Here is a 54,738-nt window from a genome sequence, read left to right as displayed (position 1 = left end):
TCGCAGCAGAGATCACCCGCGAGAAACTGTACCTGCGGCTGCATCAGGAGCTGCCATATTCCTCCCACGTCGAGACCGAGAAGTGGGAGGAGAAGAAGGACGGGTCGGTTCGCATCGAGCAGGTCATCTACGTCGAGCGCGACAGCCAGAAGAAGATCGTTCTCGGCCACAAGGGCGAGACGATCCGCGCCATCGGCCAGGCGTCCCGCAAGGAGATCGGCGAAATCCTCGAGCAGCCCGTGCATCTGTTCCTGTTCGTCAAGGTTCGCGAAAACTGGGGCAATGACCCGGAGCGCTATCGTGAAATGGGGCTGGAGTTCCCGCACTGATCAGGCAGCGGACGTCTCCCGTCCTTCGGTGACGAGGTCCTTCTCGAACCACAGTTCGGCATAGGGATTGTCGTTGTAGCGGCCGATTTCGCGGTAGCCGGCCTTGCGGTAGAGCGCCTGCGCTTCCTTCAGCGTCCCGTTGGTGTCGAGCCGCACGCGCGTCATCCCGGCCTCGCGCGCCAACCCCTCCAGTTCGTTCAGCAGCCGCCGGGACAGGCCGAGTCCGCGCGCATCTGGCGCGATCCACATGCGCTTTATCTCGCCCGTCGTGGCATCCAGCGCCTTCAGCCCACCGCATCCCACAGGCTGCCCGTCGCGGCGCGCGATGAGAAACCAGCTTCGGCTTTCCCGATCCTTTGTGTCACCCGCATAGCCGCCATTGCCCGGATCGAACCCGTTTTTGAACCGCCGGTCGAGTTCCTGGAAATAGGCGTCGACGCATCGCTTCGCATCCTCGCTGTCTTCTGGCTCCAGCGCGATGGTGATCGATGCCGCGTTCAGCAGCAGCTCGATCTCGGCCATGGCTACGGTCAGTCGTTCGCGCTGCCTTTCGCCGAGTGGTTGCAGCATCGATCGGGCGAAGTCGTCGGAAAGCGCGTCATAGGCATTCCATTCGGCCCTGCCGACTTTGGTAAGTTCCACGCGCCTGCGCCGCCGGTCGACGGGGTCGGCTTCGACGACGGCGAGCCCGTCGTCGGTCAGCGTCTTCAGCAGCCGGCTGATATAACCGGAATCGAGCCCAAGTCTTTCGCGCAAGTCCTGCAGGTCTGCACCGTCCGGTCCTACCTCGAACAACAGCCGGGCAAGCCCGAGCGGCCGCCCGAGCCCGAGATAGCTGTCGTTGAGCGCGCCGACGCGCAGCGTGAAGAGCCGGTTGAAACTGCGAACGCAGGAGATAGCTGAACGATCCATTATTTGACTTTAGTCAGATATATGGCAATGGCAAGAGGCTGGCTCGTCCGCCTTGAATTTCGCACCGTGTTGGTGGAAGGCTCCTGCGATGGAATGGCGCGACGAAGGAATCGTTCTGGGAACCAGGCGGCACGGTGAAACGAGTGTCATCCTGGAAGTGATGACCCGCGCCCACGGCCGGCATCTCGGCATGGTGCGCGGCGGCCGGTCGCGGCGCATGCAACCGCTGCTTCAGCCCGGAAACCGCATCGACGTCATCTGGCGTGCCCGGCTGGACGAGCACCTCGGCCTTTACCAGGTGGAGCCGCTCGAACTGCACGCTGCACGCCTGTTCGACAGCGCCTGTGCCGTCTATGGCCTCCAGACGATTGCCGGCCATCTGCGGCTTCTGCCGGAGCGCGATCCTCATGCCAATCTCTACGAGACGCTGAATCTGCTGATCGAGCATCTCGAGGATCCGGCATCCGCCGCCGAACTGGTGGTGCGTTTCGAACTCCTCATCCTGGACGAACTCGGCTTCGGCCTCGATCTTGCCCGCTGCGCCGCCACCGGCGGCAGCGACGACCTGGTCTATGTCTCGCCCAAGACCGGCCGTGCGGTCAGCCGCGCCGCCGGCGCGCCGTGGGCCGACCGCCTCTTGGCACTGCCTGCCTTCCTGCGCCGCGGATCGGGCCTGCGGGCCGATCTGGCAGCAATGGAGGATGCCTTTCGGCTCACCGGCTTCTTCTTTGCCCGCAATGTCTATGAGCCGCGTGGGCTGGAAGAGCCGGAGGCGCGCCTTGGCTTCCTGGCCGCACTTCGCAAACAACTTGCATCGGCCGGCAATGGAGAAAACGCTGCATGAACGCAATCGAACTGTTCCCCGGTCATGTGGCTCGCCTCGGCCTCGGCACGATCCCGCACGCCGACATGGCCACGCTTAGCGGTATCGAAGCGTTGAGCCGCGTGGTTGCCGGTGAGTATCCGGCGCCGCCCATCGCCGAGCGCATGAACTTCGCGCTGGTCGAAGTTGGCGAGGGCAGGGCGGTGTTCAAGGGCGTGCCCGGAATGCAGCACCTCAATCCGCTTGGCGGCGTTCATGGCGGCTGGGCAGCGACGGTAATGGATTCCGCTCTCGGCTGCTGCGTCCACACCCTGCTCAAGGCCGGCGAGGCCTATTCGACAGCGGAAATGAAGATCAACTACACAAGGCCGATCACGCCGGACACTGGCGAGGTCACCTGCGAGGGCAAGGTCGTGCACAAGGGCCGCACGCTGGCCGTCTCCGAAGCGCGACTCACCGACGCCAACGGCCGGCTGCTCGCTTTTGGTACAGAGACCTGCTCGATCTTTCCGCTCGCGAACCTGGCTCCGCGCTAGGCTCGACCGGGCTTATTCGGCCGGCTGCAGGGTGGGACGGTCGACTGGCCGTTCCTTGATGGGCCAATGGACGACCGCAGCGAACAGGCCGAGCAGCACACCAAGCCACCAGACCGGGTCGTAAGTGCCGAAAGCGTCGTAGAGATAGCCGCCCAGCCACACGCCCAGAAAGGAGCCGATCTGGTGTGAGAAGAACACCACCCCGCCCAGCATGCCCAGATGCGCGGTACCGAACATGATCGCCACGAGCGAGTTGGTCGGTGGCACGGTCGAAAGCCACAGCAACCCCATGAGGATCGAGAACGTGACCACGGTCGCCGGCGTCTGCGGCAGCAGCAGGAATGCTGTCACGAGCACTGAGCGGCCGATATAGATCCAGACCAGGAACATCGGCTTGGAATAGCGCTGGCCGATATAGCCGGCCGATAGTGAGCCGATGATGTTGAAAAAGCCGATCAGCGCCAGCGCGATCACAGCATAGCGCGCGTCGATGCCGATATCGGAGATATAGGCTGGAAAGTGCGCTGTAATGAACGCGACCTGGAAGCCGCAGACGAAGAACCCTGAGACCAGAAGCAGATAGCTGCGATGGCCGAGCGCTTCCCGCAGCGCCTCGCCCGCCGTCTGACGGTAGGTCGCCTGTTGCGCTGAGCCGCTTGACGAGTTGCCGCGCAGGGGAATTGCAAGCACCGGGATGATGAGCATCATTACGCTCATGACGACCAGCGTATCGTACCATCCATAGGCGGAGATCAGCCCCTGGCTGAGCGGCGCGAACAGGAACATGCCGGCGGACCCGGCGGCCGTTCCGAGCCCGAAGGCGAAACTGCGCTGCTCCGGAGCGACATTGCGGGCGAAGGCGGCAAGCACGATCCCGAAAGAGCCCGAGGCAACGCCCAGGCCCACAAGCACGCCGCCGCCCAGATGCAGCATCGCAACCGAATCCGAATTGGCCATCATCACCAGCCCGGCAGCGTACATCACGCCCGAAAGCGCCAGCACGCGCCAGGTGCCGAACTTGTCGGCCAGCGCGCCGAAGATCGGCGTTCCAAGCCCCCATGCAATGTTCTGGATCGCCATCGCCAGCCCGAATGTGGTGCGGTCCCAGCCCTTTTCCGCCAGCATCGGCAACTGGAAGAAGCCCATGGCCGAACGCGGCCCGAAGGTTATCGCGGCGATCAGGCACCCGCAGATGATGATAAGCCAGGGCAGGCTCGGCGCACCGGATTGAGCGGAAGCGGTCTTGGACATGCTGGGATTCCCGAACGAAAGAGAACGCAAGCTAGGCCACAACCGGCTTTTGTGGAAATGAATAGAAGCGATGAACACTTCAATTCTGTTGAAGCTTGAACAGTTCGCGCGTCGCTGCTCAGTTGAACGGGCTGGAATGGCCGGGCGGCAGCGGGAGCTGGCCCGGTTTGTCGCCGAAACCGCGCAGGATATGCTGCTGCGGCACGGGCAGCGGCTCTGGTGGAAGGATCACCGTTGACGAGCCACCGCCGCCGATGGCCGGCGGAACCAGCGGTGGGGCGATACGCACCAGCGGCCGGTTCGTTTCGGCCATGGGGGAAGGGAGCGCCGGCCGTGGCACGGTGATCGACATTCCCGCGCGCAGGTTCGCCGCGCTCAGGCCAGGATTGGCGCTTCGCAGCGCAGCGACGCTGATACCGCAGGCATTGGCGATGGAACTCAGCGTGTCGCCATAGGATATGAGCACCCGCCCGGGGCAAAGGCTGGCCGCGCCAGCGGGTGCACCGCCAAGCAGCAGGGCGGCGACCATCGCCATATGTATCCGCGACTTCATCTCGCGACCATAGCGGAATTTCGGCAGCGGAAATATGGCGCAGGCTCCGCCCTTGGGTTTCGGCGGCTCAGTCGGCCGGCAGCGCATCGCCTTGCGGCTGCCCGACATAATGGACACTGCGCTGCGGGAACGGGATCGAGATGCCCTTTTCGTCGAAGAGGTGCTTGATCCGCTTGGTGAATTCGAGCTTGGCCGGCCACCAGTTAGGCGTGCTGGTCCAGTAGCGGATCGTCACATCGACCGCGCTGTCGCCAAGTTGTGAAACGAATACGTCGGGTGCGGGATCGGAAAGCACGCGCTCGTCGCCACCGATCACCCCGGTCATGATGTCAAATGCCAGGTCGATGTCGTCGTCATAGCCGATGCCGATGGTCAGGTCGTTCCTGCGCAGCGGGTTGCGGGAGTAGTTGGTGACGGGCGTGTTCCAGAGTTCGCTGTTGGGAGACAGGACGAAGAGCCCGTCGAGCGTTTTCAACTCCGTGGCGAAAAGCCCGATTTCCTGGATCGTGCCGGAAACACTGCCTGCATCGATGTACTCGCCCACGCGGAACGGGCGCAGCGCGAGCAGCATGATGCCCGCGGCGATGTTCTGGAGGGTTCCCTGCAGCGCCAGGCCGATGGCCAGGCCGATCGCGCCAAGGGCTGCGATGATGCTGGCCGTCTGAACGCCGAACTGGGCCAGCACGGTGATGCCGACCAGGATAAGGATCGCGTAGCGTACGATCTGCGAGAAGAACTTCCTCAATGTCTCGTCGAACCCGCGGAAGCGGCCCAGAGCCCCATAGACCGATCGCTGCGCGACATTGGCAACGATATAGCCGCCGATGATGAGGAGGATCGCACCGAGGATTGAGAAGGAATAGGTCACTCCCAGCTCGCTGAGCCGGAGCAGTGCAACCTGGCCGGCATCCATCATATCCGCGGTTCTGGTCTGAAGTTCTTCCATGAGTTCAGCCTCGTCCTTTCATCTGGTTTCGCTTGGGCTAATTAGCACAGACTTGGTGCGGTTGCGCCCGAAGCCCAGAAAATTTCAGCGAAACGCCGGGTTGATCGACCCCGACGGGGAGGCTGGCCTTATCGACCGCGCAGCTTCTCGATCTCGCTGAAGCGCCTGACAAACGCTTTCTGCGCGACCTTTGCCGGCACCGGCTCGAGCGCCAGTCCGTCGCTGCTGAGCCCGCGCGGCCGCCCAAAAAACTTTGCAGCTTCCTGTTCCGAGAAGCCTGCAAGCTGCGTCGCCTCGAACCAAGCCGCCACGTGATCGGCGCGCTTGATCGCCTTCTTCAATCGCTCGGTCAGCAGCGGTGGAAGCGAGAAACGCAGATGAATCGCGCGCTGCAGCCGGGCCTCCACCTCCTTGTATCCGCCGCCAACGACCGACTTGAAGGGCGAGATCATGTCGCCGATCACGTATTCGGGGCTGTCATGCAGCAGCGCGGCAAGCCTTTCTTCGGCAGAGCAGGCAGGCGCGGCGCGGGCGAAGATTTCTTCTACCAGCAGCGAATGCTGAGCCACCGAGAAAGCATGGTCGCCACGGGTCTGGCCGTTCCAGCGCGCCACGCGCGCCAGCCCATGTGCAATGTCGACGATTTCCACGTCCAGCGGCGAGGGGTCGAGCAGGTCAAGCCGACGCCCGGAAAGCATGCGCTGCCAGGCGCGCGGCGGGGCCGACGGCTTGTCGGCCATTACGACTGCTCCGCGTCTGTCTTGTCCTGTGGCAGCGTGTAGCTTGCCCATGCCGGAATCGAGAGTGTTACGGCGACGTCGCCGGCCATGACCGGCTGGCCGGCGTCGAGCGCATCCTTTACCCGGTCGATGCGCACGATGGCGAGACCAGCGGTTCCCTTGGAACTGCCAAGTGTGCCGATCGGGCGATCGTTGACGCGAAGCTCCGTTCCACTGTCGGGAAGCTCGTCCGCCGCCTCGACCAGCATCACCCGGCGTCGCGCGGTGCCGCGATGCTGCATGCGCGAGACGACTTCCTGGCCGATATAGCATCCCTTGCCGAAACCGACGCCGCCGGACAGATCCAGCAGCACATCATGCGGAAAGGCGTCACCGGCGGCAAAATCCTCTCCGCTTTCGGCAACGCCGTTGGCGATGCGCATGCCCGTCCATTCCTGCTCGCTCGCATCGGCGCTGGCCGGAGTCCCGTAGCGCCGCAGCACCTTTGCGGATGTGGGGAAACGTTGGTCGACCAGCCAATCGGCGACGGCTGCCGATGAATCGGTTTGTGAGCCGCCCGATTCATCGCCCCAGTAAACTGCGATATCCGCTTGATCCTGTTTGCTGATTTCCGCCTTTGCCCGCAGCTTGTAGAGCGTCAGTCGTTTCACGAAGTCGTCGGCAAGGTCGGAGCGACAATCCAGGCGAAAACCGGTTTCGCCGTCGCGCGAGATCAGGAAGTCGAACAGAATCTTGCCCTGAGGCGACAGAAGCGCGCCGGGTTTGAGCTCGCCCTCACCGAGCCGGTCGAGGTCGGTCGTCAGGATGTTCTGGAGGAAATGTTCCGCGTCCGGCCCGTTGACGAGAATCACGGAACGGCTGGAGAGGAGTGCTGTCGGCATAAGACGGCCTGATTTGCGGTGATGACGCCGTCTTACCTAAGCGCCTCGGGAGGCGCGGGCAAGTGTGCTGCGGGTCAGTCTCCTGCCACGAAGAAGATCCAGCGGCCTTCCGGCGAGATGCCGATGCGGTAGAATATATAGGCCCCGAAATTCTTCATGTCCTCGTAGTCGCCCGCCGTCACCAGCTTGAAGAGCTCCACCCGCTGCGGGTCGGTGAGGTTTTCCAGCGGCACTGCGAAGAAATACGGCCAGACATACATCTCGCCCGGCTCTCCTTCGTCCAGCCGCACGTAGCCCGCCGCCAGCACCTCGTAGAGGATGGCAAGGATTTCGTGCCCCTTGTCGTCGCCGGAAAGCCCGCGCAGGTGCTCGATGGGATCGCCGGAAACCTGCCCGAAAGAGAGCTGCGTTCCGTTCTCGCCACCGCTCAGCAGTGGGCGCAGCCGTTCGATGTCGCCGGAAGCGCACGCCTCCATGATCAGCGCACGCATGCGCTGCACCGGTTCGGGCAGCAGTTCCACATCGTAGAGAATTTCAGGAACCGGTTCGTCCTGCCCGGCTCCGCTTTCGACGTCGGTGGGCTGTGGGTCACGGGGAATGACGATTGGGTCGGGCAGGGGCACCGACATATCGGCCGGCGGCGGGGCAGGCTGGCTTTCCTCGCTCGGCACCGGTTCGCTCTCCTCTACGGGAGCGGGCGGCGGAAGCTCCTCGCGCTGGATTTCGCCGGAACCATTTTCCTCTTCCTCCGAAACCGGCACGTCCTCACGCTGAATCTCGCTCAGCGCGAACGCTTGAGGCGCGGCAAGGGCCATCGCCAGCATCACAAAGCCGGCCGCCGCGCCGAAACGCGCTGCCTGATAGCCAAAAAGTGGGTCACGGCTGGTCGCCATGGGTCGCCGTCGCTCCCTGCAAGAGTGCCTACTTGACCCGACTATAGTGCAAATCACCGCACCGCGGGATGCGGCGCTGCAACACTTCAGATGAATGCGGGCGTCAGTGGATGCGCAGTTCGGGCTCAAACTCGCCCGCTACGAGGCGTTCGCGCATCCGCTCCAGCAACGCGAGCGCGCCCGTTTCTCCGGCCGTGCGCATCAGTTCGCCCAGTGCCGTGGCAATTGCGGCATCGGCCATGATTTCCGGCTCGATCCCGGCTGCACGGCCTTCCGCCCATGCGTCTTCGTAGCTCTCGACCGCAGTGAGGCGCTTTTCCTCGCGAATCAGCACGTCGATGTCGCTGAGCCCTCGATCCATTCAATCCACCCGTAGCTGTCGCCGAATCTGACCGACGCAGTCCCTTTAATGTCCCATTAAGGCTTCTAGCACAGGAAATGCGGCGCGCGCCGCCCCAATTACTTAAAAGTTAACTTATTCCTAAATCCCGTCCAGATACGGTTAATTTCCGAACCGTGTTGCAGTATCGCGCGTCAGCGCCTCGCCCTCCTTCATGTAGCGGTCGATTGCCTCGATCGCAGAGTCCGTGCAGGTCGCGTAGGTGCCTTCGAAAGTGCGATAGCCGTGGTTGAAGCTGGCGACGAAGCGCGCCCGGCGGGTGTCGTCCGGGTCTTCAGCTTCGAGCAGCGCCTGCATCCGGTCGCGCCACTCATAGCCGCTCTCCCCACACAGGTTGCGCAGGTAATGCAGCGAACCCAGAATCTCGGCGAGGCGGATCAACTGACCCTCGAAAGGCGATTCGGCCGCGCGCGCAGCGGGCACGCCGGTGAAAAGCAGGGCGCCGAGAAACAGCGGTATCAGGCGTGTGGCGAGTACGTTCATGGCTGAATGTCTCGCTGAATATGCTAGCTGCCGCAAGACGCTTGTTCTTCCGCAATCTGCCGCGCGATCTCCAGCACGGAGCCGGCGAGCGGCAGACGCGCCATCTCGTCGACTGTGAGCCAGGCAACCGCATCGGCGTCGTCTCCGGGCGCGATGTCGCCGCCGGCAAAGCCCGCGATATGGACGCTGAGCACGAACTCGACACGATCGGTGTCGTCTTCGGCGACAATGTCGAGGTCGACCAGATGGTCGACGCCGGCAAGCGTCGCGCCGGTTTCTTCCATCACCTCGCGTCGAACCGCATCCGCAAGGCTCTCTCCTTGCTCGACCCTGCCTCCGGGAAAGGCGTAGAGCCCCTTGGCAGGTGCTCTGCCGCGCCGCACGAGCAAAAACCGGCCGTCATGAAAGATCGCGGCTGAAACGGCGCTCAGCGGTCTATGTTTCATGTCCGGTCCGGTATCCGTCTGTTGGTCGGGGAAAACCGCATCCATTTCCAGAACCGCTTCCGGTTCGGGTTGCACGCGGTTTCCCGCGCGTTCAGATTGCGCGGCGAGCAGGTAAGCAGGGGGCTTTCAATCTTGTCAAACCATCTTTCCTTGGCGTGGCGCGTTTCAACCGTAGCGGTTGCATTCGCTGGCCTCGCATCGTGCGCGACGCTGAACGAGGACCAGTGCCGGACCGCCAACTGGCAGCAACTCGGACAGGAGAACGGCGCGGCCGGTCATCCCGCCAGTTACATCGAAGAGCATCGGCGTGCCTGCGCGGAGCACAAGCTGCCCGTCGACCAGCAACAGTGGAGCATCGGCTGGGAGCAGGGCATCCGGGTGTTCTGCACGCCGGAAAACGGCCTGACCATGGGACGGGAAGGGCGCTCTTACGCAAACTCCTGCCCGTTGGAACTGAAGACCGATTTCGAGGCCGCATATTCCGTATCCAAGGCGCTGTACGATGCCAGAGCGTCCCGCGACAGAATCCAGCGCGAGCTCGATTCCCTTCTGGATGCGAGGCAGAAAGCCGAAAAGCCGGAGGATCGCCAGCGGATTTCGGGAGACATAGAGATCAAGCGTTCGTCCCTGCGATCTGCGGAGCGTCGCGTGTGGGAGGCCGAGGGCGACTATGATCTCTATGTGAATTCGCGCGGCTTCACGCGTCGATAGCAAATGAGGATGGCCGGCCGATGTGCGGTCGCTTTGCACTGGTTCAGGAGTTCACGGAGATCGAGGAGGCGCTCGGCGCGCCTGTCGAGGCATTTCCGCCGCGCTACAACATAGCGCCGACCCAGCCTGTCCTCGTCGTCATGGGCGGCCCGCCGCGCGCGCCGGGCTCTAACCAGCCGGATCGCACCAGCATGCTCGTACGCTGGGGGTTCATTCCCGGCTGGGTCAAGGATGTCGGCAAATTCCCGCTGCTCATCAACGCGCGCTCGGAAACGGCGGCCACCAAGCCGGCCTTCCGCGCCGCTATGCGGCATCGCCGGGTGCTGATCCCGGCGTCCGGTTTCTACGAATGGATGCGTGCGGGTCGCAAGGTGCCGCAGCCCTATTGGGTGAGGCCGGCAAATGGCGGTGTCGTCGCGTTCGGCGGGTTGATGGAAACCTATGCCGAGCCCGGCGGATCGGAAATCGACACGGTCGCGATCCTGACCTGCGCGGCCAACGAACAGATATCGCACATCCACGATCGCATGCCGGTCGTGGTCAAACCGCATGATTTCACGCGCTGGCTCGATTGCATCAACAACGAACCGCGCGACGTCGCTGATATCACGCAGCCGGTCGAGCCTGGCTTCTTCGACGCCATTCCGGTTTCCGACAAGGTCAACAAGGTCGCCAACACGGGTCCCGACATTCAGGAGCGTGCCGAGGTGGCCGAAGAACCGTCGCAGAAGCCGAAACCGAAATCCGCCGACGATGATCAGCTAAAGCTGTTTTGAAAGCTGTCGTTCGTGCGTCCTTCGAGGCTCGTTGCGCTCGCACCTCAGGATGAGGGGCGTTGTGCATTGCGCCAGCATCTTCATGGCACCGAAGCGCGTTTGGTTGTCGTGGCTCCGCCCAAAAAAGTGTGGGCGCGGTCAACCCACCTTCCTCATCCTGAGGTGCGAGCGCAGCGAGCCTCGAAGGACGCACCTTTGTAGCACCGGCGCGTTCATGCTGGCTCATTGCGAAATCGATCGCACTGTTTCACACGACTGAAATGTCGCCTTCGCTTGCTCCCGCGTTCTTTTCCGGTTTTCTGCTCGGTCTGTCGCTGATCATTGCGATCGGCGCGCAGAACGCGTTCATCCTGCGCCAGGGCCTGCTGCGCCAGCATGTCTTTGTGCTGTGCCTGATATGCGCGCTCTCCGACGCCGTGCTCATCGCCGCGGGCGTTGCCGGCCTCGGAACGCTCGTTGCGGCATCGCCGCGTCTCATACTGGTGGTGACGATCGGCGGCGCAGCGTTCCTCTTCGCCTATGCGGCGATCGCCTTCCGGCGAGCGTGGAACCCCCAGGCGATGCAGGCGGCAAGGAGCGGCGAGGGCAGCCTGCGCGCAGCGATAGCCGCGTGCCTCGCCTTCACCTTCCTCAACCCGCATGTCTATCTGGATACGGTACTGCTTCTGGGCTCGCTTTCGGCCCAGTTCGAGGGGCGCGCACGGTTCGCCTATGGCGCAGGCGCCTGCATTGCGTCATTCGTCTGGTTCTTCGGCCTGGGCTACGGGGCCAGGCTGCTGCAGCCAGTATTCGCAAAACCGGCTGCGTGGCGCGTGCTCGACATCCTGATCGGGCTCGTCATGGCCGCGATCGGCATCAGCCTGTTACGCGGCCTTTGAGCCCTGCTCTGTATCGCGCTTCTGCTGGGCACACACCAGTGCAGCCAGCAGTGCCGCAGAGCCGATCTCGCCATAGTGAGCGGTCAGCGTCGCATATTGTGCGCGTCGTGCGCGCTCCTGTTCGGCTTCCAGGGCTGGGTGTGTGGCGGTCGGTTGCATCGTCTTCCCCTTTTGCGCCCCGCTGGCGCTGTTGGACATGCCCCTGAGATGGGTACCGAATTGGTCGAAACGGTGTCCCGGCGAGGGCATTTCGATGAGTTTGGGCGCTGTCTTTGAAGACATGTTTAATAAAATCCTATTGTCCGCCGCGTGTTGCATCCGCGCCACGCCCGGACGGGGCGCGTCCGCGTCCACGCTCTCTTGACGGCGGCGGGGCGGGGCGCGATAAAGCGAGCGATGAAAACGCCTTTCGCCATTATCGGCATCTGCATTATCGGCTAGCGCCTTCGCTGGTCCGGCCGTTTTCGTCCTTCCGACAGATACGAGAAAACGCCCCGGCCAGCCGGCCAGGGAGAATTTATGTCTGAATCCGTCGGGCAGCTTCGGCTTTACAACACGCTGACGCGCGAGAAGGAGCATTTCGCTCCGATCGATCCGCAGAACGTGCGCATGTATGTGTGCGGGCCGACGGTGTACGACTACGCCCATATCGGCAATGCGCGCCCGGTGATCGTCTTCGACGTGCTCTACCGACTGCTGCGCCATGTCTACGGTGCCGACCACGTCACCTATGTCCGTAACATCACCGACGTCGACGACAAGATTAACGCCCGCGCCGCGCGCGATCATCCCGATCTCGCTCTCAACGACGCGATCCGCAAGGTCACCGAGGCGACCAACGCGCAGTTCCAGGCCGACGTGAAAGCGCTCGGCTGTCTCGAGCCCGACAGCCAGCCGCGCGCCACCGAGCATATCGACGGCATGCGGGCGATGATCGACAGGCTCGTGACGCAGGGCGTGGCCTATGTCGCGGAAGGCCACGTGCTGTTCTCGCCGTCGGCCATGAATGCCGGCGAGGGCCTGCGCTACGGCGCGCTGTCGCGGCGGCCCTTCGACGAGATGCTGGCCGGCGCGCGCGTGGACGTTGCCTCCTACAAACGCGACGAGATGGATTTCGTCCTCTGGAAGCCGTCGAAGCCGGGCGAGCCTGGCTGGCCGTCTCCGGCCGGCATCGATGGTCTCGGCCGCCCCGGTTGGCATATTGAGTGCTCGGCCATGTCGATGGCGAAGCTGTTGGAGCCGTTCGGTGGCGGGCTTTCCTGCGACGACCCGATGAAGAACGTCTTCGACATCCATGGCGGCGGCATCGATCTCGTGTTTCCCCACCACGAAAACGAGATCGCACAGTCCTGCTGTGCCTTCGGCACCGAGCGGATGGCCAACATCTGGATGCACAACGGTTTCCTGCAGGTCGAAGGCCGCAAGATGTCGAAGTCGGAAGGCAATTTCGTCACCATTCACGACCTTCTGCACACCGATGTCTTCGGCGGCCGCAAATGGCCCGGCGAGGTGCTGCGGCTGGCCATGCTGATGACGCACTACCGCGAACCGATCGACTTCTCGCTCCGCAAGCTGGAGGAAGCGGAAGCGCTGATCGCAAAATGGCGACGCCGGGTGGCGGGAGAGCGGCCGGGCACTCTTGCCGGCGATGCGCTGGACGCGCTTTCTGACGACCTCGACATGGCGCGACTCCTGCGGATCATGAACGCGTCCGACCTTCCGGCGTCTGAGCTTGCTGCCATTGCGGCGTTGATCGGTCTCGATCTCTCGGAAGTGGAGACGGAGGTGGACGTTGCAGAGTTCGTCTCGCGCCGCCTTGCCTTCATCCGCGAAAAGAACTGGTCCGAGGCTGACCGGATCCGCGATGAACTGTTGGAACAGGGCATCCAGTTGAAAGACGGCAAGGACCCCGCCACCGGCGAACGCGTCACGACGTGGGAGGTGAAGCGATGAGATTGGCCGCGCTGGGGGCGGAAGGGCTGGCGGGACAGCGCCCCCCTCTGTCCTGCCGGACATCTCCCCCACAGGGGGGGAGATCAGCCGACCGGCCTGCTTTCGCCAATCGGTGGCGTGGCAGAACAAGCGACGATGGCGAAGCTGCCGATCTCCCCCCTCGTGGGGGAGATGTCCGGCAGGACAGAGGGGGGCAACGTAGGGCACTGAGCCTGCGGCGGTCCGTGCTCTATGATCTGCAGCGCGCAGGAGGCTGACCATGCCTCATACGCCTTTGCCCCCGAAGAATCGTTCTCGCGCCAAGGCAATGCGGCGGGTGATGACCGATGCCGAACTGAAGCTGTGGAATGCCGTTCGTGCCCACAGGCTGATGGGGCTGGGCTTTCGCAGGCAGTTTCCTGTTGCCGGGTTCATTGTCGATTTCGCATGTCCTGAAAGACGGCTGATCGTCGAAGTCGACGGCAGCCAGCATGCTGATGGAGCAGCGTCGCGGTATGATGCCGCCCGGACCGAAACGCTGCGCGTGAACGGCTGGATAGTTCTGCGCTTCTGGAACGACGACGTGCTGTGCGACATCGACAATGTCTGCGCACATATAATTGCTGCGAGCGGGCTGGCCACCGAAGATGCGGCGCGACGGGCCGGCAACACTGAACGGAATCCATATGCCAACAGCATCGAGCAGGAACTGAAGCCATGAGCCTCGACAACAAGCCGATCTATTCGGGCGGGTGCCAGTGCGGCGCGGTGCGCTTCCACGTTGAGGGTGCGCTGGGCGACGCCTCGGTCTGCCATTGCCGCATGTGCCAGAAGGCTTTCGGCAGTTTCTACGCGCCGCTGGTCTCCGTGCGCGGGGTGGAGCTGGAATGGACGCGCGGCGAGCCGAAGCGGTTCCGTTCGTCCAACCACGTCTTGCGCGGCTTCTGTGCCGAATGCGGCACGCCGCTGACCTTCGAGGCGCCGGACGGCGTGGCGCTCGCCATCGGCGCGTTCGACCAGCCAGAAGAGATCGCTCCGGTGATCCAGTGGGGCGTTGAGGCGAAATTGCCTTATGTGGATGCTGTTCCATCATTGCCGGGTGAGGCGACAGAGGCCGATATGGAGTCCGCCCCCTATCTGGCGGAGCTCGACAGTTACCAGCACCCCGATCACGACACCGAAACTTGGCCGCCGGAGGAAAGACGATGAGCGACACAGCAAGAACAGGCGGCTGCCAGTGCGGCGCGGTGCGCTTCCGCATCCACGGCGAGCTCGGCCGGCCTTCCATCTGCCACTGCCGCATGTGCCAGAAGCAGTTCGGCTCGTTCTTTTCCGCGCTGGTGACTGTGCCGCAGGACGGCGTCGAATGGACGCGCGAGGAGCCCGGCTACTTCCAGTCTTCGGTCAACATTGACCGTGGCTTCTGCCCGCGCTGCGGCACGCCTTTGACATATCGCCATCCGGGCGGTCTCGAGATCGCCATCGGCGCATTCGATGATCGTTCCGACCTTGCGCCGCAGATACAGGTCAACCATGCCGCGCGCCTGCCTTGGGTGGAAAAGATCTTCGACGCGCCGGTTCATGAAGACCCCGGCTATTATTCACGACAGGAGGCCGTCATTTCTTTCCAGCATCCGGACCACGAAACCGAAGCCTGGCCCGCACGGGGGTTGCAGCTGTGAGCGACCTCCGCACGCTTTACCCCGAGATCGAACCGTTCGAGACCGGCTTCATGGACGTCGGCGACGGCCACACCATCTACTGGGAACGTGTCGGCACGCGCGGGGCGAAGCCGGCCGTATTCCTGCATGGCGGGCCGGGCGGCGGCTTCTCGCCGGCTCACCGCCGCCAGTTCGATCCGGCGCTCTACGATGTGCTTTTGTTCGACCAGCGCGGCTGCGGGAAGTCGACACCCCATGCAGGGCTCGAGGCCAACACCACATGGCATCTCGTTGCCGACATCGAGCGGCTGCGCGAGATGGTGGGCGCTGAGAAATGGCTGGTGTTCGGCGGCTCGTGGGGCTCGACGCTGGCGCTCGCTTATTCGCAGACGCATCCCGAGCGTGTCAGCGAGCTCGTCGTGCGCGGCGTCTATACGCTGACGAAGGCGGAACTCGACTGGTACTATCAGTTCGGCGTGTCGGAAATGTTTCCCGACAAGTGGGAGCGGTTCGTCGCCCCCATCCCCGAAGCCGAGCGTGGCGACCTGATGGCAGCCTATCGCAGACGGCTAACCGGTGACGACAAGGCTGCGCGCATCGAGGCGGCCAAGGCCTGGAGCCTGTGGGAGGGCGAAACGATCACGCTGCTGCCCCAGCCGGAGACGAGCGACAAGTTCGGCGAGGACGACTTCGCGCTCGCTTTCGCCCGCATCGAGAACCACTATTTCGTCCATGGCGGCTGGCTGGAGGAAGGCCAGTTGCTGCGTGACGCGCACAAGCTGCGCGGCATTCCGGGCCTCATCGTGCATGGTCGCTACGACATGCCGTGTCCGGCCCGTTATGCGTGGCAGCTTCACAAGGGATGGCCCGACGCCGAGTTCTTCCTGATCGAGGGTGCCGGCCACGCCTATTCCGAGCCCGGCATACTCGACCGGCTCATCTACGCGACCGACAAGTTCGCGGGGAAATGATGAAACGCGAACGCATCTACCTCTTCGATACCACTCTCAGAGACGGTCAGCAGACGCCCGGTATCGACTTCTCGGTCGAGGACAAGATCGTCATCGCAGGCATGCTGGATGCGTTCGGTTTCGACTATGTCGAAGGAGGTTATCCGGGGGCCAACCCGACCGACACCGCCTTCTTCAGCGAAAAGCGCACCAGGCGGTCGTCCTTCGTCGCGTTCGGAATGACCAAGCGTGCCGGCGTCTCGGCCTCGAACGATCCGGGCATCGCAGCACTCGTCCAGTCGAAGGCCGACGCGATCTGCTATGTCGCCAAGAGCTGGGACTATCACGTCCGCGTGGCGCTCGGCTGCTCCAACGAGGACAATCTCGAATCCATCGGGGCTTCCGTCGAAGCGGCCCGCGCAGCCGGCAAGGAGGCGCTGGTCGATTGCGAGCACTTCTTCGACGGCTTCAAGGCCAATCCCGACTACGCGTTGGCCTGCGTGCTTACCGCATATGATGCCGGCGCGCGCTGGGTCGTGCTGTGTGACACCAATGGCGGCACGCAGCCTGCGGAGGTGCGCGAGATCATCGGCCGGGTGATCGACGCAGGCATTCCCGGCGCCAATCTTGGCATCCACGCGCATGACGACACCGGTCAGGCCGTCGCCAATTCGCTTGCCGCGGTGGAAGCGGGCGTGCGCCAGGTGCAGGGCACGCTCAACGGCATCGGCGAGCGCTGCGGCAACGCCAATCTCGTGACCATATTGCCGACGCTGATGCTGAAGCCGCGCTTTGCGGAGCGGTTCGAGACCGGCATCTCTGCGGAGACGCTGGCCGGCATTTCGCGCCTGTCGCATGGATTCGACGAACTCCTGAATCGTGCGCCCGATCCGCAGGCGCCCTATGTCGGCGCTTCGGCATTCGCCACCAAAGCCGGCATTCACGCCTCCGCGCTGCTCAAGGAGCCGCAGACATACGAGCATGTCGCGCCGGAGACGGTCGGCAACACCCGCCGCGTGATGGTTTCCGACCAGGGCGGCAAGTCCAACTTCATCGCCGAGCTCAAGCGGCGCGGCATACCGGTCGCCAAGGACGATCCGCGTCTCGATACGCTGATCGCGCTCGTCAAGGAGCGCGAAGCGCAGGGTTACGCCTATGAGGGCGCGGATGCGAGCTTCGAACTGCTGGCGCGGCGCATGCTGGGCGGCGTGCCGGTCTTCTTCCACGTCGATTCCTTCCGCTGCATGGTCGAGCGGCGCTACGACGCCAATGGCAGCCTCAAGACCGTCTCCGAAGCGATCGTGAGGGTGACTGTCGACGGCGAGGAGAAGATGTCGGTGGCGGAGGGCGACGGCCCCGTGAACGCGCTCGACATCGCCCTGCGCAAGGACCTCGGCAAATACCAGGACGAGATTTCCGACCTGACCCTGACCGACTTCAAGGTGCGTATCCTCAACGGCGGCACGGAAGCGATCACCCGCGTGCTGATAGAATCGCACGATTCCACCGGCGCGCGCTGGTGGACGGTCGGCGTCTCCGAAAACATCATCGACGCTTCCTTCCAGGCCCTGATGGACTCAATCGTCTACAAGCTGGTGAAGAACCGCGAGAACGTGGCCCGCGCGGCGGAGTAGCTCCCAATCATCAACCGTTATCGATCGTTGGATCAGCATAATGCGTTGGTCTGGCGGTCGCGGACGCGTTAGGACGCCGGTCTGAAACGTTGAAGGCTCGATTTATGCAGGAAAGGGTACAGCCGGCCGCCGCGCAGACGGACGCGCCGGCGCAGTCCGAGGCAACGCGCGGTTTCGTGTTCGCGCTGTCGGCCTATCTGCTGTGGGGCTTCCTGCCGCTCTACATGAAGATGGTGGCGCACATTCCGCCGGTCGAGGTTGTCGCGCACCGCATCCTCTGGTCGGTTCCCGTCGCCGGCATCGTGCTGCTTGCGCTGGGCCGCACCGCCGACATCAAGACGGCCCTACGCCAGCCACGTACGCTGCTGATGGCTGCGCTTACGGCCGCGATCATCACCGTCAACTGGGGCATCTATGTCTGGGCGATCGCGGTCGACCGCACGGTCGAGACCGCGCTCGGCTACTACATCAATCCGCTGGTGACAGTGCTGCTGGGTGCCGCGCTGCTGGGCGAGCGGCTCAACCGCTATCAGCTCGTGGCAGTGGCGCTGGCAATCGCAGCCGTCGGCGTCCTGACGGTGGATGCCGGCGGGCTGCCGTGGGTGTCGCTGGCCCTCGCGCTGTCGTTTGCAGCCTACGGCTATCTGCGCAAGACGCTGCCGATCGGCCCGAGCCAGGGCTTCTTCCTCGAGGTGCTGATCCTGTCCGTGCCGTGCCTGGCCTATGTGATCTGGATCGAGGCCACGGGGCAGGGGCACTTCACCGACAGCACGCAGAATATCGGCCTGCTGATGTTCGCCGGGCCGGTGACGGCAATCCCGCTGATCCTCTATGCGTTCGGCGCCAAGCTGCTGCGCATCTCGACCATCGGCATCATGCAGTATATTGCGCCGACGATGATCGCGATCATTGCCGTCTTCGTGTTCGGGGAGCCGTTCGGCACGGCGCGTATCGTGGCATTCGCGCTGATCTGGACCGCGCTTGCGCTCTACACCTGGTCGATGTTCTTCGGCGCCAGGCAGGCGAAGGCAGCCAAACCCTAAAGCCGGTCGATCAGCTTCGGGTCGCCCTCGGCGGGAATGCCTGTTGCGGCGGCTTCCGACAGCACGGCCGGCACGATCGCTTTCGCATCATCGACGACGATCGGCTGCACGAGGTGGCCGGTATGCACGAAGCCCTCTTTGCGCATGTGGTCGAGGAGGGTGAGCATCGGATCCCAGAACCCGCCGATATTGGCGAAGACGATCGGCTTGCGGTGCCGGCCGAGCTGCGCCCAGGTCATGATCTCGACGATCTCTTCAAGCGTTCCGATGCCGCCCGGCAGCGCCACGAAGGCGTCTGATTTCTCGAACATCTTGTGCTTGCGGGTGTGCATGTCCTCGGTGACGATCAGGTCGTCGAGCTTGCCGAGCGCGGCTTCAGTCGCTTCCTTGTTCATCAGGAAGCGCGGGATGATGCCGGTCACCTTGCCGCCGCCCTCGATCGTGCCTTTGGCGACTGCGCCCATGATGCCTTTGGTGCCGCCGCCATAAACCAGGCTCAGGCCGGCATCCGCGATGGAGCGGCCGAGCGCGTATCCGGTCTCCATGTAGATTTCGGAACGGCCCGTAGACGAGCCGCAATAAACGCAGATGGATCGAATCAGGTTCATGGCCGGAATTGGTGTATGCATCTCTGGGAGCGGTCAAGCCGCATGGGGCTTTTTGTTGTAGCTGTTCATAAAACACGCTAGACGCTGTTGGAAAGCCGTCAAAGGAACGGAATCATGGTTGTTTGGCTCAAGGCGCTTCTGTTCGTGGTCGGCGGGGTGACAGCCGCTGCGGGAACCGCCTACGTGACGGGTATGCTCGACCCATGGCTCGATCGCGAGCCGGTTTCGATCGCAGCGCTTCCGGAGACGACAACCCCGCAGGAGCAAGATCAGAAACAGCAGCCGGCCGTCGATGGCGAAGATGCCGTGCCGCTTCCCGATGAAGCGACATCGACGGACAAGGGCGACCGTCTCGTAGCCCCGACTTTCAGCCTGTTGCGCGTCGAGCCCGATGGTTCGGTTGTCGTGGCCGGTAATGCGGCCGGAGAATCCACCGTCGAAATTCTGAACGGCGACACCGTGATCGGCACTGCTGAGGCGGGCGCCAGCGGCGACTTCGTCATCGTGCTCGACGAGCCGCTGTCACCCGGCGACTATCAGCTTTCCCTTCGCTCGATGGCCGGAGACGTCGTTTCCCAGTCGCAGGAAACGGCCGTCGTTTCTGTGCCTGAAACGCCCGACGGGCAGGTGCTGGCGCTTGTCGACAAGCCCGGCGCACCCGCCGAACTGGTGACGGTGCCGGAGGCAGGCGATGAAGCCGCCTCTCAGCAGCCCGCCGGCGACGTGGTTGCGCAGGCACCCGAAGATGCGGCGGATGACGTGGCGGCCGGCGCTGACGCTTCGCAGCCGGACGACAATGCGCAGTCCGAAGCGCCGCAGGTTGCCGCAAGCGACGAAGATGCTCCGGCACCCGATGAAGCAGCCGCGCCCGCAGCGGACATGTCTGCCGGGCAACAGGACGGACAGGTCGCGGCAGACGCGAGCACGCCTGCTGCCGATGCGGAAGCGCAGGGCGACGTGACCGAACCGACCGCAGCGGAAGCACCCGCCGATGCGGAGGAGCAAGTGGCTTCGGCCCCTGAAGCCCAGCAAAAGCCGGAACCGTCGACCGAACCCGCTCTGGCAACAGCTCCTCAGGTCGTGGTGGAAGCCGTCGAGATCGAGGGCGGCACGGTCTTCGTCGCGGGGTCGGCAAATCCGGGCAGCATCATCCGGGTTTACGCCAATGACATTCTTCTTGGCGATGCCCGCACGTCGGAGGCGGGGCGTTTCCTGGTCGAGGCAAATCGTGAATTGCCGGTCGGCAACTACCTGATCCGCGCCGATGTGCTCGACGCGAGCGGGGCGGTGCTCGCGCGGGCCGCTGTTCCGTTCGAACGCGAGCCGGGTGAGGCGATTGCTGCCGTGGCGCCGTCAGCAACCGCTCCGGCAACGCAGCAGGACAGCACACAGGACGAAGTGGCGGTTGCGGAAGCACCCGCGGGCACGCAAGAGCCTGAGACACAGCCAGCCGGGCAGGAGCCCGCCTCACAGCAGGCGCCATCCTCGGCGTCGAGCGAGCAGGCGGCAGCCAACAATGCCCTGACGACGGCCGACAACGCCCAGCCTGCGAACGAAACGGTTGCGGCAGCTGATAGCGGCGAAGCTTCCACTGCCGGCGGCGCCGATACGAATGCGGGAGCCACGGCGCCGGCGCTTCAGAAGGCGGATGGCTCCGTCATCATCCGGCGGGGCGATTCCCTGTGGCGCATTTCCCGGCGCGTCTATGGTCGCGGCGTTCGCTACTCGACCATCTATCTCGCCAATCAGGAGCAAATCCGCGATCCTGACATGATCTGGCCGGGACAGGTCTTCGCCGTTCCGCAGGAAACGCCCGAAGGCGACACGGCCGACATGGAGGCCATCGGCGACCAGGCTGTCGCACCCGGTACGGAAACACCGACCGCCGATCAGTAAGCCTTTATCGCCGTAATTTTCGTCGACCGCTTGATCGCGGCGGGTATTCATCGTAAATCGCCGATCTACGATGAATATCGATCTTGCCTCACCTGATTCAGCCCCTCCCTGCGGCGACCGCGTTGCCGTGGCAGCCAAGCTCGCTGCGCTGTCGCATCCGGCGCGGATCGAAATCCTGTTGCATCTTGCGGGGTCGGAGGCCTGCTGCTGCAAGGACGTCGTTCAAAGGCTGGATCTCGCGCAGTCGACCGTGTCGCAGCATCTGAAGGTGCTGGTCGATGCAGGGCTGGTGCGTTTGACGCCGGAGCGTCCGCGCTCCCGTTACGAAGTTGATCGCGAAGCGCTGGCTGCACTTTCAGGTGCCGTCAGCGGACTTCTTCTTTCCTGCTGCGCCGGGCCGCATTCCGGTCCGGCGCGCTAACAGAATTTTTCAGGACCTTTTACCTTGGCAGACAAGACCGTTTCAGCCGAATCCGGCTCGACCCTGCGAACACTGGCCAATCTGTGGCCCTATATGTGGCCTGCCGACCGCGCCGACCTGAAGGTTCGTGTCGCCTGGGCGACCCTGTTCCTGGTGCTTGCCAAGCTGATCCTCGTGCTCGTGCCCTATTTCTTCAAATGGGCAACCGATGCGCTCGTGGGCGAGCTCCAGCCGGCCGACTACATTCCGGCCGTTCTCGTAGCGCCCGTCATGCTGGTGCTCGCTTACAACGTCGTGCGAATTGTCCAGCTCGGTTTCAATCAGCTGCGCGATGCGCTGTTCGCGCGTGTGGGTCAGCACGCCGTACGCCAGCTCGGCTACCGGACCTTCGTGCACATGCACAAGCTGTCGCTGCGCTTCCATCTGGAGCGGCGCACGGGCGGGCTGTCGCGCATCATCGAGCGCGGCGTGAAGGGCATCGAGACCATCGTGCGCTTCACCATCCTCAACACCGCGCCCACGGTGCTCGAATTCGCCCTGACCGCGATCATATTCTGGGTAACCTATGGCTGGATCTATGTCGCGATCATCGCCGCGACCGTCTGGCTCTACACCTGGTTCACCGTGCGCGCGAGCGACTGGCGCATCGCAATTCGTCGCGAAATGAATGACAGCGATACGGAAGCCAACACCAAGGCAATCGATTCGCTGCTCAACTACGAGACGGTGAAGTATTTCAACAATGAGAAGATGGAAGCTGAGCGCTTCGACCGCTCGATGGCGCGATACGAGGACGCCGCGACCCGCACCTGGACGTCGCTCGGCTGGCTGAACTTCGGCCAGGGCGTCATCTTCGGCGTCGGCATGGCGGCTGTGATGGCGATGTCGGCGTGGGAAGTGTCGCGGGGCACGCACACCATCGGCGACTTCGTCTTCGTTAACGCGATGCTGATGCAGCTTTCGATCCCGCTCAACTTCATCGGCTTCATCTATCGCGAGATCAGGCAGGCAATGACCGACATCGAGCAGATGTTCGACCTTCTTGACGTAAAGGAAGAGGTGACCGATCGAGAGGGCGCGTCGGCGCTGGTCGTCAGTGATGGCAAGGTTACTTTCGACGACGTGCATTTTTCCTACGACGCCAACCGGCCGATCCTCAAGGGTATCTCCTTCGAGGTGCCGGCCGGCAAGACCGTCGCCATCGTCGGGCCGTCGGGTGCCGGCAAGTCGACCATCTCGCGGCTTCTCTTCCGCTTCTACGATGTCCAGCAAGGTTCGATCCGCATCGATGGGCAGGACATCCGCGATGTGACGCAGGAGAGCCTTCGTGCCGCGATCGGCATGGTCCCGCAGGATACGGTGCTGTTCAACGACACGATCGCCTACAATGTCCGCTACGGACGGCCCTCGGCCAGCGAGGATGAGGTGGCGCAGGCAGCCGACCTCGCGCAGATCGGTACATTCATCGCTGCGCTGCCGGATGGCTACAGGACCATGGTCGGCGAGCGCGGGCTAAAGCTCTCCGGTGGCGAAAAGCAGCGCGTCGCGATTGCCCGCACCATCCTGAAGGCACCGCCTGTGCTGATGCTGGACGAGGCGACCTCGGCGCTGGACACGCAGACCGAGCAGGAAATCCAGGCCGCGCTCGATCTCGTCAGCCGTGGTCGCACCACGCTTGTCATCGCACATCGGCTTTCGACGGTCATTTCGGCCGACGAGATCATCGTGCTGCAGGATGGCCGCATCGCCGAACGCGGCCGCCACGCCGAGTTGCTGGCCGCGAAAGGCCTCTATGCGTCGATGTGGGACCGCCAGCGCGAGGCGACCGAGGCCGAGGAGAAGCTGCGCCGTGCCCGCGAGACCGACGAGATGGGTGTCGTCGTCCGCCGCCGCACATCCGAGGTCTAGCTGGCCCGGGGGTTCATCCGTGCTTTGGTATGCGGCTCTGTAGCCACTTTGTACCGCTTGCCTTGTGAGGATAGAGACGCTGCGCATTGCGGCGGAGGGCGGATTTCTGTAATCAGACGCCTCACCACCGGGAGCCTTGGCCGCGATGAGCCTCGTCGACAGCATCAAAAACGCGTTCGTGCCGATCAACCGTGAAGGCTATCCCTTCATCGCCGGTTTTGGCGCGGTTGCGGTTGTTCTGGGCTTCTTTTCCACCAGCCTCTTCTGGATTGGCGCGATCCTGACCGCCTGGTGTGCCTACTTCTTCCGCGATCCGGAGCGCGTGACGCCGGTCGATGACCGTCTTGTGGTCAGTCCGGCGGATGGTATCGTGTCCGCCGTAGGGCCAGCGATCCCGCCGCGCGAGCTGGGCCTTGATGGCGGCGAGATGACCCGCATCTCCGTATTCATGAACGTCTTCTCCTGCCACGTGAACAGAGCGCCGGCCCGTGGCCGCATCACGGCCGTCGAGCATCGTCCGGGCAAGTTCCTGAACGCGGAACTCGACAAGGCGAGCGCGGAGAACGAGCGCAACGGCATCGTGATCGACAGCCCCAACGGCCGCATCGCCGCGGTCCAGATTGCCGGACTTGTCGCGCGCCGCATTGTCTGCTGGGTCGACAGCGGCAACGACATCGCCATCGGCGAGCGCATCGGTCTCATTCGTTTCGGCTCGCGGGTCGACGTCTACCTGCCTGCCGGCGCGGTCGCGAAGGTTGCGGTCGGCCAGACGGCGGTTGCGGGCGAGACCATCATTGCCGAGTTCGGCGCCCACGCGGCTTCACCGCTCGTGCGCGTGTCCTGAGCGGCCGATGGCTCCGTTCCCTCCCTTCGAGCCTCATGGCGCCCGCCGCGGCCAGCGCCTGCGCGAGATTCCGCTGCGGCTGGTGCTGCCGAACCTGATCACGGTGATGGCTGTCTGCGCCGGCCTGTCGGGCGTGCGGCTTGCCTTCGAGCAGCGGTATGAGCTCGCGGTTGCCATGGTGCTGATCGCCGCGCTGCTAGACGCGGTGGACGGGCGCATTGCGCGCATGCTCAAGGCGACCTCGAAATTCGGCGCGCAGATGGATTCGCTCGCCGACATCGTCAATTTCGGCGTCGCACCCGCGTTGGTGCTCTACGTCTATCTGCTCGACCGTGCCGGTGCGTTCGGCTGGATCGCCGCGCTGCTGTTTGCCATTGCGTGCTGCCTCAGGCTGGCGCGGTTCAACGTCATGCTGGAAGATCCCAACCGTCCTGCTTGGCAGGGCGACTATTTCGTCGGCGTGCCTGCGCCGGCCGGTGCGCTGCTTGTGCTGTTGCCTGTCTATATGGGCTTTCTCGGCATGCCGCTGGTCGTGTCCACGGCCTTCGGCGCAAGCGCCTTCGCCGTTGTAGTTGCGTTGCTGATGGTTAGCAGACTGCCGGTCTACTCGGGCAAGACAAGCGGAACCCGCATCCGACGCGACGCCGTCATGCCGATGATGCTGGGCATGGTTTTGTATGTGGCGCTGCTATTCAGCTACACTTGGCACACGATGGCGGCCACGGCGCTCGCTTATCTGGCCTTCCTGCCGTTCAGTTGGCGCGCCTATTCCCGCCGCGTGGCCAAAGAGGAAGTGGCTGCTTCCGACGAGGGCGAGCAATAGCGGCCCTTCAGGCTGCTTCCTTGTCGATTTCCGTCGTCCGGCTGACTTCCGTCATGCGTCCGTACAGCGCTCCCGACGAGGTGCCCGGCTGAACCTCGTTACGCGCGACGAGCTCGGCAATGGTTGCAGGCGCCAGCGCCCGCACCGTCAGCGACGGTAGTAGCCGGCGTCGGGTGGCGTCGCGCGGCAGCAGCGAGAAGGGCAGGTCGCGTGCGCCGGCAACGTAGATCGGCACCACCTTGGCTTCCGCGCGCAATGCGATGCGCGCAACGGCGCGATAGAGGCGGAAGCCGCGGGTTTCCGGCGCGACATCGGCCGGCATATAGACGCACAGCTTGCCGCCGCCGCGCAGCACCCGAACGAGCCGCCTGCTGATGAACAGGTGCTCCGGATTGAAGGCGATCGTGCGCGCCAGCGAGCGCCATGGATCGAGCCACGCGGCGTTTGCCGAGTATTCGTCGAGGATGTGCAGCGTGTCGTCCGGCAGCAGCCCTAGCATCAATGCCGGGTCGAGGCGAGACTGGTGCGAAACGACGTAGATCACCGACGACGGAGCCTTGATGTCGCGCAACGCATGAGCGTCGACGCGCCAAAGCAGCGCCAGCGGCGCATGCAGCACCGCCTGCCGAAACGTAATCTTCTGCTCGTAAACCAGCCAGGCCGCGGCTGCGAGCCACAACGCTGCAATGCCGGCGATGATGATTCCGGCCAGTATCATGTGCCCCTCACAGCAAATGCCAAGCTTGCGGCTCCTGCCGGTCGCTGAGGCGCAAACGTAACCGATTGCGTGGGCGCGTCAATCGCGGCGAACCTGATGGTGGCAGAAGCTCGGCACGCGTTCTGAGGCCTGTTCGCGCGGCGAGGGGCTTGGTATGATGGCAGCCAGCCAGGGAGGAACCCATGGACGCTGCCGCACTCAAGGCCATGCAGGCGCCGATCAAGGAAACCTATCGCGACGATGCCGGCAAGGCGCTGGTCACTTTGCGGGCCCGAGGTGCCATCGACGATCAGTCCATTGCATGCAAGGTCGAGACGGGCCGTGCGATCGCTATCGCAGGTCTCCACCCAGCGACGGGTGGATCGGGATTGGAACTCTGTTCGGGCGATATGCTTCTGGAGGCACTCGTTGCCTGTGCGGGCGTCACGTTGAAGGCGGTGGCGACGGCGCTCGAGTTCAACCTCCGCGATGCGACCGTAGTGGCCGAGGGCGACCTGGATTTCCGAGGCACGCTTGGGGTGGACCGCGATGCGCCGGTGGGTTTCCGGGCGATCAGGCTGGCTTTCGAACTGGACACGGATGAGCCGCAGGAGCGCATCGATGCGTTGCTAAAGCTCACCGAGCGCTATTGCGTCGTGTTTCAGACGATCAGCGTGAAGCCGGAGTTGACCGTCAACGCCACCCTCAGTGGCGCGGCAGCGTAGAACGCCGACGACCGATCGGTTCTGGCTTTGTCGAATTGTCGTTGCCGTGAAACGGCGGAGCCCCTTACGGACGCCAGCCCTCGGCCCAGGGCGGCGGGTTGCCACCGTAGGTCGTGTCATAGAGATGATTGCCGCCCGTGCCGGTAGTGGTCAGCGAGAAATTGCCGAACTTGCAGGTCGTGCCCTTGCGGCTCTCGAATGTGTCGCGCGGGGAATAGGCCGGCACCTCCACCTCTTCGCAATTGCCGCCGCTGACGCCGAAACCGGGCGCGGCATCGAGGTTCACGCCGGGCAGATTGTTTGCGGTGGCGGTGTCGCCGCTGAAATCCTGCGAACTGAAGACGTCGGCTTGAGCGGCAGAAGCTGCGAACAAGGCGCTTGCGGCAAAAAGCGGAAGGAGAAGGTTTCTCATAAGGCGAGCCTTGCGAATGCGATACGGTCCATCGCGACCGGTTTCCACACATTTAGCATGCAACGCCGATCTGGTCGATAGTTTGACCGTCGTTGCGTTCCCTACTCGGGCAGACGATAGCGCAGGAAGCGCTCGGTCGGCGCATCGAAGATGAGACCCGTTTCGGTCAGCTCCGGGCTCGCCAGCGGCGCGATTTTGCGCGCGATCTCGGAAGGGTGTGGCAAGATCTGAGGGTCCTCGCCCGGCACTGCCTGAGCGCGCATTGCCGTACGCGTCGCGCCGGGATTCACGGCGTTGATGCGCAGCGGCAGGTTCTTGGTTTCGTCTGCCCACGACCGCACCATCGCCTCGACCGCTGCCTTGGACGCTGCATAGGGACCCCAGAAGGCCTTTGCCGAATGGGCCGCGCCGGAGGACATGACGATGGCGCGCCCGGCGTCGGAAAGCCGCAGCAGCGGGTCCACGGAGCGGATCAGCCGCCAGGTAGAGGTGACGTTCACCGCCATCACCTTCTCGAACACCTTTGCCTCGACATGGCCGAGTGGCGAGATGACGCCCAGAACACCGGCATTGGCAACGAGGATGTCCAGCTTGCCCCAGCGCTCATGGATCGCGCCGCCGAGCCTGTCGACGCCCGCTCCGTCGGCAAGGTCGAGCGGCACCAGCGTCGCTTCGCCCTTGCCGGAGATCGCCTTCTCCGCCTTGATCTCGTCGTCAAGCTCTTCCAGCCCGCCGATGGTGCGGGCCACGGCAACGACGTGGGCACCGGCTGCTGCGAGCTCTTTCGCGATAAAATAGCCGATGCCGCGCGACGCGCCGGTGACGACGGCCACCCGGCCGGAAAGGTTCAGGGAAGAGGTCATGCTGGTCCTTGTGGCCTACTATTGTCCGCCCGTCGCCAGCAGCGACAGCGTGCGTACGTTGTCCGTGCCCTCGAGGTCGAGCAGGCGGGTCGGATATTCGCCGGTGAAGCAGGCATCGCAGAATTGCGGCTGTTCGGCATCGCGGTTTGCTTCGCCGACGGCCCGGTAGAGCCCGTCGATGGATAGGAAGCCCAGCGAATCGACGCGGATGAAATCTGCCATCTCCCGGATGGACATGCGCGAGGCGAGCAGCTTGGACTTTTCGGGCGTGTCGACACCGTAGAAGCACGAGGCGCGCGTGGGCGGCGAGGCGATGCGCATGTGCACTTCCTTCGCGCCGGCATCGCGAACCATCTGCACGATCTTCTGGCTCGTCGTGCCGCGTACGATCGAATCGTCGACCAGCACCACCCGCTTGCCCTCGATCATCTTGCGGTTGGCGTTGTGCTTCAGCTTGACGCCCATATGGCGAATCGAATCGCCGGGCTGGATGAAGGTGCGCCCCACATAGTGGTTGCGGATGATGCCGAGCTCGAACGGCAGTGCCGCCTGCTGCGCGAAGCCGATTGCCGCCGGCGTGCCCGAATCCGGCACCGGCACGACGATGTCGGCATCGACAGGGTTCTCGATCGCCAGTTCGCGACCGATATGCTTGCGCACATCGTAGACGTTCCGGCCCTCGACGGAGGAGTCTGGACGGGCGAAATAGACATATTCGAAGATGCAGAAACGCGATTTCTGCGCTTCGAACGGGAAGAAGCTCTCGATGCCCTTGGTGGTGATCACCACCATCTCGCCGGGCTTCAGGTCGCGGACGAAACGGGCGCCGATGATGTCCAGGGCGCAGGTTTCCGATGCCAGGATCCACGCGCCGTCGAGATCGCCGAGCACGAGCGGGCGTATGCCCATAGGGTCACGGCAGCCGATCATCTTCTTGGCCGTCAGCCCGACGAGCGAGAACGCACCCTCAAGCTGTCGCACGGCTTCGATGAAGCGGGAATTGATATCCTTCTCGCGGCTGGTGGCGACGAGATGGAGGATCGTTTCCGTGTCCGAGGTGGATGTGAAGATCGAGCCCTGCTTCTGCAGCGCGCGCTGAACGGTCATCGCATTGGTCAGGTTGCCGTTGTGGGCAACCGCGATGCCGCCTTCGGCAAGCTCCGCGAACAGCGGCTGCACGTTGCGCAGGCCAGCGCCGCCCGTAGTGGCGTAGCGCGTGTGGCCTATGGCCCGGGTGCCGGAAAGCCGGTCGATGACGGACTGCTTGGTGAACGTGTCGCCGATCAGGCCCACATGGCGCTCGACGTGGAACTGCGACCCGTCATAGGAGACGATGCCGGCCGCTTCCTGCCCGCGATGCTGCAAGGCGTGCAGCCCGAGCGTGACGATCGCGGCGGCATCCTGCCTGCCAAAAATGCCGAAGACGCCGCATTCGTCATGAAAGCGGTCGTCGGCACCTGATGAAAACGGAGTATCGTCTGCGTCTGCCATAAGGCACCGCCTCTCGATTGTTTTCTGTTTGCGTAACCCGCGCCACCAGTATGGCGCAGCCTCAGTTTTCCGGCTGTTCGGTGCCGGGCGTATCCTCGCCGGGCGATATGCGGTTCAGTATCGAGTTTTCCGGATCGTCCGGCAGGATACCTTCCAGCCAGTTTCCGATACTTTCCAGCAGCGGCAGCGACTTGGCTTCCGAAATCCATGCGGGCGGGTTGGTTCCCACCAGCCACGAGAAGAATAGAAGGCCGACGGCTACGACGAGTATGCCTCGAGCGGCTCCATAGAGGAACCCCAGCGTCCGGTCCAGCGCGCCGATGCGGCTGTCGATGATGAAGTCGGCGATCTTCATGGTGATGACCGTCACGACGATCAGCGCGATGAAGAACACGATGGCCGCGGCCACCGCTATGCGGAGCTGCGGGTGATCCACATAGGATTCGATATAGGGGACGAGCGCCGGGTAGAAGAAATACGCCGCAACCGCAGCAGCGCCCCACGATGCGATCGACAGGATCTCGCGCGAAAAGCCACGCACCATGGCCAGCATTGCGGAAACGAGGGTGAAGCCGACGAGGATTCCGTCCAGCAGGGTAATGGGCATTCAGGCTCCACTCCAGTCGCGCAAGCGAAGACCGCTCGCCACTTGCATCCCTTCAGTCATCCGCGTCGCGCCGCTTCGAACCGGCGATGCGCACGACCAGATCGGAAAGCGTAGCCGGCTGAAACGCCCGCTGGCCGCTCCCGCCATTCTGCTCGTCACCCGCACTAGGCATGACCGCCTGGGCGAAACCCAGCTTTTCCGCCTCTTTCAGGCGTTGCTGGGCGTGTGCGACGGGCCGTATAGCCCCCGAAAGACTGATTTCGCCGAAATAGACGCAATCGGCCGGAAGGGCAAGACCGGTAAGCGAGGAAACCAGCGCGGCTGCAACCGCGAGGTCGGCCGCAGGCTCCGTGATGCGATAGCCGCCGGCAACGTTCAGATAGACGTCGTGCTGGGCGAAGCGGACGCCGCAATGGGCTTCCAGTACCGCGAGCACCATCGACAGCCGCGCCGAATCCCATCCGACCACCGCCCGGCGCGGCGTGCCGAGCGGGGAGGGGGCGACCAGCGCCTGGATTTCGACGAGCACCGGCCGCGTGCCTTCCATGCCGGCAAACACCGCCGCCCCCGGCGCCTTGGCGCTGCGCTCGCCGAGGAAGAGTTCGGACGGGTTGGCCACCTCGCGCAGCCCCTTGTCCGACATCTCGAACACACCGATCTCGTCCGTCGGCCCGAAGCGGTTCTTGACGGTACGCAGGATGCGGTAATGGTGCCCGCCTTCGCCCTCGAAATAGAGCACCCCGTCGACCATGTGCTCGACCACGCGCGGCCCTGCGATCTGGCCTTCCTTGGTCACGTGGCCGACAAGCACGACCGCCGCGCCAGTCGACTTCGCATAGCGGATCATCGCCTGCGCGGCCGCGCGTACCTGCGTCACCGTGCCCGGTGCGCTGTCTGCCATGTCTGTCCACAGCGTCTGGATCGAATCGAGGATGACGAGGTCGGGTCGCTTGCCTTCCGCGATGGTGGCGAGGATATCCTCGACATTGGTCTCGGCAGCCAGTTCGACAGGCGTGTCGGCGGCACCCAGGCGCTGTGCGCGCAGGCGTATCTGCGCCACCGCCTCCTCGCCCGACACATAGACGATCCGATGACCGCGCGAGGCGAGTGCCGCCGCCGCCTGGGTCAGCAGTGTCGATTTGCCGATGCCCGGATCGCCGCCGACCAGCAGCGCCGACCCGCGCACGAAACCGCCGCCGGTCGCCCGGTCGAGCTCGGCGATGCCGGAGACGATGCGTGGTGCCTCCTCGATCTCGCCGGAGAGCGTGGTGAGCGTGACAGGCCGTCCCTTGCGGCTGCTGCGCATGCCGGCCGGGCCGCTGCCTATGCCGCCGGACGTGCCTTCCTCGACCAGCGTGTTCCACTCGCCGCAGGCATCGCACTTGCCGGCCCAGCGCGCATGCGCCGTACCGCAGTTCTGGCAGATGAACTGAACGCGGGGCTTAGCCATGTGGGCTCACATAATGCCGGTGGTATCGCTTCCCCAGCGAGGTCAGCAGTTCGTAGGAAATCGTGCCTGCGGCCGCTGCCGCGTCGTCCATGGCGATGTTGGGACCGAACAGTTCCACCCAGTCGCCGACGCTCACCGCATCGGCGCCAAGGTCGGTGACGTCGAACATGGTCAGGTCCATCGTGACGCGCCCCAGCACCGGCACTTTCCGGTCATGCAGAAAACCATGGCCTCCACCTGCGACCTGTCGCAAAGGCACGCCGCTGCCGGAACCCGCGCGATGGTAGCCGTCCGCGTATCCTGCCGAGACGACGGCGATGATCGTGTCGCGCGCAAGCGTGTGCGTCGCGCCGTAGCTGACCGCTTCCCCCACGCTCGCCTGCCGGACCTGCACGACGCGCGCTTCCGCCGTGACCACGGTGCTCATGGGGTTCTCTGCGCCGTTGACCGGCCGGCCGCCATAGAGCGCGATGCCCGGACGGACGAGGTCGAAGGCGAAATCGGCGCCCAGAAACGTTCCCGACGAGTTGGCCAGGCTTGAATCGATCCCCGAGAAAGCCTGCCTAACCGCCTGAAACGATTCGAGTTGCCGCCTGCTGAGCGGATGAGCGGGATCGTCGGCGCAGGCGAGATGGCTCATCAGCAGGCGCGGCGTGATCGCAACCGTCAGCGCGTTTTCCTCGGCAAACGCGACCGCCTCTTCGGGCGTTAGCCCGAGCCGGTTCATGCCGGTGTCGACATGGATCGCGCAGGGGCGTGGCGCATCGCCGTCCCAGCCGAAGGCTTCCCAGCATGAAAGATCGGTTGGCGATCCGAGAACCGGCAGCAGGCGATATTCGCCGTAGGCGGGGACGGCTTCCGGGCCGAAGAGCCCGTTCAGCACGAAGATCTCCGCCTCCGGCAATATCGCACGCAAGGCGATGCCTTCTTCCGGCAGGGCAACGAAGAATGTGCGGCAGCCTGCGTCCCACAGCACCGGCGCGACATGGCCGGCACCCAGGCCGTAGGCATCCGCCTTGACCACGCCGGCCACCGCCGCGGGTGCTGCCTGACGGGCAAGCAGGCGATAGTTCTCGGCCAGCGCCGCGAGATCGATCCTCAGCCGGCCGCCGGCGAGCCGCGGGTCGGCGCCCTCGTGGAGCGCGTCGGGTTCGAAGGGAAGCCAGCCGGACAATGTCTATTCGAACCGCTCTGGCAGGCGGTCTTCCTCGGCAAGGTCCGAGAAGCGCGTGAACTGGCCTTCGAAGGCGAGTTCCACCGTGCCGGTAGGGCCGTGGCGCTGCTTGGCGATGATCAGTTCGGCCTTGCCTTTCACGCGCTCGAATTTCAGCCGCCAGTCTTCATATTCCGGCGTGCCTTCCTCCGGCTGCTTGTTCTGCATGTAGTATTCGTCGCGATAGACGAACAGCACCACGTCCGCGTCCTGCTCGATCGAGCCCGATTCGCGCAGGTCGGCGAGTTGCGGCCGCTTGTCGTCGCGGCTCTCGACCTGGCGCGAGAGCTGGGAAAGCGCGATGATTGGCACGTTCAGCTCCTTGGCAAGCGCCTTCAGGCCGGTCGTGATCTCGGTGATTTCCTGCACGCGGTTCTGGCTGGATTTGGCCGATGAGCCCTGCATGAGCTGCACGTAGTCGATCACGATCACGTCGAGCCCGCGCTGCCGCTTGAGGCGCCGCGCGCGCGCGGCAAGCTGCGCGATGGAGATGCCGCCGGTCTGGTCGATGAATAGCGGCGTCTTCTGCATCATCTGCGAGCACGCAACCAGCTTCTCGAAATCGGCTTCGGTGATCTCGCCGCGCCTGATCTTCGAGGACGAGATTTCCGTCTGCTCGGAGATGATACGTGTTGCGAGCTGTTCCGAAGACATTTCGAGCGAGAAGAAGCCGACCACCCCGCCATTCGCAGCCTTGAAGGAACCGTCGGCCTGCTGCGCCGGCGTATAGGCGCTGGCGATGTTGAAGGCGATGTTGGTGGCAAGCGAGGTCTTGCCCATGGCGGGACGCCCGGCAAGGATGATGAGATCGGAAGACTGGAGCCCGCCGAGCTTGCGGTCGACGTCGCGCAAGCCGGTCGAGATGCCCGAGAGATGGCCGTCCCGCATATAGGCGGCGTTGGCCATGTCGACGGCGGTCTTGACCGCGTCGTTGAAGCTCTCGAAGCCGCCGTCATAGCGGCCGGTCTCGGCCAGCTCGAACAGCCGGCGCTCGGCATCCTCGATCTGCTCGCCGGGCGACATGTCCACTGGCGCGTCATAGGCGATGTTGACCATGTCCTCGCCGACGGTGATGAGCGCGCGGCGGGTGGCGAGGTCGTAGATGGCGCGACCGTAGTCGGCCGCGTTGATGACCGTCACGGCTTCGGCGGCAAGCCGCGCAAGATAATGCGCCACCGTCATGTCGCCGACCTTCTCGTCGGCGGGAAGGAACGTCTTGATCGTCACCGGATTGGCCATCTTGCCCATCCGGATCAGTTCGGCCAGCACCTCGTAGATCTTGCGGTGCAGCGGCTCGTAGAAATGGCTCGCCTTGAGGAAGTCGGATACGCGATAGAATGCGTCATTGTTGACCAGAATGGCTCCGAGCAACGCCTGTTCGGCCTCGATGTTGTTGGGCGCTTCGCGATAGAGCGGTGTCTCCGCCGCTGCGAGCTTGCGGACTGCTTCAGCCATGCCGGCTCCGTATGATTTGTCTTGCCGGACTCGGAAAACAACAACGCCCCGCAGCCGATACCGGGTACCGTCCTATCCCCGCAGTGGGCTGGTTCAAAGCTTCTTCTGTTTCAACCTTCATGATTCACAGCGATCCACAGCCTGTGCGGACAAAAACGTGTTTGGCAGTTGACGCGAATCGGGTCGATAGCATAGCGCCCGTCGATCCGGAACAAAAGGAGAATATCTGCGTCAGCCTCCAAGCGTATCACCCCAGTCCGCGCGCCGGGCCTCCTTGAAGATCGTACCGTCGCGCTTGGTCAATAGGCGCTCGACGGCGTTTCCATCCGGCTGGCAGAGCTTGAGCTGCACTTTGCCCGACCCGTGCCTGGGCGGCGCAAGCACGCGCGCTTCGCGAGCAGCGGGCGCGTTCCGGGTCGCGGCCAGATAGATGAACTTCTCGTCCTCCCAGGGAACATCGGCGCCCTTGGCGACCCGGTGGATGCGCGAGCGCGCGACGCGCCGGGCAAAGTGGCACCAGTCCGGAGCGGCAAGCGGGCAGGGCGCTTGATGCGGGCAAGGGGCTGCGACATGGGCGCCGATGCCGATAAGGCGTGCGCGAGCATCCAGAATGCGCCGCCAGCCGGCCGGCGTACCGGGCTCCACGATGACCAGCATCTCTCCCGTCAGCGCCCAGAGGCTGTCGACAAGCCCCCCAAGTGAAGCTGGGGCCACCTCATCCAGGACATACGCGCATGTCACCAGCTCATGCGGGGTCTGCCCGCGCAGATCGAGCGTTGCGTCGCCTGCCACCCAGGTCGTGGTTACTTGCCGGAGATTATCCGAAAGCGCGCGGCCCGCGCGGCGCGCCGGTTCGCTGGCGTCCAGCAACGTTGCGGTTTCAAGCTCGGGCCAGACGGAGGCAGCAGCCCAAAGCACGGTTCCCGGTCCGCACCCGACATCGAGCATGGTTTTGGGCGCGAAATCCGGCATCGCCGCCGCCGCCGCATCGAGGCTTGCATGAACGGCGGCAAACGTGGCCGGCATGCGCGTTGCGAGATAGGCCTTCACCGCCAGATCGGCATTCATATGCAGGCGGCCGTCGCGCACCTCCGCACGGTAGCGCTCCGAAAGCACGGTTGCCGCCCGCGCGATCTCGGAGGCTGGAATGCCGTGAAGCATTTCATCGATCGCCTGGCGAAGGGGAGCGGGCAGTTCCATCGCGTCAGGCTCCGCGCGGCGCCAGCAGGATGACGGATGCGCCGACGAGGCAGATACCCGCACCCACCAGATCGAAACGGTCGGGCTTCACGCCCTCGGCCAGCCACAGCCAGAACAGAGACGCGCAGATATAGATGCCGCCATAGGCGGCATAGGCGCGTCCTGCCGCGCTCGTATCGGCGAGGGTCAGCAGCCAGGCGAACATCACGAGACTGAGCGTACCCGGAATCAGCCACAGCGCCGACTTGTCCAGGCGCCACCATGCCCAGAACGCGAAACAGCCTGCGATCTCGAAAAGTGCGGCGGCAATGAATACGGGCAAGGTCATCCGGGTCTCGATCTTCGGAGCCCGATCTTCTTTCCCGTCCATCGCCGAAACGCAAGCCCGGGCGATGGCTCGGGGCTTGGTCTTAATCGCGGTCGGCCACTCTGCGGCCGGTCTTGCGCGGACGCCGTGCTGGGCGCGCCTGCGCGTGGCCCATCTCGTGCATAGCCAGCGCCTTCTCGCACTTGCCGATATAGTCGCGGGTAATGGGCACGGCATCGTTCTTCAACGAAATCTGCAGCTGGAACACCATCAGGTCCTGCCAGCGGAACGCGGCTTCCGACCCGGCGAGATAGAAATCCCACATCCGCGCGAACCGCTCGTCGTAGATATCGACCACGCGTTCGCGTTGCGCCAGGAAGCGCTCGCGCCAGTGTTTCAGCGTTTCCGCGTAGTGCAGCCGCAATATCTCGACGTCTGCGACCATCAGGCCCGCCTTCTCGATATGCGGGAACACTTCCGAGAGAGCCGGAATGTAGCCGCCCGGAAAGATATGCTTGCGAATGAAGGCATTGGTCGCGGTCGGTGGCCCCGCCCTGCCGATCGAATGCAGCACCATCACGCCATCCGGCTTCAAGAGCGCAGCGCAGCGGTCGAAGAAGGCGCGATAGTGGTTCACGCCGACATGCTCGAACATGCCGACGGAAATGATGCGGTCGAAACGCTCCCGCAGGTCTCGGTAGTCTTTCAGTTCGAAGTGAACCCGGCTTTCCAGCCCCGCATCGTGTGCGCGGTCGGTGGCGAGCGTATGCTGTTCGGAGGAAAGCGTAATTCCCAGGACATTCACGTCGAAGGTGCCGGCGAGATAGAGCCCGAGCCCGCCCCAGCCCGACCCGATATCGAGCACCTGCTGGTCCGGCTGGAGCCGCATCTTTGCGGCCAGATGTCGCTTCTTTGCCAGTTGCGCCTCCTCAAGCGTCATGTCCGGCCGCTCGAAATACGCGCAGGAATACTGCATGTCTTCGTCGAGGAAGAGCCGGTAGAATTCACGCGAGAGGTCGTAGTGGTGCTGGACGTTTCGTCTTGAGCGCGTCGCCGTGTTGAGCTGCTGCAGCCGTCGGAACACGACGCGAATGCCTTCGATCGCCTTCGTCCAGGCTGCATCGATCCCGTCCGACCCCATATTCTGGTAAACGATCCGCAGGAACTCGAGCACATCGCCTTCGACGAAGTCGATCTCGCCATTCATGTAGGCTTCGGGAAACGCCAGCGTGGGATCGAGAAGGATTGCGCGCTGCGCCTGATGGCTCTTGACGACGACGTGGACCGAAGCACCGCTTCCGTCGCCGAAGGTCTCGACCGTCCCATCCGGCGCGGTCACCTTGAGGTTGCCGGTCCGAACCAGCCGTTCAACAACACCTTGCAGCAATGTGTTCATGTCACTCGCTCACGTACGTTGCCACCCGTCGCAAGAAAGCCAGATTACGAAACCCCGCAGAGTGAAAAAAGTTCCTCTTTTGCGTCGGCGAATGGTCCAGTGAAAAAAAAGCCCGGCCGTTTCCGGCCGGGCATCACGATCAGTTCGATTGAAGCCGGATCAGGCTTCTTCTTCGTTCCCTTCGAAACCGTCTTCGTTCGGATCGAAGAAGGCGTCGGGACGGGCGTTCTCGTTGATGTCGTCGCCGTAGATGGCTTCGGCCGAATCCAGCTTCTCGCCGGCGGCCTGACGCTCGGCTTCGTCCGCGGAGCGGGCGATGTTGAGCGTGATCGTCACTTCCACTTCCGGATGCAGCGCCAGCGCGACATTGGAAAGGCCGATAGTCTTGATCGGCTGGTTCAGCTCGACCTGGTTGCGGCCGACCGAGAAACCTTCGGCGGTCAGGATGTCGGAGATGTCGCGCGTCGACACCGAACCGTAGAGCTGGCCGGTCTCGCCGGCGGAACGAACGACCACGAAGGTCTTGCCGTCGAGCTTGTCGGCAACCTCCTGGGCCTCGGACTTGCGCTCGAGGTTGCGGGCTTCGAGCTGGGCGCGCTGGCCTTCGAACTTCTTGTTGTTGGCTTCGTTGGCGCGAAGGGCCTTGCCCTTGGGCAGAAGGTAGTTACGGGCAAAGCCGTCCTTGACCTTGACGGTGTCGCCCATCTGGCCGAGGCGGGCAATGCGCTCGAGAAGAATGACTTCCATGATTGTCTCCTGTTCGCGCCCTGGCGGCGCTGATCTGTGGAAACAGGCAGGGAAGCTGTTGGGGGCACGGTTGCCGCCGGGTCGCTGTCCTGCCTGTTCTGGCAGTTAGGGCCGTCAGGCCCAACTCGGATTTATGGTTCCGGTCCCTGCGCCGTTCGCAGAGGCGGACGAGGGGCGGCGGACCGCCCCTCGTATAATCACTTCACGACGTAGGGCAGCAGGCCCAGGAAACGCGCGCGCTTGATCGCCTTGGCGAGTTCGCGCTGCTTCTTCTGGCTGACGGCCGTGATGCGCGACGGCACGATCTTGCCGCGCTCGGAAATGTAGCGCTGCAGCAGCCGCACGTCCTTGTAGTCGATCCGCGGCGCGTTGGCGCCGGAGAACGGGCAGGTCTTGCGGCGGCGATGGAAGGGGCGCCGGGTCGGAATCTGGTTGATGTCGACCATTATTCTGCAGCTCCTTCAGACTGTGCCTGCTCGCGCGGACGGCGCGGACCACGGTCGCGGTCGCCACCACGGTCGCCGCCGCGATCGCGATCGCCGAAGCGCGGGCGGTCGCCGAAGCGGCCTTCGCGCTCGCGGTCGTCGCGCTTCTGCATCATTGCCGACGGGCCTTCCTCGTGGGCTTCGACGCGAATGGTCATGAAGCGCAGCACGTCTTCGGACAGACCCATCTGGCGCTCCATCTCCTGGATGGCAGCGGCCGGGGCCGTGATGTCCATGAGCGTGTAGTGCGCCTTGCGGTTCTTCTTGATGCGGTAGGTGAGGGACTTGAGTCCCCAGTTCTCGACCCGGCCGAGGGAGCCGCCATTCGCTTCGATCACGCCCTTGTACTGTTCCACAAGAGCCTCGACCTGCTGCGAGGACAAATCCTGGCGGGCAAGAAACACATGTTCGTAAAGAGCCATATTGTCTTGCCTTTCTTCGTTTCTCTGTCCGGTTCCCGGCGGCTAAAGCCTCTGCAACTTCTCTTGTCCCGCATTTGGCGGGCGAAGAAAGGAGCACGACGAGACGGTCGAGAGCGGAGACACGGGAGGCGGAAGAGCTTTTGCCTTCACGCGCGCCATCAGAAGAATGACACGGCCCTCCGTTCAGCCCCCAGCTGGGACCGGCAGATTGGCGGGGTCTATATGGGTATTCCGCTGCTTTTGCAAGCCGGCACTGCCGTCAGGCTTTTGGTCCCACAAAGAATGCCGGCAGAATGTGGCGTCACCACGCGGTTCGGCCCTGCTGTTGCGCGATCAGCGGGGCTTCAAGCTGCGGGAAGAAACGGCCGGCGCCGTGGCGCGCACCGAACATCACGTCGTACTGGATAAGGCGGTAGTCGCGTAGCAGCGGGTCGACCACGCTTTGGCTCCAGCCCTCGGTGGGGCTGCCGTTCTTGTCGACGAGCAGATGCCGGTCGATGACGTGCCAGCGATCGTAGGCGGTGCTCAGGAACCCGGTATAGAAGGGGTGCTCCATCCCTGCGGCCTGGAGCAGATGCAGCGGCAGGAAAGCCGGACTCAGTGTTCCGGCCTGCTTCACCGATCCGGTGCGGTTGGACCAGATGACCAGCGGCGTCTCGCGCTCGCGCGTCAGCTTCGCCGCGTCGCCAAAGCGGTTGCTGACCGTGCGCTCCATGAAGCCGGTGGCGACATAGGTCTGACCGAGCGGCGGCAGATGGTCGCCGAAAAAGACGACAATGGTTTCCCGGTCGCGGTTTTCGGCCCATTCGAGAAGCCGGGCCAGCGAACGGTCCGAATCCATCATGCCCTCGGAGAAGCTGCCGATCGCGCGACGCGCGGCTTCGCCCACGCCGGTTTCGACGGTGATCCGGTTGTCCGGATAGCGGTTTGCCTCGTACGGCCCGTGGTTCTGCAGCGTCACTGCGAAGGCGAAGATCGGTTCCACGGAGGCGTCGACTTCTTCGATGATCAAGTCGGTCAATGCGGCGTCAGAGGCCAGCCGGCCGCGCTTTGCCAGCGGTTCGACGTTCTCTTCCGAAAGAAAGCGGTCGAAGCCAAAGGCGTCATAGACGTTACCGCGGTTCCAGAACCAGCTTTGGAAAGGATGCAGAGCGAGCGTGGCATAGCCTTTCTGCGAGAGAAAACTTGCCAGCGACGGCATCTCGCCACGCACATATTGCTGATAGGGGATGCTGCCATAGGGCAGGAAGGCGTTGGAAAAGCCCGTCAGCGCCTCAAACTCCGCATTGGCGGTCATGCCGCCGAACTCCGGCGAGAAGATGTGGCCCGACTGCATGGAGCGGGTGAAGGCAATCGGGTCGGGCGTGATGGTCACACCTGGAAGCCGCGTCGGGTCCCAGAACGACTCGCTCATCACCATGACGATGTCAGGCCTGCGCGTGGACGCGTAAGCGACGGGCGCCGGCGCCCGGATCGCATTCACCGATGCGGGGCTGTAGCCGGCCGGCGGGCTCACATTGGCCATCGGCACGTTCAGGGCAAACGCCATGACGAGGCCGTTGTGACGGTAATTCGCGGCCTGGTCCCACATCATGGGCTCGATATTGAGGGCCGAGCGCAGCGGCGAATGGCGCGCATAGTCCATCTGCATGGCAAACAGGACCAGAAGCGGCACGGCCAATGCAAGCCGCACGATTCTTCCCACGGGGCCTGTTACAGGGAAAAGCCGCGACCGGAACCACATCGCAGCCAGCGCAGCCCCGGCCGCTATCGTACTGGCGACGATTAGCAGCCCGGCGATGGGGCGCTCTGCGACCATCAGGGGCAGCAGTTCCACGATCTGGCGCGCGTAGAGGAAATCGGTCGGATAGGGCGGATCGCCAAGATAGAACCGCTTCTGGGAGCCCACCCAGGCCAGCAACAGAAGCAGGGGAGCCAGCAACAGCACCGACTGGCCACTCCGACGGGTGAAAGCGTCGAGCCCCAGAAGAACGAGGGCGATGGCCGCGATCGTTGCCAGTGCGGGCCTTGTGGGATCCGTGATGAAACCGACGGCGTCGCCTGCGGATCCGCGCAGGATCGTTTCCATAAGGAAGGTCAGCGTCACGGCCGCCAGCATGATCGCCGCCACATAGGCGAAACCATGCGCCAGCCTGTTCAGGCTGTTGATAGGCGAAGTATCGGTTAGGCCCGGAGCGACCGGGTCGACGATGCGGCTCAATCCACGGTTCCTTGTCGCGGGCGCGTGTCATCTAGTTGTCATAAAACTGTCATCCAGGCCAGAGGTTGCCTTGGCCGGCAAAGAAGTTTCGGATTGCAGGCAAAAGTACGACACTTGACCTGTAGCCGCGCTTGCGCCACACGCTGGCGCAAAGAACGCAGGGAGAAACGCCATGTCGATCGCCTTTACCTTTCCCGGTCAGGGCAGCCAGGCCGTGGGAATGGGCAAGGATCTCGCAGACGCCTTTCCCGAGGCGCGGGCGGTCTTCGATGAGGTCGATGACGCACTCGCGCAGAAGCTCTCGACGCTGATGTGGGAAGGGCCGGAAGACGAACTCACGCTGACAGCCAACGCCCAGCCGGCCCTCATGGCGGTGTCGCTTGCGGCAATCAGGGTACTCGAGGCGCGGGGCCTGTCTCTCAAGGACAAAGTGGCCTATGTGGCTGGCCACTCACTGGGCGAATATTCGGCGCTGGCGGCGGCCGGAACGTTCTCCATCGCCGATACGGCACGGCTGCTGCGCATTCGCGGCAACGCCATGCAGGCTGCGGTTCCCGTCGGCGAAGGTGCGATGGCTGCGATCATCGGTCTCGAGCAGGCCGACGTCGAGGCCGCCTGCGAGGAAGCCGGCAAGGGTTCGGTCTGCCAGATCGCCAACGACAATGGCGGCGGCCAGCTCGTCATTTCCGGCGCCAAGCCGGCGGTTGAGCACGCGGCGCGCATTTGCACCGAGAAAGGCGCCAAGCGTGCGCTCATGCTCCCGGTCTCCGCGCCTTTCCACTCGGCTCTTATGCAGCCGGCAGCGGACGCCATGCGCGAAGCGCTGGCAGGTGTGGTCAAGAATGCCCCCGTCGTGCCGGTCATTGCCAACGTTGTCGTGCGCCCGCTGAGCGATCCGGACGAGATCGCTGCCCGGCTGGTGGAACAGGTGACCGCTCGCGTGCGTTGGCGCGAGACCGTGGAATGGTTCGGGCAGAACGGCGTGACCACGCTTTACGAGGTTGGAGCCGGAAAGGTGCTTTCCGGCTTGGCGCGCCGCATCGACCGCAACATCACTACGGCTAATGTCGGCACGTCTGCCGACATCGACGCGGCATTGGCCGAACTTGGCCAGGCTTGAGAGAAGGATTTCCCATGTTTGATCTTGGCGGCCGCAAGGCGCTTGTAACCGGCGCAACCGGAGGCATCGGCGAAAGCGTTGCCCGCACGCTTCACGCGGCTGGCGCGACCGTGGGGCTGCACGGAACCCGGATCGAGAAGCTGGAGGCCCTTGGCGCCGAGCTGGGCGATCGCGTGAAGCTGTTTCCCGCCAACCTCTCCGACCGCGACGAGGTCAAGGCGCTGGGCCAGAAGGCTGAGGCCGAGCTGGAAGGTGTCGACATTCTAGTCAACAACGCTGGTATCACCCGAGATGGCCTGTTCGTGCGCATGCCGGACGAGGACTGGGACTCAGTGCTTGAGGTGAACCTGACCGCGGTATTCCGTCTGACCCGCGAGTTGACGCATCCGATGATGCGCCGCCGCTTCGGCCGCATCGTCAACATCACCTCCATCGTCGGCGTCACGGGAAATCCGGGGCAGGCCAACTATTGTGCCTCCAAGGCCGGCCTCATCGGCTTCTCGAAGTCGCTTGCCCAGGAGATCGCCACCCGCAACATCACCGTCAATTGCGTTGCGCCCGGCTTCATCGAATCGGCAATGACCGAGAAGCTGAACGACAAGCAGAAAGACGCGATCATGGGGGCCATCCCGATGAAGAAGATGGGGACGGGCGAGGACATCGCCGCATCCGTCCTCTACCTCGCATCCAACGAGGCCGGCTATGTCACGGGGCAGACACTTCACGTCAATGGCGGCATGGCGATGATCTGATAACGGCCATGCGGCGGCGAATTTGGTCTTTGACCGTGAAGTGTTTTCGTGTAATGCCGCCGCTCCATGGCGAATGAACGCCGCCTTCGGGAGCTTCAGGACTGATCAATACGGGCAGGAAATAACCGGTTGAAACCGGGATTATCCCCACCCTATGCTCCCATCTTTCAGCTTGATTACCGGCAATCGTGCCGCTAACGAAGTCCCACCAACTTTTTGAAGTCGAGGGTTTGCAAATGAGCGATACCGCAGAACGCGTCAAGAAAATCGTTGTCGAGCATCTGGGCGTCGATGCCGACAAGGTCACCGAGGGCGCGAGCTTCATCGACGACCTCGGCGCAGACAGCCTCGACACCGTCGAGCTGGTCATGGCTTTCGAGGAAGAGTTCGGCGTCGAGATTCCGGACGATGCCGCCGAGACGATCCTGACCGTCGGCGACGCGGTCAAGTACATCGACAAGGCGTCGGCCTGACGCCTTCGCCGCGCGACTTGACCAAAGCCAGATCAGAGTGAAGCGATGAGACGCGTCGTCGTCACCGGTATGGGACTGCTTTCGCCGTTTGGCGTCGGCGTGGAACATGCCTGGAAAGAGATTCTGGCCGGGAAGAGCGCCGCGCGGCGTGTGGACACTTTCGAGGTGGACGATCTTGCCTGCAAGATCGCCCACGCCATCCCCCGCGATGGCGGGGACAATGCGTTCGATCCCGATCGGTTCATGGAGCCGAAGGAGCAGCGCAAGGTCGGCGACTACATCATCTATGGCGTTGCCGCGGCCGATATGGCTCTCAAGGATGCCGGTTGGCATCCGACAAGCGCCGAGGACCAGAACGCCACCGGCGTGATGATCGGCTCTGGAATCGGCGGTATCGAAGGCATTGCCGAGAACGCGCTGATCCTGCAGGAAAAGGGGCCGCGTCGCATCAGCCCCTTCTTCATCCCCGGCAACATCATCAATCTCGTATCCGGGCAGGTTTCGATCCGCCACGGCCTCAAGGGGCCGAACCACGCGGTCGTCACGGCCTGCTCAACGGGTGCGCATGCGATCGGCGATGCCGCGCGCCTCATCATGTTCGGCGATGCCGACGTGATGGTGGCCGGCGGCGCAGAATCTCCGGTTACACGGCTTTCGTTGGCTGGCTTCGCAGCCTGCAAGGCGCTCTCCACCGCCCGTAACGACGATCCGCAGAAGGCATCCCGCCCCTATGACAGGGATCGCGATGGCTTCGTGATGGGCGAGGGCGCCGGCGTGGTCGTGCTGGAAGAACTTGAGCATGCCAAGGCGCGCGGCGCGAAGATCTATGCCGAAGTCGTCGGCTACGGTCTGACGGGCGACGCCTACCACATTACGGCCCCGGCTGAAGATGGCGATGGCGCGTTCCGCTGCATGACCGCGGCGTTGAAGCGCGCCGGGCTGTCCCCGGCGGATGTCGACTACATCAACGCCCACGGCACATCCACGATGGCCGACACGATCGAGCTTGGCGCCGTCGAACGGCTGGTTGGCGATTCTGCCTCCAAGGTGTCGATGTCGTCCACGAAATCTGCGATCGGTCATCTGCTCGGCGCCGCCGGTGCGGCCGAGGCGATCTTCTCGGTACTTGCCATTCGTGACAATGTCGCTCCGCCGACCATCAATCTCGACAATCCCGAGAGAGAAACGGCGATCGATCTGGTTCCCAACGCGCCCCGGCAGCGTCAGATCGACGTTGCGCTCTCCAATTCCTTCGGCTTCGGCGGCACCAATGCGTCGCTGGTGTTCCGCAGGTATGAAGGCTGAGCGGCCACTTCTTCGGCCGCATCGCCAATTTCGCCATATTCCGGCTTAGCTTCGGTTCGCTGAATCGGACAGTGTCGGCTTGAAGGAGTGCCGGGAGGCCATGACGAGCAATCCTGCGGACGATGGCGCTATAGCCAGCCAGCATCAATCCGGGCCCAAGCCCATCGTGCCGAAAAGCGCCAGCGAGGCGCTTCGACCCCAGGCGGGGACACCTCCGCCGCGTCGTTCGCGCCGTTCCCGCAGCCAGGTCGTCGTTTTTCTGAACTTCCTGATGTCGTCGATCGTGCTACTGGTCATCGCGGCCTTTGTCGCGGTCTGGTTCGGCAAGACCACTTTCGAAGGCCCTGGGCCGCTGGCCACGCCTGACACGTTCCTGATCAAGCCCAATACCGGCGTCACCGAAATCGCGGACCAGCTTCAGCGCCGCGACATGATCAGCGACGCGCGCATCTTCCGCCTCGGGCTTCGCGCCTATCGCAATGACGGCCGCCTGCAGGCTGGCGAATACGCTATTCCCGCCCGCGCTTCGATGCACGACATCATGGAACTGCTGGTCAGTGGAAAGTCGATCCTTCATTCGGTCACCATCCCCGAGGGGCTGACCGTGGCTCAGGCCTTCGCGCGCATTGCCGCGGCAGAGGAACTCGAAGGCGAGATGCCTGCCGAGATGCCGGCTGAGGGATCGCTGGCAGCCGATACGGTCCGGTTCACCCGTGGCCTGAAGCGCCAGGATGTCATCGACCGCCTCTCCGCGGACCAGAAGAAGCTGGTGGAAAGCATCTGGGAACGCCGGTCGCAGGACCTTCCCATCTCCGACATCAACGAGTTTGTCACGCTCGCGTCGATTGTCGAGAAGGAGACCGCCAAGGCGGACGAACGGTCGCGCGTCGCCTCCGTCTTCATCAACCGGCTGGAGCGCGGCATGCGCCTGCAGTCCGACCCGACGATCATCTACGGTATCTTCGGCGGCGAGGGGAAGCCGGCGGACCGTCCCATCTACCGATCGGACATCGACAAGCCGACACCTTACAACACCTATACGATCGATGGGCTTCCGCCCGGGCCGATCGCCATCCCGGGCCGTGCATCGCTTGAAGCGGTCGCCAACCCGTCTAGGACAGAGGATCTCTACTTCGTGGCGGACGGCAGCGGCGGGCATGCCTTCGCGACCACGCTGGAGGAGCATAACGAGAATGTCGCGCGCTGGCGGCGGATCGAAAGGCAGCGCGCGGAGGCAGCAGGCGAAGCGGAGGAGAGTGACGCCGCAAACGAGTGACGACGCGAAATGGGGGGCAGGGGACGCCATGGGTTTGCAGAGCATGACCGGCTTCGGCCGGGCGGTCGCCGACAACGCCGGCGCGGCGATTGTCTGGGAGTTGAAATCCGTCAACGGCAAGGGCCTTGAGGCGCGGTTGCGGCTGCCGCCGGGTTGTGAGCGGCTGGAGCAGCCTGTCCGTCAGGCCATCCAGAAGCGCTTCTCGCGCGGCAATGTGCAGGCGAGCCTCACGCTCACGCGCACCGGCGCGCAAGCCCAGCCGGTTGTCAACGATGAGTTCCTGAGGGATCTCGCCGGCCTTGCTAGGCGGTTGGAGGAACAGTTTGGCGTCGCGCCGGCAACGGCCGATGGCCTGCTGGCCCTGCGGGGCGTGCTCGATGCGCCGGAAGCGGCCGAGAGCGAGGAGGCGCGTGCGGAACTGGATGCCGCCATTCTCGCCACGCTCGATGCGGCACTGGCAAGCCTGGAGACCGCACGCCGAGACGAGGGCACAGCGCTTGGCGAACTGCTTCTCGGGCATCTGGGGGCCATCCAGACTTTGACGGACCGCGCCGAGGCCGACCCTTCGCGCGAGCCGACGGCCATCCGTGCCCGCCTTGCGGAGCAGGTGAAGGCGCTTCTTGAGACCGGTGCGCCGCTCGACGAGGCGCGTCTTCACATGGAAGCCGCCTTTCTCGCTACCAAGGCGGATATCCGCGAAGAGATCGACAGGCTGAAGACGCATGTCGCCTCCGGCCGGGCGCTGATCGCCCAGGGTGGACCGATTGGCCGCAAGCTCGATTTCCTTTCACAAGAATTCAACCGGGAATCGAATACGCTCTGCTCCAAGTCCAATGCGGCCGCAGTGACGGCCATCGGGCTGGAGCTGAAAGCCGTCGTCGATCAGTTCCGCGAGCAGGTTCAGAATCTGGAGTAGCCCATGGCGGATACGCCCCTTATCGCTTCGATCCGCCGTCGCGGGCTCATGCTGGTGCTGTCGTCGCCTTCCGGTGCCGGCAAGTCGACGATCGCGCGCAATCTGCTCGAAAGCGATCCCGCCTTCGAATTGTCGATCAGCGTGACGACGCGCGCGCGGCGCGGCAGCGAAATCGACGGCCGGCACTACCATTTTCGCTCCAGGCGCGATTTCGAGTTCATGCGCGACAACGACGAACTGCTCGAATGGGCCGAAGTCCATGGCAACTTCTACGCCACGCCGCGCGCGCCAGCCGAGAAGGCGCTCGCCGAAGGGCGGGACATGCTGTTCGACATCGACTGGCAGGGCGCGGAACAGTTGCGCGGGCAGATGCGCGCCGACATCGTCTCGATCTTTATCCTGCCGCCCTCGATGCGAGAGCTCAAGGAGCGGCTGCGCCGCCGCGCGGAGGACCGTGACGAGGTGATCGCGGCACGGCTTGCCAACGCGCGCGCCGAAATCGAGCACTGGCGCGACTACGATTACATCGTCATCAACGAGGATCTGGACACGGCGTTCGCCGAGGTGGAGGCGATTGTCGCGGCGGAACGCCTGCGTCGGGACCGCCGCCCGGGCCTGTTCGATTTCATCTCTGGCCTGCTGGACGAGAAGCTGGAGTAAATTCTTAAGACACGGTGTGCATCCTGCCGGCGGCTTTGTTCGCCGGGCATGATGCACGGCCTGTTTGACGATGTGCCGCGCATGACGTGCTGGGCGCATTGCCGGAGTGAACATGTCCGTCTTACCGCCCGCAAACCTCGCGGCCCTGCAGCTTCTCCAGCAATCGAACCTCTCGTCTTTCTCCGTCGTGGGACGGGAGCGTGATCCCGCGAACGTCGGCATCCCCGCGATTGCTGCATCACCCGCACAGCCGCAGCAGCCGGACCCCATGTTCAGCGCGAATTCCATCGACGTGAACCAGTTGAAGGTTCACTTCATGGAGCAGGTCGGCAAGGGTCTTGGGCTGGACGTCGATGATTTCGAGTCAGCCTCCGCCTTTGGACAGGCCATCAAGGAAAAGGTGCTCACGATAACGCGGTCGCCGGGCGGCGAAATGGTCCTGCGGAAGATCGCGGAGGATACGGGCCTCGACAAGCTTGGCATCTCCCTGATGGACTTCGCCAACGCCCTTATCGACCCGAATGGCAGCGCTGCCGAAAGACTCGATAATGCGCTGAAAGAATACGCAACTGCGGAAGCTGGAGACACCTTGGCGGACGGCACCGTCAGGTTCGACGAGATCGGAATCTACAGCTTCATCTGATAGCCGCTTCGGCGCGGTCGATCGTCAGATCGCGTTGGCGAGCGTCACGAACTCTGCAACCGACAGTGTCTCTGCACGGCGCGTGCCGTCGATCCCGGTGGCCACCAGCAGGCTCTCTCCGCCGATCCCCTTCAGGCTTTGCCGCAGCATCTTGCGCCGCTGGCCGAAAGCAGCCTCCGTCACGCGCGCGAGCTTCCTGCCATCGGCGGGCAACGGCTGTGTACGCGGCACGATGTGAACCACCGCGGACGTAACCTTGGGCGGCGGCGTGAACGCCTGCGGCGGCAGGTCGAAGACGATCCTTGCCTCCGTGCGCCATCCCGCGAGCACGCCCAGCCTACCATAGGCGTTGTCGCCAGCCGCCGCCACGATGCGTTGCGCCACTTCCTTCTGGAACATCAGCGTCATCGACGAATAGAAGGGAGGCCAGTCGGCGACGGTCAGCCAGCGGATCAGCAACTCGGTGCCGATGTTATAGGGAAGGTTGGCGACGATCCTGACGTCCTGCGCGCCTTCGGCGAGCGCCGGGAAGTCGGTTTTCATCGCGTCGCCCGCAATCACGTCGAGCCGACCGGGATAGTGCGCCGCGACCTCGGCAAGTGCGGAAAGGCAGCGCTCGTCGCGCTCGATAGCGATGACCCGCGCCGCGCCGTGAGCCAGCAGCGCGCGCGTCAGGCCGCCCGGGCCGGGGCCGACCTCGATTACGGTGGTCGATGACAGGTCACCAGCCGCCCGCGCGATCTTGCCGGTCAGGTTGAGGTCCAGCAGGAAATTCTGTCCGAGCGATTTCTTTGCGCGCAGTTCGTATCGGTCGATCACCTCGCGAAGCGGCGGCAGCCCGTCTAAGGTCATCGACACGCGGCCTTTGCATCGGCCATCTGTCGGGCCAGCCGCAGCGCCGCGATCAGGCTGTCGGGCCGCGCGGTGCCCTTGCCCGCTATGTCGAATGCGGTGCCATGGTCCGGCGACGTACGGATGAAGGGCAGGCCGAGCGTGACGTTCACGGTCTCGTCGAAAGCGAGCGCCTTTGCGGGGATGAGAGCCTGGTCGTGATACATGCAGATCGCCACGTCATAGGCTGCGCGGGCGCGGGCATGGAACATCGTATCCGCGGGCAGGGGCCCCCGGGCATCGATGCCTAGCCTGCGAAGCTGCTCCACGGCGGGGCGTACGACGTCCTCGTCTTCCCTGCCCATGGCGCCGTCTTCGCCTGCATGGGGGTTCAGCCCCGCGATCGCGAGCCGCGGATTGTCTATCCCGAACTTGTCACGCAGATCGGACGCCGTGATCGAAGCCGTCTCGACGATGAGCGCCGTCGTCAATGTCGGCGCAACCTTGGCCAGCGGAATATGGATGGTGACCGGCACGGCCCGCAGTTCGGGACCTGCAAGCATCATGATGGGTGTCGCCGGCGATCCTGCGATCGTCTCCGCAAGATGACCGAGGAATTCGGTATGTCCGGGATAACCGAACCCCGCATCGTAGAGCGGCTTCTTGGCGATCGGGCAGGTGACCAGCGCATCCGCTCGGCCCGAGACGACGAGCCTGACCGCAGTCTCGATGGCTTCTACGGTGCCGGCTGCGTTGACCGCGTTGGGATTGCCCGGTGAATCCAGAAACGATGCATCGAGCGGAACGATTGGCAACGCATCCGCAAATGCGGCGCCGGCTTCCTCGGGCGTTACCGTCGCGATCTTGACCGGCAGGCCCATGCGACTGGCCCGCGCCTCGACGAGTGCGGGGTCGCTGAGCAACAGAAACGGAGGCGTTTCATCCTGCTTACGCAGGCGCCACGCTTCGATGGCGATCTCCGGGCCGATACCCGAAGGATCGCCCGATGTCAGAGCAAGTATGCCCACGCCCGCCGGTCCTGCCTGCTGGTTTCGATCGAACGTCAGCGCCTGATGATCTGGGCCTTGGCGCGAAGTTCCTCGGTCAGCTTCTTGGACGTGTCGTTATTGTCTTCGCTGCTGCCGCTGCCTTCAGCCTGAAACACCATCTGCGCGACCCGATCGTCGGAGACCTCACGCGCGCTGCAGATGCCGATAAATTCGGCGCCGCGCTCGGTTTCGCGCACGACCGTCGCGGAACCGGCCTTTGCCGCCTTCACCTCTTTGGCCCAGTCCGAAGGCAGTTCCGGCTCCAGCACGCGACCGAGATCGCGCACGGTAACATCCAGCAGACCCTTGGCGAATTCGCGGGTCGTCTCGCAGCTCTGGAAACGCTGGCGCATCGCTTCAGCCTCGCGCTTTCGCGCGCCAAGCTTGGCGCGGCGTTCGGATGCCGGCACCACGAAGATAACCTGCTGCAGCATGTATTCGGTCGCGGAGGGCTTGTCGCCGCCCTGCTGAAGCATGCGCTGCACGGCGTCCTGCTCGCTCATCTGGCCGGAGCGTGACTGCTGGCTCAGCACCTGCGACCAGCCCATCTGGGAGCGGATGAACTCCCGGAAGTGCGCCTTGGTGACGCCGGACTGGTTCAGCACCTGATCCATCTGCGAGGGCGACATCTTGTTCGACTTGGCGAAGCGCTCATAGGCGCCTGCCACCTGGTCGTCGCTGATGCGGATATTCATCCGTTGGATTTCGGAAGCACGCACAGCCTGGTTGATCATCTCGTCGGCGGCAAGCTGCTGCAGGTTGCCGCGCCGGTTCTGAATGCGCAGGAACGCTGCGCGCCGCTGGATATCGTAGCTCGTCACCGGAACATTGTTCACGATGTACTTGATTTCGGAAGCTTGCGACGCCGTAGCAGCCAGAGGCGCTGAAAGGCCCGCAAGCATCAAGGCCAGTGCGCAGGTGCGCAGGGTGGATGCAAGCTTTGCCATACTGTGTCTCCCTAGATTGCCAGACACCGCGATTTAGATCATTCCCTGATGGGATTATAGGGCAAAAGCGTGACGCGGGGCGGATCGAAGTCTTCGCGGCGCTTAAAAAGAGTCCAGAGCAGCCGTCGACGCACCGATATCGCCGATCGTGCGAAGCGCGATCTTGAAGCCGAACGTCTTTTCCTTCTCGACCTCACGGGTTCTGGAATTTCTGGACGCCGTTTCACCGCCAAAGAACGTGAACGAGAAGCATTCGTCGTCGTAGCTGAAGCCGATCGTCTTGCGGGTCATCAAATCGTCTTCGATATCGTAGGTCCCGCTGCCGAACACGCGCCAGTATTCATGCAGTTTGACAGAGCCGCCGCCGCGAACCTCATGCCGGTCTTCCGCATAACCGTAGTCGGGTTGGGCCTCGATAAAGGAATAGACGCCGGAGATGCCGAAATTGGGCGTTCCATACCCGGCGCTGACATCGGTGCGACGCAGCTCGAACGTGTCTTCGTCGAACCTTGCGCCTGCACCCAGCCTCAGGCCGACGGGGCTCGTCAGGTTGACTGCCGTCACATAGTCCGAGCGATCGGTTTCAAGCCCAGAGGCCGCGCCGACATTGACCAGATCCGGAGACGCATAGGGGTTCGTGCCGGCGAGGTGGAAGGACTGGCCGGCGATGGCAGTTGTGGTCCAGCCATTGGCGAATGCGCCTGAATAGCGAATGCCCAAATTGGCGCGAATGCCGCCTTCGATCCGGTCGTAGCCGGCGAATTTGTCGCGCTCGAAGAGGTTCGATGCATCGAAGACGAGGTTCTGCGCGTCCTCGTTGGGAATGCCCAGCACATCGCCGTAAGGCGCGTCAGGCCGCACGAAAACCTGTGCCATGGGCTCCAGCACGTGCGTCGAGCTGGTAGTGGAGAACAGGACCGGCCAGCGCGCTTCAAGGCCTGCCGTCGCCATTGCGCGGTAATACGAGGACCGAATGTCCGCCGTCACACCGTTGTTGGCGGCAGCGCGCCGTATCGCGTCCTCGGTCAGTCCATCGTAGCTCACGCCGATGGCGTCGCCCCTGGCATGCAGGATCGACGTCAGCATCAGGCCGCCCGGCGCCACATAAGACCGTTTCCACTCGGCCTGCGCGGTGACGCGACCGGATGTGCCGTCGATGCCTGTCAGCCGTGTCCGGTTGTTGCCCGCCACTGAGAAATCGCGCACGTCGAGTTCGCTGCGGTGCACGCCCTGCACGTTGACGTCGATGTTCAGCTCGCCTCCGGCGATCGATTGATCTGGCGTGTAGGAATAGTCGAAAGAGGGCAGAACCCACGGCTGGCGCGGATCGCGCGATGTTGGCAGCACACGCGCTTCCTGCACGTTGAAGCGATAGCCGCGCAGGTCGAAATAGTTCCGATCGTTCAAACCGGTCAGGTAGACTTCATTGGTACGGTTGAGTTCACTGAAACCGGCGATCCCATATCGATGGGAGAAGTTCTTGTCGGTCTGGGCCATGACGTCCCAGCCGAAAGTCCAGCGCGGATTGATCTGAAACTCGCCCTTGGACCCGACCATGCCCCTGAAGGTTTCGTTATCAGTAAACGACAGCGGGTCGGGATTTCCCGCTATATCGTTATAGAACTCTTCGGGGTTGCGCTGGCGAATGCCGGCAACCGTGATCGAATAGGAGCCGTTGTCGAAGCGCTGGCGCCACTCGGCTTCGGCAAGGAAGCCCTGTTTCGAATAGACGGTCGGCTTGAATGTGATGTCGTAGGTTGGCGAGATTCCCCAATAGAAGGGAACAACCACGCCATGCCCCAGGTCCTCATCGGACTTGTAGCTCGGAATCAGGAAACCCGTGCGCTGCTTTACCGTCGGGTCGGCGATCTCGAAGGCGGGCAGGAACGCCAGCGGCATGCCGAACATCTCGAAGCGCGCGCGCTCGAAACGAACGGTCTTCGTCTGTCCGTTCCAGATGATCTTCTGCGCCTTCACGCGCCAGACCGGCGCCTTGTCCGGCTTTTCCTCGCAGGGCTTACAGGCCGTGTAGACGCCGTAATTGAAGGTGGTGATGCTGCCGTCGCGGCGGTCGGCGCTTTCCGCGGCGAAATAGGTCTCGTCGGCCGTTTCCACTCGAAGGGTGCGCACGAAGGCGTCGCGGAAATCGTCGGTGACATCTATTTCGTCAGAAAAAATCCGCGTGCCCTGGCTGTCGACGATCTCGACATTGCCGGTAGCGATCAGGCGCGAGGTAGCGCGATCGTAGGTAACGCGCTGTGCGACGAGCCGGCTGCCGTCATAGTCGATCTGTACGCCGCCGACGGCGGTGATGGTGTTGCGGTCGTTGTCGTAGACGATGGTATCCGCCTCGAGCAGCATGTCGGCGTCTGGCGACGAGGTCATGCCTTCAAGGTCGATCTGCTGTGCAGTCGCTACGCCGGGTGCCACGCTGACCGCCATGATGCAGGCGAGCGCCGTCGCACCGATGAGGCGCAAAGTCCGGGCGGACTTGCGATATGTCGCGAGTTCGCCCCTCAACTAACCGTCCTCCTTGTACAAGAGAAAAGTCACCCCAAAAAAACTGGCGATCAGAACCGGAAACCATGCCGCCGCCACAGGCGGCACGAATCCGGCGCTTCCAAACGCCTTGACCAGAACCGAAACGACATAAAGCAGAAAGCCGGCGAGGACGCCACCCAGAATAATCGTTGCCGACTGACCCATACGGGCAAAGCGCATCGATACCGTCGCGGCAATCAGGGTCATCGCAACGAGCAGGGCCGGCAGCGCCACAAGCGAGTGAAAATGCATCGCGAAGGCGTTCGCGCCGAGGCCGAACGAACGGGCTGCGGCAATTTTGCGCGGCAGTTCGTAGATCGGAATAGTCTCTGGTGCGGCCAGGCGTTCAAGCACGAACTCGGGGGTGAGATTGGTATTGATTCTCACTGTCCCGGCCGCTTCCGGCGTTTCGCCGGTACGGGTCCGCGTCGCTCCGCGCAACTCCCAGCGCCCGTCTCTCAGGTAGGCACGCCGCGCATCGATGCGTTCGTAAAGATCGCCACGCCGGTCGATGCGAAGGAAGGTGGCATCCACAAGTTCGAGCCCGCGGTTGAGGATCCGGCGTGCGCCGATGATCGTTTCGCCTTCGTTCGTTCGCTGCTTGATCCAGGGTGACGCCGGCTGTCCCAAGGCCGTGTCGCTGTCTGTACGAACCTCTACTTCGAGCACCTGGCTGCGCTCGAAACCATTGGCGGCGATCGGGTTGAGAAGCAGAATAGTCACCAAGCCGTAGGCGAGGGCACCCAGGCAGATCGGCAGCAGAAATTGCCAAGCCGATATGCCCGCCGCACGTGCAACGACGAGCTCGTATTTGCGGTTCAGCGAGACCAGCGTCGTCATGGCGGAAATCAGGGCGACGAACGGCACCGCCTGCATCATGATCATCGGCGTTTGCAGTGTGGCGATGCCCAGCGTCAATCCGACCGAATAGTTGGGCAGCCCGCCCAGTCGCCCGGACAACTCGGTGAAGTTGATGATGAAGATGATCGCCGCGATTCCGGCGAGGAACCAGAAGGTGATCGATACGTAGCGCGTGAATAGATAGCGCCCCAGCGTGAGGCCGATCATAGCGGGCCTCCCGGAAGCGCGCGCTTGTAGCCGGACAGTCTCACCTTGATTGCGACAAGCTGCTGCTGGAGGCGGGTCCAGATCGTCTGGCCGCGCTCGACCACCGACAGCGGCAGTTCCATCACACGGTTGGTCGCGATGAAGAATGCCGCCACGCCGCATGCCGCGATGGGCACGCCGTACATCAT

Annotated in this window: 60 protein-coding genes (2 of these 60 only partly in view); 27 read left to right on the top strand and 33 right to left on the bottom strand. The window is 63.7% G+C overall.

Translation table 11 applies throughout. From position 1 onward, the window contains the following. Positions 1 to 329 carry the 3' portion of a GTPase Era gene (gene era, locus ACVJNE_RS16675; protein ID WP_499567340.1) on the top strand. Its footprint begins 592 nt before the window's first position, so only the last 329 of its 921 coding nucleotides appear in the window; its start codon lies off the left edge, out of view; it ends in the stop codon at positions 327 to 329. On the opposite strand, the gene ACVJNE_RS16670 is transcribed toward era, so the two are convergent. Beyond that, positions 330 to 1,241 (bottom strand): bifunctional helix-turn-helix transcriptional regulator/GNAT family N-acetyltransferase, encoded by a 912-nt coding sequence (locus ACVJNE_RS16670; RefSeq protein ID WP_499567338.1) that lies wholly within the window; start codon positions 1,239 to 1,241, stop codon positions 330 to 332. 88 nt (positions 1,242 to 1,329) lie between these two features. Here ACVJNE_RS16670 and recO point away from each other — a divergent pair, with 88 nt between their 5' ends. Beyond that, positions 1,330 to 2,085 (top strand): DNA repair protein RecO, encoded by a 756-nt coding sequence (recO, locus tag ACVJNE_RS16665; RefSeq protein ID WP_499567336.1) that lies wholly within the window; start codon positions 1,330 to 1,332, stop codon positions 2,083 to 2,085. Beyond that, positions 2,082 to 2,600, top strand: a complete 519-nt coding sequence (locus tag ACVJNE_RS16660; RefSeq protein ID WP_368802668.1) for a PaaI family thioesterase — start codon at positions 2,082 to 2,084, stop codon at positions 2,598 to 2,600. Before recO ends, ACVJNE_RS16660 begins: the two co-directional genes overlap by 4 nt. 12 nt (positions 2,601 to 2,612) lie before the next feature. On the opposite strand, the gene ACVJNE_RS16655 is transcribed toward ACVJNE_RS16660, so the two are convergent. The 9 genes from ACVJNE_RS16655 to ACVJNE_RS16615 all read right to left on the bottom strand — a co-directional run bounded on the left by ACVJNE_RS16655 (position 2,613) and on the right by ACVJNE_RS16615 (position 9,268). After that, positions 2,613 to 3,851, bottom strand: coding sequence for an MFS transporter (locus ACVJNE_RS16655; protein WP_499567334.1), 1,239 nt, complete (start codon positions 3,849 to 3,851; stop codon positions 2,613 to 2,615). A gap of 118 nt (positions 3,852 to 3,969) precedes the next feature. After that, positions 3,970 to 4,386, bottom strand: coding sequence for a LysM peptidoglycan-binding domain-containing protein (locus ACVJNE_RS16650; protein ID WP_499567332.1), 417 nt, complete (start codon positions 4,384 to 4,386; stop codon positions 3,970 to 3,972). Positions 4,387 to 4,471: 85 nt separating this feature from the next. Beyond that, positions 4,472 to 5,350, bottom strand: a complete 879-nt coding sequence (locus tag ACVJNE_RS16645) for a mechanosensitive ion channel family protein (RefSeq protein WP_499567330.1) — start codon at positions 5,348 to 5,350, stop codon at positions 4,472 to 4,474. Positions 5,351 to 5,478: 128 nt separating this feature from the next. Then, positions 5,479 to 6,090 (bottom strand): HD domain-containing protein, encoded by a 612-nt coding sequence (locus ACVJNE_RS16640; RefSeq protein ID WP_499567328.1) that lies wholly within the window; start codon positions 6,088 to 6,090, stop codon positions 5,479 to 5,481. Further along, positions 6,090 to 6,971, bottom strand: coding sequence for a CAF17-like 4Fe-4S cluster assembly/insertion protein YgfZ (gene ygfZ / locus ACVJNE_RS16635; RefSeq protein WP_499567326.1), 882 nt, complete (start codon positions 6,969 to 6,971; stop codon positions 6,090 to 6,092). Before ygfZ ends, ACVJNE_RS16640 begins: the two co-directional genes overlap by 1 nt. Positions 6,972 to 7,045: 74 nt before the next feature. Next, a complete protein-coding gene (locus tag ACVJNE_RS16630; protein ID WP_499567324.1) occupies positions 7,046 to 7,864 on the bottom strand; it encodes a hypothetical protein in 819 nt (272 codons plus the stop codon). 103 nt (positions 7,865 to 7,967) lie between these two features. Next, on the bottom strand, positions 7,968 to 8,225 hold the full coding sequence (locus ACVJNE_RS16625) for a hypothetical protein (RefSeq protein ID WP_173190414.1): 258 nt from the start codon (positions 8,223 to 8,225) through the stop codon (positions 7,968 to 7,970). A 141-nt stretch (positions 8,226 to 8,366) separates the two neighbouring features. Further along, positions 8,367 to 8,747: a TIGR02301 family protein gene (locus ACVJNE_RS16620; protein WP_173190416.1), complete on the bottom strand. Its 381-nt coding sequence runs from the start codon at positions 8,745 to 8,747 to the stop codon at positions 8,367 to 8,369. A 23-nt stretch (positions 8,748 to 8,770) separates the two neighbouring features. Beyond that, positions 8,771 to 9,268, bottom strand: coding sequence for an NUDIX hydrolase (locus ACVJNE_RS16615; RefSeq protein ID WP_499567322.1), 498 nt, complete (start codon positions 9,266 to 9,268; stop codon positions 8,771 to 8,773). A gap of 57 nt (positions 9,269 to 9,325) precedes the next feature. Here ACVJNE_RS16615 and ACVJNE_RS16610 point away from each other — a divergent pair, with 57 nt between their 5' ends. The 3 genes from ACVJNE_RS16610 to ACVJNE_RS16600 all read left to right on the top strand — a co-directional run bounded on the left by ACVJNE_RS16610 (position 9,326) and on the right by ACVJNE_RS16600 (position 11,558). After that, a complete protein-coding gene (locus ACVJNE_RS16610) occupies positions 9,326 to 9,904 on the top strand; it encodes a DUF2799 domain-containing protein (RefSeq protein ID WP_499567320.1) in 579 nt (192 codons plus the stop codon). 20 nt (positions 9,905 to 9,924) lie between these two features. Further along, positions 9,925 to 10,680: an SOS response-associated peptidase gene (locus ACVJNE_RS16605; RefSeq protein WP_499567318.1), complete on the top strand. Its 756-nt coding sequence runs from the start codon at positions 9,925 to 9,927 to the stop codon at positions 10,678 to 10,680. A gap of 260 nt (positions 10,681 to 10,940) precedes the next feature. After that, on the top strand, positions 10,941 to 11,558 hold the full coding sequence (locus ACVJNE_RS16600; RefSeq protein ID WP_499567316.1) for a LysE/ArgO family amino acid transporter: 618 nt from the start codon (positions 10,941 to 10,943) through the stop codon (positions 11,556 to 11,558). Here the strand turns inward: ACVJNE_RS16600 and ACVJNE_RS16595 are convergent. Continuing rightward, entirely contained in the window at positions 11,544 to 11,717 is a 174-nt protein-coding gene (locus ACVJNE_RS16595; RefSeq protein ID WP_499567314.1) for a hypothetical protein, read from the bottom strand. The genes ACVJNE_RS16600 and ACVJNE_RS16595 overlap by 15 nt on opposite strands. A 360-nt stretch (positions 11,718 to 12,077) precedes the next feature. On the opposite strand from ACVJNE_RS16595, the gene cysS reads away from it, so the two are divergent. The 7 genes from cysS to rarD all read left to right on the top strand — a co-directional run bounded on the left by cysS (position 12,078) and on the right by rarD (position 18,778). Then, the gene (gene cysS, locus ACVJNE_RS16590; RefSeq protein WP_499567312.1) at positions 12,078 to 13,511 is read left to right on the top strand and encodes a cysteine--tRNA ligase; all 1,434 of its coding nucleotides are present in this window, start codon (positions 12,078 to 12,080) and stop codon (positions 13,509 to 13,511) included. A 259-nt stretch (positions 13,512 to 13,770) separates the two neighbouring features. After that, entirely contained in the window at positions 13,771 to 14,211 is a 441-nt protein-coding gene (locus ACVJNE_RS16585) for an endonuclease domain-containing protein (protein ID WP_499567310.1), read from the top strand. Next, complete coding sequence (locus ACVJNE_RS16580) at positions 14,208 to 14,699, top strand: GFA family protein (RefSeq protein ID WP_499567308.1); 492 nt, start codon at positions 14,208 to 14,210, stop codon at positions 14,697 to 14,699. The genes ACVJNE_RS16585 and ACVJNE_RS16580 overlap by 4 nt, the downstream gene beginning before the upstream one ends. Then, on the top strand, positions 14,696 to 15,172 hold the full coding sequence (locus tag ACVJNE_RS16575) for a GFA family protein (RefSeq protein ID WP_499567306.1): 477 nt from the start codon (positions 14,696 to 14,698) through the stop codon (positions 15,170 to 15,172). Before ACVJNE_RS16580 ends, ACVJNE_RS16575 begins: the two co-directional genes overlap by 4 nt. After that, a complete protein-coding gene (gene pip, locus ACVJNE_RS16570; protein ID WP_499567304.1) occupies positions 15,169 to 16,122 on the top strand; it encodes a prolyl aminopeptidase in 954 nt (317 codons plus the stop codon). The genes ACVJNE_RS16575 and pip overlap by 4 nt, the downstream gene beginning before the upstream one ends. Beyond that, positions 16,122 to 17,735, top strand: coding sequence for a citramalate synthase (gene cimA, locus ACVJNE_RS16565; RefSeq protein WP_499567302.1), 1,614 nt, complete (start codon positions 16,122 to 16,124; stop codon positions 17,733 to 17,735). Before pip ends, cimA begins: the two co-directional genes overlap by 1 nt. A 104-nt stretch (positions 17,736 to 17,839) precedes the next feature. After that, positions 17,840 to 18,778: an EamA family transporter RarD gene (rarD, locus tag ACVJNE_RS16560; protein ID WP_499567300.1), complete on the top strand. Its 939-nt coding sequence runs from the start codon at positions 17,840 to 17,842 to the stop codon at positions 18,776 to 18,778. Here the strand turns inward: rarD and ACVJNE_RS16555 are convergent. Beyond that, on the bottom strand, positions 18,775 to 19,386 hold the full coding sequence (locus ACVJNE_RS16555; RefSeq protein WP_499567298.1) for an LOG family protein: 612 nt from the start codon (positions 19,384 to 19,386) through the stop codon (positions 18,775 to 18,777). The two genes, rarD and ACVJNE_RS16555, sit on opposite strands and share 4 nt — an antisense overlap. A 114-nt stretch (positions 19,387 to 19,500) precedes the next feature. Here ACVJNE_RS16555 and ACVJNE_RS16550 point away from each other — a divergent pair, with 114 nt between their 5' ends. The 5 genes from ACVJNE_RS16550 to ACVJNE_RS16530 all read left to right on the top strand — a co-directional run bounded on the left by ACVJNE_RS16550 (position 19,501) and on the right by ACVJNE_RS16530 (position 25,278). Then, a complete protein-coding gene (locus tag ACVJNE_RS16550; RefSeq protein ID WP_499567296.1) occupies positions 19,501 to 21,282 on the top strand; it encodes a LysM peptidoglycan-binding domain-containing protein in 1,782 nt (593 codons plus the stop codon). Between the two features lie 70 nt (positions 21,283 to 21,352). Continuing rightward, complete coding sequence (locus tag ACVJNE_RS16545) at positions 21,353 to 21,703, top strand: ArsR/SmtB family transcription factor (RefSeq protein ID WP_173190441.1); 351 nt, start codon at positions 21,353 to 21,355, stop codon at positions 21,701 to 21,703. A 24-nt stretch (positions 21,704 to 21,727) separates the two neighbouring features. After that, complete coding sequence (locus tag ACVJNE_RS16540) at positions 21,728 to 23,611, top strand: ABCB family ABC transporter ATP-binding protein/permease (protein ID WP_499567294.1); 1,884 nt, start codon at positions 21,728 to 21,730, stop codon at positions 23,609 to 23,611. A 145-nt stretch (positions 23,612 to 23,756) separates the two neighbouring features. Further along, on the top strand, positions 23,757 to 24,455 hold the full coding sequence (locus ACVJNE_RS16535; protein WP_173190444.1) for a phosphatidylserine decarboxylase: 699 nt from the start codon (positions 23,757 to 23,759) through the stop codon (positions 24,453 to 24,455). A 7-nt stretch (positions 24,456 to 24,462) separates the two neighbouring features. Continuing rightward, positions 24,463 to 25,278: a CDP-alcohol phosphatidyltransferase family protein gene (locus ACVJNE_RS16530; protein WP_499567292.1), complete on the top strand. Its 816-nt coding sequence runs from the start codon at positions 24,463 to 24,465 to the stop codon at positions 25,276 to 25,278. Between the two features lie 7 nt (positions 25,279 to 25,285). Here the strand turns inward: ACVJNE_RS16530 and ACVJNE_RS16525 are convergent, their stop codons facing one another. Next, positions 25,286 to 25,996 (bottom strand): 1-acyl-sn-glycerol-3-phosphate acyltransferase, encoded by a 711-nt coding sequence (locus ACVJNE_RS16525; protein ID WP_499567290.1) that lies wholly within the window; start codon positions 25,994 to 25,996, stop codon positions 25,286 to 25,288. Between the two features lie 182 nt (positions 25,997 to 26,178). Between ACVJNE_RS16525 and ACVJNE_RS16520 the strand changes: the two genes are divergently transcribed. Next, entirely contained in the window at positions 26,179 to 26,700 is a 522-nt protein-coding gene (locus tag ACVJNE_RS16520; RefSeq protein WP_499567288.1) for an OsmC family protein, read from the top strand. A 64-nt stretch (positions 26,701 to 26,764) separates the two neighbouring features. Here ACVJNE_RS16520 and ACVJNE_RS16515 read toward each other — a convergent pair whose 3' ends face one another. The 14 genes from ACVJNE_RS16515 to ACVJNE_RS16450 form a co-directional block, all read right to left on the bottom strand. Beyond that, on the bottom strand, positions 26,765 to 27,112 hold the full coding sequence (locus ACVJNE_RS16515) for a hypothetical protein (RefSeq protein ID WP_499567287.1): 348 nt from the start codon (positions 27,110 to 27,112) through the stop codon (positions 26,765 to 26,767). A 101-nt stretch (positions 27,113 to 27,213) separates the two neighbouring features. After that, on the bottom strand, positions 27,214 to 27,975 hold the full coding sequence (locus ACVJNE_RS16510) for an SDR family NAD(P)-dependent oxidoreductase (RefSeq protein ID WP_499567285.1): 762 nt from the start codon (positions 27,973 to 27,975) through the stop codon (positions 27,214 to 27,216). Between the two features lie 18 nt (positions 27,976 to 27,993). After that, positions 27,994 to 29,466: an amidophosphoribosyltransferase gene (purF, locus tag ACVJNE_RS16505; RefSeq protein WP_499567283.1), complete on the bottom strand. Its 1,473-nt coding sequence runs from the start codon at positions 29,464 to 29,466 to the stop codon at positions 27,994 to 27,996. Between the two features lie 61 nt (positions 29,467 to 29,527). Continuing rightward, positions 29,528 to 30,073, bottom strand: a complete 546-nt coding sequence (locus tag ACVJNE_RS16500) for a CvpA family protein (RefSeq protein WP_368802690.1) — start codon at positions 30,071 to 30,073, stop codon at positions 29,528 to 29,530. A gap of 52 nt (positions 30,074 to 30,125) precedes the next feature. Continuing rightward, positions 30,126 to 31,523, bottom strand: a complete 1,398-nt coding sequence (radA, locus tag ACVJNE_RS16495) for a DNA repair protein RadA (RefSeq protein WP_499567281.1) — start codon at positions 31,521 to 31,523, stop codon at positions 30,126 to 30,128. Further along, positions 31,516 to 32,697: an alanine racemase gene (gene alr / locus ACVJNE_RS16490; RefSeq protein ID WP_499567279.1), complete on the bottom strand. Its 1,182-nt coding sequence runs from the start codon at positions 32,695 to 32,697 to the stop codon at positions 31,516 to 31,518. The genes radA and alr overlap by 8 nt, the downstream gene beginning before the upstream one ends. Positions 32,698 to 32,700: 3 nt before the next feature. Then, the gene (locus tag ACVJNE_RS16485) at positions 32,701 to 34,191 is read right to left on the bottom strand and encodes a replicative DNA helicase (protein ID WP_173190456.1); all 1,491 of its coding nucleotides are present in this window, start codon (positions 34,189 to 34,191) and stop codon (positions 32,701 to 32,703) included. 231 nt (positions 34,192 to 34,422) lie between these two features. Next, positions 34,423 to 35,391, bottom strand: a complete 969-nt coding sequence (locus ACVJNE_RS16480; RefSeq protein WP_499567277.1) for a small ribosomal subunit Rsm22 family protein — start codon at positions 35,389 to 35,391, stop codon at positions 34,423 to 34,425. 4 nt (positions 35,392 to 35,395) lie between these two features. After that, positions 35,396 to 35,719: a YnfA family protein gene (locus tag ACVJNE_RS16475; protein WP_499567275.1), complete on the bottom strand. Its 324-nt coding sequence runs from the start codon at positions 35,717 to 35,719 to the stop codon at positions 35,396 to 35,398. Positions 35,720 to 35,801: 82 nt separating this feature from the next. Next, positions 35,802 to 37,094 carry a cyclopropane fatty acid synthase gene (locus tag ACVJNE_RS16470; protein WP_499567273.1) on the bottom strand — a complete coding sequence of 431 codons (1,293 nt, stop codon included), beginning with the start codon at positions 37,092 to 37,094 and terminating at the stop codon, positions 35,802 to 35,804. A gap of 159 nt (positions 37,095 to 37,253) precedes the next feature. Then, positions 37,254 to 37,841 carry a 50S ribosomal protein L9 gene (rplI, locus tag ACVJNE_RS16465; protein ID WP_499567272.1) on the bottom strand — a complete coding sequence of 196 codons (588 nt, stop codon included), beginning with the start codon at positions 37,839 to 37,841 and terminating at the stop codon, positions 37,254 to 37,256. A gap of 197 nt (positions 37,842 to 38,038) precedes the next feature. Continuing rightward, positions 38,039 to 38,287: a 30S ribosomal protein S18 gene (gene rpsR, locus ACVJNE_RS16460; protein WP_173190471.1), complete on the bottom strand. Its 249-nt coding sequence runs from the start codon at positions 38,285 to 38,287 to the stop codon at positions 38,039 to 38,041. Continuing rightward, positions 38,287 to 38,748: a 30S ribosomal protein S6 gene (gene rpsF / locus ACVJNE_RS16455; RefSeq protein WP_173190473.1), complete on the bottom strand. Its 462-nt coding sequence runs from the start codon at positions 38,746 to 38,748 to the stop codon at positions 38,287 to 38,289. The genes rpsR and rpsF overlap by 1 nt, the downstream gene beginning before the upstream one ends. Positions 38,749 to 39,049: 301 nt before the next feature. Next, positions 39,050 to 40,969, bottom strand: coding sequence for an LTA synthase family protein (locus ACVJNE_RS16450; RefSeq protein WP_499567269.1), 1,920 nt, complete (start codon positions 40,967 to 40,969; stop codon positions 39,050 to 39,052). 172 nt (positions 40,970 to 41,141) lie between these two features. Between ACVJNE_RS16450 and fabD the strand changes: the two genes are divergently transcribed. From fabD to ACVJNE_RS16410, 8 genes are all read left to right on the top strand, one after another. Next, positions 41,142 to 42,089 (top strand): ACP S-malonyltransferase, encoded by a 948-nt coding sequence (gene fabD, locus ACVJNE_RS16445; protein ID WP_499567267.1) that lies wholly within the window; start codon positions 41,142 to 41,144, stop codon positions 42,087 to 42,089. A gap of 14 nt (positions 42,090 to 42,103) precedes the next feature. After that, positions 42,104 to 42,841, top strand: a complete 738-nt coding sequence (gene fabG, locus ACVJNE_RS16440) for a 3-oxoacyl-[acyl-carrier-protein] reductase (RefSeq protein ID WP_499567265.1) — start codon at positions 42,104 to 42,106, stop codon at positions 42,839 to 42,841. Between the two features lie 236 nt (positions 42,842 to 43,077). Next, positions 43,078 to 43,314, top strand: a complete 237-nt coding sequence (locus tag ACVJNE_RS16435) for an acyl carrier protein (protein ID WP_047143752.1) — start codon at positions 43,078 to 43,080, stop codon at positions 43,312 to 43,314. Between the two features lie 45 nt (positions 43,315 to 43,359). Further along, positions 43,360 to 44,619 carry a beta-ketoacyl-ACP synthase II gene (gene fabF, locus ACVJNE_RS16430; RefSeq protein WP_499567262.1) on the top strand — a complete coding sequence of 420 codons (1,260 nt, stop codon included), beginning with the start codon at positions 43,360 to 43,362 and terminating at the stop codon, positions 44,617 to 44,619. 100 nt (positions 44,620 to 44,719) lie between these two features. Then, positions 44,720 to 45,895, top strand: coding sequence for an endolytic transglycosylase MltG (gene mltG / locus ACVJNE_RS16425; RefSeq protein WP_173190482.1), 1,176 nt, complete (start codon positions 44,720 to 44,722; stop codon positions 45,893 to 45,895). Between the two features lie 28 nt (positions 45,896 to 45,923). Then, positions 45,924 to 46,811, top strand: coding sequence for a YicC/YloC family endoribonuclease (locus ACVJNE_RS16420; RefSeq protein WP_499567260.1), 888 nt, complete (start codon positions 45,924 to 45,926; stop codon positions 46,809 to 46,811). A gap of 3 nt (positions 46,812 to 46,814) precedes the next feature. Then, positions 46,815 to 47,471 carry a guanylate kinase gene (gene gmk / locus ACVJNE_RS16415; protein ID WP_499567258.1) on the top strand — a complete coding sequence of 219 codons (657 nt, stop codon included), beginning with the start codon at positions 46,815 to 46,817 and terminating at the stop codon, positions 47,469 to 47,471. Positions 47,472 to 47,583: 112 nt separating this feature from the next. Continuing rightward, a complete protein-coding gene (locus tag ACVJNE_RS16410; RefSeq protein WP_499567256.1) occupies positions 47,584 to 48,114 on the top strand; it encodes a hypothetical protein in 531 nt (176 codons plus the stop codon). Between the two features lie 24 nt (positions 48,115 to 48,138). On the opposite strand, the gene rsmA is transcribed toward ACVJNE_RS16410, so the two are convergent. The 6 genes from rsmA to lptF all read right to left on the bottom strand — a co-directional run. Next, positions 48,139 to 48,966, bottom strand: coding sequence for a 16S rRNA (adenine(1518)-N(6)/adenine(1519)-N(6))-dimethyltransferase RsmA (gene rsmA / locus ACVJNE_RS16405; protein ID WP_499567420.1), 828 nt, complete (start codon positions 48,964 to 48,966; stop codon positions 48,139 to 48,141). Beyond that, complete coding sequence (gene pdxA / locus ACVJNE_RS16400; RefSeq protein ID WP_499567254.1) at positions 48,963 to 49,973, bottom strand: 4-hydroxythreonine-4-phosphate dehydrogenase PdxA; 1,011 nt, start codon at positions 49,971 to 49,973, stop codon at positions 48,963 to 48,965. Before pdxA ends, rsmA begins: the two co-directional genes overlap by 4 nt. Before the next feature lie 35 nt (positions 49,974 to 50,008). Continuing rightward, positions 50,009 to 50,941, bottom strand: a complete 933-nt coding sequence (locus ACVJNE_RS16395; protein ID WP_499567252.1) for a SurA N-terminal domain-containing protein — start codon at positions 50,939 to 50,941, stop codon at positions 50,009 to 50,011. Between the two features lie 102 nt (positions 50,942 to 51,043). Beyond that, entirely contained in the window at positions 51,044 to 53,461 is a 2,418-nt protein-coding gene (locus tag ACVJNE_RS16390) for an LPS-assembly protein LptD (RefSeq protein ID WP_499567250.1), read from the bottom strand. Beyond that, positions 53,462 to 54,550 carry an LPS export ABC transporter permease LptG gene (lptG, locus tag ACVJNE_RS16385; RefSeq protein WP_368802705.1) on the bottom strand — a complete coding sequence of 363 codons (1,089 nt, stop codon included), beginning with the start codon at positions 54,548 to 54,550 and terminating at the stop codon, positions 53,462 to 53,464. It lies immediately after the preceding gene. Next, positions 54,547 to 54,738, bottom strand: the end of a protein-coding gene (gene lptF, locus ACVJNE_RS16380) for an LPS export ABC transporter permease LptF (RefSeq protein ID WP_499567248.1). The gene runs 1,011 nt beyond the window's last position; 192 of the gene's 1,203 nt are visible here — the last part of the coding sequence; its start codon lies beyond the right edge, outside the window — the gene reads right to left on this strand; its stop codon occupies positions 54,547 to 54,549. Before lptF ends, lptG begins: the two co-directional genes overlap by 4 nt.

The organism is Mesorhizobium sp. DxT (assembly GCF_058448885.1).
This window is presented reverse-complemented; position numbering and strand designations above follow the sequence as displayed.

Coding starts and splice junctions, on each gene's coding strand:
- ACVJNE_RS16670 (WP_499567338.1), bottom strand. CDS start 1,241: ATGGATCGTTCAGCTATCTCCTGCGTTCGCAGTTTCAACCGGCTCTTC.
- recO (WP_499567336.1), top strand. CDS start 1,330: ATGGAATGGCGCGACGAAGGAATCGTTCTGGGAACCAGGCGGCACGGT.
- ACVJNE_RS16660 (WP_368802668.1), top strand. CDS start 2,082: ATGAACGCAATCGAACTGTTCCCCGGTCATGTGGCTCGCCTCGGCCTC.
- ACVJNE_RS16655 (WP_499567334.1), bottom strand. CDS start 3,851: ATGTCCAAGACCGCTTCCGCTCAATCCGGTGCGCCGAGCCTGCCCTGG.
- ACVJNE_RS16650 (WP_499567332.1), bottom strand. CDS start 4,386: ATGGCGATGGTCGCCGCCCTGCTGCTTGGCGGTGCACCCGCTGGCGCG.
- ACVJNE_RS16645 (WP_499567330.1), bottom strand. CDS start 5,350: ATGGAAGAACTTCAGACCAGAACCGCGGATATGATGGATGCCGGCCAG.
- ACVJNE_RS16640 (WP_499567328.1), bottom strand. CDS start 6,090: ATGGCCGACAAGCCGTCGGCCCCGCCGCGCGCCTGGCAGCGCATGCTT.
- ygfZ (WP_499567326.1), bottom strand. CDS start 6,971: ATGCCGACAGCACTCCTCTCCAGCCGTTCCGTGATTCTCGTCAACGGG.
- ACVJNE_RS16630 (WP_499567324.1), bottom strand. CDS start 7,864: ATGGCGACCAGCCGTGACCCACTTTTTGGCTATCAGGCAGCGCGTTTC.
- ACVJNE_RS16625 (WP_173190414.1), bottom strand. CDS start 8,225: ATGGATCGAGGGCTCAGCGACATCGACGTGCTGATTCGCGAGGAAAAG.
- ACVJNE_RS16620 (WP_173190416.1), bottom strand. CDS start 8,747: ATGAACGTACTCGCCACACGCCTGATACCGCTGTTTCTCGGCGCCCTG.
- ACVJNE_RS16605 (WP_499567318.1), top strand. CDS start 9,925: ATGTGCGGTCGCTTTGCACTGGTTCAGGAGTTCACGGAGATCGAGGAG.
- ACVJNE_RS16600 (WP_499567316.1), top strand. CDS start 10,941: ATGTCGCCTTCGCTTGCTCCCGCGTTCTTTTCCGGTTTTCTGCTCGGT.
- ACVJNE_RS16595 (WP_499567314.1), bottom strand. CDS start 11,717: ATGCAACCGACCGCCACACACCCAGCCCTGGAAGCCGAACAGGAGCGC.
- cysS (WP_499567312.1), top strand. CDS start 12,078: ATGTCTGAATCCGTCGGGCAGCTTCGGCTTTACAACACGCTGACGCGC.
- ACVJNE_RS16585 (WP_499567310.1), top strand. CDS start 13,771: ATGCCTCATACGCCTTTGCCCCCGAAGAATCGTTCTCGCGCCAAGGCA.
- ACVJNE_RS16580 (WP_499567308.1), top strand. CDS start 14,208: ATGAGCCTCGACAACAAGCCGATCTATTCGGGCGGGTGCCAGTGCGGC.
- ACVJNE_RS16575 (WP_499567306.1), top strand. CDS start 14,696: ATGAGCGACACAGCAAGAACAGGCGGCTGCCAGTGCGGCGCGGTGCGC.
- cimA (WP_499567302.1), top strand. CDS start 16,122: ATGAAACGCGAACGCATCTACCTCTTCGATACCACTCTCAGAGACGGT.
- rarD (WP_499567300.1), top strand. CDS start 17,840: ATGCAGGAAAGGGTACAGCCGGCCGCCGCGCAGACGGACGCGCCGGCG.
- ACVJNE_RS16555 (WP_499567298.1), bottom strand. CDS start 19,386: ATGAACCTGATTCGATCCATCTGCGTTTATTGCGGCTCGTCTACGGGC.
- ACVJNE_RS16550 (WP_499567296.1), top strand. CDS start 19,501: ATGGTTGTTTGGCTCAAGGCGCTTCTGTTCGTGGTCGGCGGGGTGACA.
- ACVJNE_RS16545 (WP_173190441.1), top strand. CDS start 21,353: ATGAATATCGATCTTGCCTCACCTGATTCAGCCCCTCCCTGCGGCGAC.
- ACVJNE_RS16535 (WP_173190444.1), top strand. CDS start 23,757: ATGAGCCTCGTCGACAGCATCAAAAACGCGTTCGTGCCGATCAACCGT.
- ACVJNE_RS16530 (WP_499567292.1), top strand. CDS start 24,463: ATGGCTCCGTTCCCTCCCTTCGAGCCTCATGGCGCCCGCCGCGGCCAG.
- ACVJNE_RS16525 (WP_499567290.1), bottom strand. CDS start 25,996: ATGATACTGGCCGGAATCATCATCGCCGGCATTGCAGCGTTGTGGCTC.
- ACVJNE_RS16520 (WP_499567288.1), top strand. CDS start 26,179: ATGGACGCTGCCGCACTCAAGGCCATGCAGGCGCCGATCAAGGAAACC.
- ACVJNE_RS16515 (WP_499567287.1), bottom strand. CDS start 27,112: ATGAGAAACCTTCTCCTTCCGCTTTTTGCCGCAAGCGCCTTGTTCGCA.
- ACVJNE_RS16510 (WP_499567285.1), bottom strand. CDS start 27,975: ATGACCTCTTCCCTGAACCTTTCCGGCCGGGTGGCCGTCGTCACCGGC.
- purF (WP_499567283.1), bottom strand. CDS start 29,466: ATGGCAGACGCAGACGATACTCCGTTTTCATCAGGTGCCGACGACCGC.
- ACVJNE_RS16500 (WP_368802690.1), bottom strand. CDS start 30,073: ATGCCCATTACCCTGCTGGACGGAATCCTCGTCGGCTTCACCCTCGTT.
- radA (WP_499567281.1), bottom strand. CDS start 31,523: ATGGCTAAGCCCCGCGTTCAGTTCATCTGCCAGAACTGCGGTACGGCG.
- ACVJNE_RS16485 (WP_173190456.1), bottom strand. CDS start 34,191: ATGGCTGAAGCAGTCCGCAAGCTCGCAGCGGCGGAGACACCGCTCTAT.
- ACVJNE_RS16480 (WP_499567277.1), bottom strand. CDS start 35,391: ATGGAACTGCCCGCTCCCCTTCGCCAGGCGATCGATGAAATGCTTCAC.
- ACVJNE_RS16475 (WP_499567275.1), bottom strand. CDS start 35,719: ATGACCTTGCCCGTATTCATTGCCGCCGCACTTTTCGAGATCGCAGGC.
- ACVJNE_RS16470 (WP_499567273.1), bottom strand. CDS start 37,094: ATGAACACATTGCTGCAAGGTGTTGTTGAACGGCTGGTTCGGACCGGC.
- rplI (WP_499567272.1), bottom strand. CDS start 37,841: ATGGAAGTCATTCTTCTCGAGCGCATTGCCCGCCTCGGCCAGATGGGC.
- rpsR (WP_173190471.1), bottom strand. CDS start 38,287: ATGGTCGACATCAACCAGATTCCGACCCGGCGCCCCTTCCATCGCCGC.
- rpsF (WP_173190473.1), bottom strand. CDS start 38,748: ATGGCTCTTTACGAACATGTGTTTCTTGCCCGCCAGGATTTGTCCTCG.
- fabD (WP_499567267.1), top strand. CDS start 41,142: ATGTCGATCGCCTTTACCTTTCCCGGTCAGGGCAGCCAGGCCGTGGGA.
- fabG (WP_499567265.1), top strand. CDS start 42,104: ATGTTTGATCTTGGCGGCCGCAAGGCGCTTGTAACCGGCGCAACCGGA.
- ACVJNE_RS16435 (WP_047143752.1), top strand. CDS start 43,078: ATGAGCGATACCGCAGAACGCGTCAAGAAAATCGTTGTCGAGCATCTG.
- fabF (WP_499567262.1), top strand. CDS start 43,360: ATGAGACGCGTCGTCGTCACCGGTATGGGACTGCTTTCGCCGTTTGGC.
- mltG (WP_173190482.1), top strand. CDS start 44,720: ATGACGAGCAATCCTGCGGACGATGGCGCTATAGCCAGCCAGCATCAA.
- ACVJNE_RS16420 (WP_499567260.1), top strand. CDS start 45,924: ATGGGTTTGCAGAGCATGACCGGCTTCGGCCGGGCGGTCGCCGACAAC.
- gmk (WP_499567258.1), top strand. CDS start 46,815: ATGGCGGATACGCCCCTTATCGCTTCGATCCGCCGTCGCGGGCTCATG.
- ACVJNE_RS16410 (WP_499567256.1), top strand. CDS start 47,584: ATGTCCGTCTTACCGCCCGCAAACCTCGCGGCCCTGCAGCTTCTCCAG.
- rsmA (WP_499567420.1), bottom strand. CDS start 48,966: ATGACCTTAGACGGGCTGCCGCCGCTTCGCGAGGTGATCGACCGATAC.
- ACVJNE_RS16395 (WP_499567252.1), bottom strand. CDS start 50,941: ATGGCAAAGCTTGCATCCACCCTGCGCACCTGCGCACTGGCCTTGATG.
- lptG (WP_368802705.1), bottom strand. CDS start 54,550: ATGATCGGCCTCACGCTGGGGCGCTATCTATTCACGCGCTACGTATCG.